Annotated in this window: 35 protein-coding genes and 2 pseudogenes; 23 read left to right on the top strand and 14 right to left on the bottom strand. The window is 61.6% G+C overall.

The annotated features are described in order from the left end of the window. Positions 1-305 precede the first annotated feature (305 nt). Positions 306-1,082, bottom strand: a complete 777-nt coding sequence (locus GIW04_RS06640) for a DeoR/GlpR family DNA-binding transcription regulator (protein WP_003191879.1) — start codon at positions 1,080-1,082, stop codon at positions 306-308. Between the two features lie 120 nt (positions 1,083-1,202). On the opposite strand from GIW04_RS06640, the gene GIW04_RS06635 reads away from it, so the two are divergent. Beyond that, positions 1,203-2,363 carry an alpha-hydroxy acid oxidase gene (locus GIW04_RS06635; RefSeq protein WP_003191878.1) on the top strand — a complete coding sequence of 387 codons (1,161 nt, stop codon included), beginning with the start codon at positions 1,203-1,205 and terminating at the stop codon, positions 2,361-2,363. 192 nt (positions 2,364-2,555) lie between these two features. Here the strand turns inward: GIW04_RS06635 and GIW04_RS06630 are convergent, their stop codons facing one another. Next, entirely contained in the window at positions 2,556-3,482 is a 927-nt protein-coding gene (locus tag GIW04_RS06630; protein WP_032903886.1) for an alpha/beta hydrolase, read from the bottom strand. A gap of 153 nt (positions 3,483-3,635) precedes the next feature. Between GIW04_RS06630 and GIW04_RS06625 the strand changes: the two genes are divergently transcribed. From GIW04_RS06625 to uvrA, 8 genes are all read left to right on the top strand, one after another. Next, positions 3,636-4,499, top strand: a complete 864-nt coding sequence (locus tag GIW04_RS06625; RefSeq protein ID WP_060767276.1) for an SDR family NAD(P)-dependent oxidoreductase — start codon at positions 3,636-3,638, stop codon at positions 4,497-4,499. Between the two features lie 28 nt (positions 4,500-4,527). Further along, positions 4,528-5,115, top strand: coding sequence for an NUDIX domain-containing protein (locus GIW04_RS06620; RefSeq protein WP_120248184.1), 588 nt, complete (start codon positions 4,528-4,530; stop codon positions 5,113-5,115). Positions 5,116-5,563: 448 nt separating this feature from the next. Beyond that, complete coding sequence (lexA, locus tag GIW04_RS06615) at positions 5,564-6,181, top strand: transcriptional repressor LexA (protein ID WP_120248183.1); 618 nt, start codon at positions 5,564-5,566, stop codon at positions 6,179-6,181. Further along, entirely contained in the window at positions 6,181-6,795 is a 615-nt protein-coding gene (gene imuA / locus GIW04_RS06610) for a translesion DNA synthesis-associated protein ImuA (protein WP_003191873.1), read from the top strand. Before lexA ends, imuA begins: the two co-directional genes overlap by 1 nt. Before the next feature lie 7 nt (positions 6,796-6,802). Further along, on the top strand, positions 6,803-8,218 hold the full coding sequence (locus GIW04_RS06605; RefSeq protein ID WP_120248182.1) for a Y-family DNA polymerase: 1,416 nt from the start codon (positions 6,803-6,805) through the stop codon (positions 8,216-8,218). 136 nt (positions 8,219-8,354) lie between these two features. Next, complete coding sequence (locus tag GIW04_RS06600) at positions 8,355-11,426, top strand: error-prone DNA polymerase (protein WP_120248181.1); 3,072 nt, start codon at positions 8,355-8,357, stop codon at positions 11,424-11,426. Between the two features lie 101 nt (positions 11,427-11,527). After that, positions 11,528-13,240: an ATP-binding protein gene (locus GIW04_RS06595; RefSeq protein ID WP_120248180.1), complete on the top strand. Its 1,713-nt coding sequence runs from the start codon at positions 11,528-11,530 to the stop codon at positions 13,238-13,240. Then, positions 13,237-15,756, top strand: a complete 2,520-nt coding sequence (gene uvrA, locus GIW04_RS06590; protein ID WP_003191865.1) for an excinuclease ABC subunit UvrA — start codon at positions 13,237-13,239, stop codon at positions 15,754-15,756. Before GIW04_RS06595 ends, uvrA begins: the two co-directional genes overlap by 4 nt. A 103-nt stretch (positions 15,757-15,859) precedes the next feature. Here the strand turns inward: uvrA and tkt are convergent, their stop codons facing one another. Then, complete coding sequence (gene tkt, locus GIW04_RS06585) at positions 15,860-17,902, bottom strand: transketolase (protein ID WP_120248179.1); 2,043 nt, start codon at positions 17,900-17,902, stop codon at positions 15,860-15,862. Positions 17,903-18,077: 175 nt separating this feature from the next. Between tkt and GIW04_RS06580 the strand changes: the two genes are divergently transcribed. Continuing rightward, positions 18,078-18,302, top strand: coding sequence for a DUF465 domain-containing protein (locus tag GIW04_RS06580; RefSeq protein ID WP_003191862.1), 225 nt, complete (start codon positions 18,078-18,080; stop codon positions 18,300-18,302). 741 nt (positions 18,303-19,043) lie between these two features. Here the strand turns inward: GIW04_RS06580 and hglS are convergent. Then, positions 19,044-20,420: a 2-oxoadipate dioxygenase/decarboxylase HglS gene (gene hglS / locus GIW04_RS06575; protein ID WP_120248177.1), complete on the bottom strand. Its 1,377-nt coding sequence runs from the start codon at positions 20,418-20,420 to the stop codon at positions 19,044-19,046. 197 nt (positions 20,421-20,617) lie between these two features. Between hglS and GIW04_RS06570 the strand changes: the two genes are divergently transcribed. Beyond that, positions 20,618-23,254, top strand: coding sequence for an MGH1-like glycoside hydrolase domain-containing protein (locus GIW04_RS06570; protein WP_120248176.1), 2,637 nt, complete (start codon positions 20,618-20,620; stop codon positions 23,252-23,254). Positions 23,255-23,447: 193 nt separating this feature from the next. Here the strand turns inward: GIW04_RS06570 and GIW04_RS06565 are convergent, their stop codons facing one another. Together GIW04_RS06565 and GIW04_RS06560 are read right to left on the bottom strand one after the other, a co-directional pair. Continuing rightward, positions 23,448-23,762: an SCP2 sterol-binding domain-containing protein gene (locus tag GIW04_RS06565; RefSeq protein ID WP_003191854.1), complete on the bottom strand. Its 315-nt coding sequence runs from the start codon at positions 23,760-23,762 to the stop codon at positions 23,448-23,450. Between the two features lie 56 nt (positions 23,763-23,818). Next, positions 23,819-24,529, bottom strand: coding sequence for a histidine phosphatase family protein (locus GIW04_RS06560; RefSeq protein WP_120248175.1), 711 nt, complete (start codon positions 24,527-24,529; stop codon positions 23,819-23,821). Here GIW04_RS06560 and GIW04_RS06555 point away from each other — a divergent pair. Continuing rightward, a complete protein-coding gene (locus GIW04_RS06555) occupies positions 24,503-24,715 on the top strand; it encodes a hypothetical protein (protein ID WP_138183563.1) in 213 nt (70 codons plus the stop codon). The two genes, GIW04_RS06560 and GIW04_RS06555, sit on opposite strands and share 27 nt — an antisense overlap. Positions 24,716-24,723: 8 nt before the next feature. Next, positions 24,724-25,749 (top strand): protease SohB, encoded by a 1,026-nt coding sequence (sohB, locus tag GIW04_RS06550; RefSeq protein ID WP_032896860.1) that lies wholly within the window; start codon positions 24,724-24,726, stop codon positions 25,747-25,749. 65 nt (positions 25,750-25,814) lie between these two features. Here the strand turns inward: sohB and dhaL are convergent, their stop codons facing one another. The 7 genes from dhaL to GIW04_RS06515 form a co-directional block, all read right to left on the bottom strand. After that, a complete protein-coding gene (gene dhaL / locus GIW04_RS06545) occupies positions 25,815-26,459 on the bottom strand; it encodes a dihydroxyacetone kinase subunit DhaL (RefSeq protein ID WP_057710418.1) in 645 nt (214 codons plus the stop codon). Positions 26,460-26,462: 3 nt separating this feature from the next. Next, on the bottom strand, positions 26,463-27,464 hold the full coding sequence (locus GIW04_RS06540; protein ID WP_236478948.1) for a dihydroxyacetone kinase subunit DhaK: 1,002 nt from the start codon (positions 27,462-27,464) through the stop codon (positions 26,463-26,465). A gap of 150 nt (positions 27,465-27,614) precedes the next feature. Next, positions 27,615-28,730 carry an MDR/zinc-dependent alcohol dehydrogenase-like family protein gene (locus GIW04_RS06535; protein ID WP_120248173.1) on the bottom strand — a complete coding sequence of 372 codons (1,116 nt, stop codon included), beginning with the start codon at positions 28,728-28,730 and terminating at the stop codon, positions 27,615-27,617. Between the two features lie 27 nt (positions 28,731-28,757). Then, positions 28,758-29,513, bottom strand: a complete 756-nt coding sequence (locus GIW04_RS06530) for an SDR family oxidoreductase (RefSeq protein ID WP_003191843.1) — start codon at positions 29,511-29,513, stop codon at positions 28,758-28,760. A gap of 130 nt (positions 29,514-29,643) precedes the next feature. Continuing rightward, complete coding sequence (locus GIW04_RS06525) at positions 29,644-30,651, bottom strand: substrate-binding domain-containing protein (protein ID WP_120248172.1); 1,008 nt, start codon at positions 30,649-30,651, stop codon at positions 29,644-29,646. A gap of 34 nt (positions 30,652-30,685) precedes the next feature. Further along, the gene (locus GIW04_RS06520; RefSeq protein ID WP_120248171.1) at positions 30,686-31,663 is read right to left on the bottom strand and encodes an ABC transporter permease; all 978 of its coding nucleotides are present in this window, start codon (positions 31,661-31,663) and stop codon (positions 30,686-30,688) included. Further along, on the bottom strand, positions 31,660-33,147 hold the full coding sequence (locus GIW04_RS06515; protein WP_120248170.1) for a sugar ABC transporter ATP-binding protein: 1,488 nt from the start codon (positions 33,145-33,147) through the stop codon (positions 31,660-31,662). The genes GIW04_RS06520 and GIW04_RS06515 overlap by 4 nt, the downstream gene beginning before the upstream one ends. 262 nt (positions 33,148-33,409) lie before the next feature. Between GIW04_RS06515 and rpiB the strand changes: the two genes are divergently transcribed. The 3 genes from rpiB (at position 33,410) to GIW04_RS06500 (ending at position 36,919) form a co-directional block, all read left to right on the top strand. Continuing rightward, complete coding sequence (gene rpiB / locus GIW04_RS06510; RefSeq protein WP_120248169.1) at positions 33,410-33,871, top strand: ribose 5-phosphate isomerase B; 462 nt, start codon at positions 33,410-33,412, stop codon at positions 33,869-33,871. Positions 33,872-33,934: 63 nt separating this feature from the next. After that, positions 33,935-34,915, top strand: coding sequence for a sugar-binding transcriptional regulator (locus GIW04_RS06505; RefSeq protein ID WP_003191835.1), 981 nt, complete (start codon positions 33,935-33,937; stop codon positions 34,913-34,915). Between the two features lie 435 nt (positions 34,916-35,350). Then, positions 35,351-36,919 carry a TerC family protein gene (locus GIW04_RS06500; protein ID WP_057710421.1) on the top strand — a complete coding sequence of 523 codons (1,569 nt, stop codon included), beginning with the start codon at positions 35,351-35,353 and terminating at the stop codon, positions 36,917-36,919. A 37-nt stretch (positions 36,920-36,956) separates the two neighbouring features. On the opposite strand, the pseudogene GIW04_RS06495 reads toward GIW04_RS06500, so the two are convergent. Next, positions 36,957-37,229, bottom strand: a pseudogene (locus GIW04_RS06495) (thioredoxin family protein); the annotation flags it as partial. Positions 37,230-37,555: 326 nt separating this feature from the next. On the opposite strand from GIW04_RS06495, the gene GIW04_RS06490 reads away from it, so the two are divergent. The 7 genes and pseudogenes from GIW04_RS06490 to GIW04_RS06460 all read left to right on the top strand — a co-directional run bounded on the left by GIW04_RS06490 (position 37,556) and on the right by GIW04_RS06460 (position 43,097). Continuing rightward, the gene (locus tag GIW04_RS06490) at positions 37,556-38,404 is read left to right on the top strand and encodes a transporter substrate-binding domain-containing protein (RefSeq protein WP_003191830.1); all 849 of its coding nucleotides are present in this window, start codon (positions 37,556-37,558) and stop codon (positions 38,402-38,404) included. A 52-nt stretch (positions 38,405-38,456) separates the two neighbouring features. After that, a pseudogene (locus tag GIW04_RS06485) lies at positions 38,457-39,121 on the top strand (amino acid ABC transporter permease). Positions 39,122-39,133: 12 nt separating this feature from the next. After that, positions 39,134-39,796 (top strand): amino acid ABC transporter permease, encoded by a 663-nt coding sequence (locus GIW04_RS06480; RefSeq protein ID WP_120248168.1) that lies wholly within the window; start codon positions 39,134-39,136, stop codon positions 39,794-39,796. Next, positions 39,793-40,575, top strand: coding sequence for an amino acid ABC transporter ATP-binding protein (locus tag GIW04_RS06475; protein WP_020301585.1), 783 nt, complete (start codon positions 39,793-39,795; stop codon positions 40,573-40,575). Before GIW04_RS06480 ends, GIW04_RS06475 begins: the two co-directional genes overlap by 4 nt. A 15-nt stretch (positions 40,576-40,590) precedes the next feature. Then, positions 40,591-40,980, top strand: coding sequence for a RidA family protein (locus tag GIW04_RS06470; RefSeq protein ID WP_003191822.1), 390 nt, complete (start codon positions 40,591-40,593; stop codon positions 40,978-40,980). A 134-nt stretch (positions 40,981-41,114) separates the two neighbouring features. Then, positions 41,115-41,879 carry an IclR family transcriptional regulator gene (locus GIW04_RS06465; RefSeq protein ID WP_003191821.1) on the top strand — a complete coding sequence of 255 codons (765 nt, stop codon included), beginning with the start codon at positions 41,115-41,117 and terminating at the stop codon, positions 41,877-41,879. A 9-nt stretch (positions 41,880-41,888) separates the two neighbouring features. Further along, positions 41,889-43,097, top strand: coding sequence for an amino acid deaminase (locus tag GIW04_RS06460; protein WP_034135842.1), 1,209 nt, complete (start codon positions 41,889-41,891; stop codon positions 43,095-43,097). The last annotated feature ends 59 nt before the right edge of the window (positions 43,098-43,156 follow it).

Below are 43,156 nucleotides of genomic sequence, written 5' to 3'. Positions count from 1 at the left end.
ACACAGTTGGATTGGGTACATATCCATTGCTGCGGTAACGGCTACTTAGGGTTCCGCCCTGACGGCGGCTCACTTTGCAAAAGCGGCAAAGTAAGCAAAACGCTCTTGCCCCACCACTCGGCACCTCGCTCAGGCTCGGTGTGCCCGTAATCCGCCAGTGATTTGGGGGGGCCCAAATCCCTGTCGAATTCCGGCCAGCGTGGTTTGACGGGGCGCCTAAGATCAAGAGCGGCTCGCTTCGCATCGTGGTTAGCGTCTCCAGATGGCCGGCTGGCCCTTTTTGTAGGGAGCGAGCAAGCTCGCTCCTACACCCTCTGCACCTGCAGCCCTAGCTGTTCATACGCCTGCACATCCGGCGCGTCCCACTCGGTAATCAGCGTATGAATACGGCTGCACGGCGCAACCACAAAGGGTTCCACTGCGCCGAGTTTGTCTGAGGTGGTCACGGCGATGACGTGGGACGCGCTGTCGAGCAAGGCTTGCTTGACGGCCACTTCACCAAAATGCAGCGAGGTGATGCCTACTTGTGGGTGTAATGCGCACACTCCGGTGAACAACAGGTCGGCCTTGACGCTCTGGATCAGGCGCACCGCTTCATGGCCGCCGGTGGAGAGGGTGGCTGGGTTGAGTTGGCCGCCGGCCAGGATGATCTTCACATGCGGATGGTCGGCCAGGGCGATGGCGATCATCGGGGATGGCGTGATCACGGTCAGGTGCAGTGCATGGGGCAAGCACTGAGCGATCTGCAAGGTGGTAGAGCCGGAATCGAACAGCACGATCTGGCCGTCTTCAGCCCGGCCTGCCGCTACGCGTGCGAGGTGGCGCTTGACCTCGTTGGTCTCGCCGACACGGGTAAAGAAATCCTTGCCGGTATCCTTGGGCCGGGGCAGGGCGCCGCCGTGTACGCGTTGCAGCAGGCCGGCGGCGGCGAGTTCGCCGAGGTCGCGGCGGATGGTGTCCTGAGACACGGCGAAATGCTCGACCAACTCGGAGGCGGTGACCTTGCCGTCGCGTTCCAGCAACAACAAAATCTTCTGCTTGCGCAGGGAAGGCAGGTCGATGGCTTGATGAGTGTTGTGCATGTTTGTGCGCTTTATTGCGGGTTTGTGCGAGATTAATCCCCGCTTCATCTAAACGCAACGGCTGGTTGCCCACGCTCCTGCCGGTTACTCTCTGTGTTCAGTTCAGGGAGAGGTGACCCGATGCCGTTGATCACAACCATCGAAGACTTACGCAAGCTGGCGCAAAAGCGTGTGCCCCGCATGTTCTACGACTACGCCGATTCCGGCTCCTGGACTGAGAGCACCTACCGCGCCAACGAAACGGATTTTGCACGTATCAAGTTCCGCCAACGGGTGGCGCGCAATATCGACGAGCGTTCGATCCGCGCCAGTATGATCGGCCAAAACATGGCCATGCCCGTGGCGCTGGCGCCGACTGGTCTGGCGGGCATGCAGCATGCCGATGGTGAAATCCTCACTGCCCGTGCCGCTGCCGCGTTCGGGCTGCGCTACACCTTGTCGACCATGAGTATCTGTTCGCTGGAAGACATCGCCGAGCATGTCGGCCAGCCGTTCTGGTTCCAGCTGTATGTGATGCGCGACCGCAGTTTTATCGAGCAGTTGATCGAGCGCGCCAAGGCTGCCGGGGTGGATGCATTGGTGCTGACCCTGGATTTGCAGATTCTGGGGCAGCGTCACAAGGACTTGATCAATGGTTTGTCCGCGCCGCCCAAGCTGACCCTGCCGAACATTCTCAACATGATGACCAAGCCGCGCTGGGTGATGGGCATGCTGGGTACCCAGCGGCGTGGTTTCGGCAATATCGTCGGGCATGTGAAGGGCGTGGCCGACATGAGTTCGCTGTCGTCGTGGACTGCCCAGCAATTTGACCCGCGCCTGAGTTGGGACGATGTGGCGTGGATCAAAAAGTGTTGGGGCGGCAAGCTGATCATCAAGGGCATTCTTGATGTGGAGGATGCACGCTTGGCGGCCGATTGCGGTGCCGATGCGTTGGTGGTGAGCAACCACGGTGGCCGCCAGCTTGATGGCGCGCCGTCGAGCATCAGCCAATTGCCGGCGATTGTCGAGGCCGTGGGCAACCGCATTGAAGTGTGGCTCGACGGGGGTATTCGTTCCGGCCAGGACGTGCTCAAGGCCATGGCGCTGGGCGCCAAGGGCACCATGATTGGCCGCCCGCACTTGTATGGGTTGGGGGCGATGGGCGAGGCGGGGGTGACCAAGGCGCTTGATATCATCGCCCGCGAACTGGATGTGTCGATGGCGCTCTGTGGCTATAAGGATATACGCGAAGTAAATCGCGAAATCCTGTTGCCCGGTACCTTTCCTGGAAGCACGGCTTGAGCAAAAAAAACGTAAAAATATAAAAAGAGTTGTCCACGAAAACCGTGGGTATCTCTGTGGATAACTTTGCGAAGGCCCGGCAGCGTTGGCGATTTCCGCGAAGATCATTATTTGATCAACTTGCATTTCGGGCCAACATGGCCAGGGTTTGCGCTTGACAGCCAAGCGCGAACCCAGTGCCGAAAAGCGTATTTATGAGGCGTTATCGCGGCCTGTGGAGTGTGTCACCACCTGGGCAGGCATCTTCGTGCGCATCAGGTTTTCCAGCGCCTGCCCATAGCTGCGTCCGGCGAGGTTCATGCTGTTGTTATGGCTGGCACCGGGCACCAGCAACAGGTGTTTGGGTTGCTGGGCGGCTTCGAATAACTGCTGGCTGAAGCGCGGTGGTACGTAGCGGTCGTCGAGGCCGTGGACCACCAGCAGCGGCATGTGGATGTCGGCAATCTTGTCGATGGAATCGAACTTCTGCGACAGCAACCAGCGCACCGGCAATGAGGTGTTGGCAACGGCCGTGGCGACATCCGCCAGGGAGGTGAACGTGGACTCGATCACCAGCCCGCGCACCGGCAATGGCACCTGCTTGCCCAACTCGGCAGCGAGGTCGATGGCGACCGCGCCACCCAGGGAGTGCCCGTAGATCAGGCGCTTGCCGGGGTCTGGTTGCAGGGTCTGGAAACGCTCCCAGGCAATGCGAGCGTCCTCGTACACCGTGGCTTCCGAGGGCAAGTCGCCCTGGCTTTGGCCAAAGCCGCGATAGTCGATGGCCAGGACCGAAAAGCCCAGGGCATGCAATTGCTCGATGCGAAACAATTGGCCCGTGAGGTTCCAGCGTACCCCGTGCAGGTAGAGGATGGCGGGCGCGTCTTTGTTGGCTGCCGGGTACCACCAGCCATGAATGTTCTGCCCTGCTTTGAAACTGGCGGGCTTGAGTTCGAATTCCTGCACCGCCTTGGGCAGGCCGGTGTACCAGCCGGCGGTTCCCGGCTCGATGCGAAACACAAGTTCGCGCTCCTTGTGTTGCAACACGGCGCAACCGACCGGCAGGCCGACAATCAACACGGCCATGCACAGCCAGACAAACCAGCGCAGGCCCCGGCGGGGCATAGAAGCAGAAGACATGAAGGTTCCAGAACAAAGATGAAGCACGGGTTTTACCAGATGGCCTGGGCGGGCAGGCATTAATGCGACGGCCGTGACCGATGAAAGTGTTACAGCATTGAACAATCCTCGTGCGGGTTGTTAGGGTGAGGGGCTGAACAGGAGGAAAAACACATGGATTTCACTGGTAAAACCGCAATCGTCACCGGAGGTGCGCGTGGCTTGGGACTCAGTTATGCACGAGCACTGGCGCAGGCTGGGGCCCGTGTTGTCATCAGTGATATTGGCGCCGACAACGTGGGCGCCGGCACCGATGCGTCGGTGGTGCAACAGGCCGCCGAGGCGTTGCGCGCCGAAGGGTTGATGGTAGCGGGCCATGGCGGTGACTTGTCCACGGACGAGGGGTGTCGGCAATTGATCAGCTATACCCTCGAAACCTTCGGCCAACTCGATATTTTGATTCACAACGCCGGCTGGGTGGGCTACCAGCCCATCGCAGAACTCGATGCTGCGTTCCTGCAGCGCGCCATGGACATCAACCTCTACGCACCGCTGTGGTTGTGCAAACATGCCTGGCCACATCTGCTGCGCTCTTGTGCGCCGCGCATCATCCTCACCACCTCCGACCGCGCCATGTATGCGCAATACGAACAGACTGGGCTGGTGGCCTACAGCGCTGGCAAGATGGCGCAAGTGGGGATCATGAATGCCTTGAGTCACGAAGGCGCTGAGGCCGGGGTGCTCGTCAATGCGATCTCGCCGGTGGCCAAGACGCGCATGTGGGGCGTGACCCAAGAGCCGGACGAACTCAAGCCGGATTGGGTGACGCCGGGCGTGTTGTTCCTGGCTTCCCGGCAGTGCACCGATACCGGCTATATCCTGCGCGCCAGCAATGGCCAATTCACCGCCACGCGTTTCAGTGAAAATCCTGGCGTGGATTACCCACGCAATCTTGCCCGGATCAAAGCAGGCAGTGCTGAAGAAGTGGCCGCCGCGTGGTCGCATATCAAACAGCCGCCCACCCAGGCCACCACCTGAATCTGTTTCCACCTACCAAGGCTCGACCATGAACGATAGCCCCGTGCGCATCACCGCCGAAGAAACCCTCTCGGACAACTGGTACCTGCTGAAGAAATACAGCTTCGACCTGCGCCGTCGCGATGGCAGTTGGCAAGCCCAGACCCGCGAGGTGTATGACCGGGGCAATGGTGCGACCATCCTGTTGTACAACCGTGAGCAACGCACAGTCTTGCTGATTCGCCAGTTCCGCATGCCCACGTTCGTCAACGATTACCCCGGCTACCTGATTGAAGCGGCAGCCGGTTTGCTCGACAACGCCAGCGCCGAAGAGCGCATCCGCCTGGAGGCCGAGGAAGAGACCGGCTATCGCGTGGGGCATGTGGAGAAAATCTACGCGGCGTTCATGAGCCCAGGATCGGTAACCGAGCGTATTCACTTTTTTATCGGCGAATATCAGCCAGGTGACCGAGTGGGGGCGGGTGGTGGCCTGGAAGAAGAGGGCGAGGATATCGAGGTGTTGGAGCTGGGCTTCGAGCAGGCGCTGGCGATGGTGCAGAGTGGGGAGATTGTGGATGGCAAGACGATTATGTTGTTGCAGCATCTGGAGGTGCGGATGTTGAAAGAGGGGTGGTGAGGCGCCTACACAACTTTGTGGGCTGTAGCAGCAGACGGTAACCACGATGCGAAGCGAGCCGCTCTTGATCTTGATCTGCTTGTGATCTTGATCTTAGGCGCCCCGTTAAACCACGCTGGCGGATTACGGGCACACCGAGCCTAAGCGAGGTGCCGAGTGGTGGGGCAAGAGCCCTTTTGGTTACTTTTGGGGCTCTTTTCCAAAAGTGACCCGCTGTCAGAGCGGAACCCTAAGTGGCCGTTACCGCAGGAATGGATATGTACACAATCCAGCTGTGTTGACTGTCAGTCCGCCATCGCAGGCAAGCCAGCTCCCACAGTTGGATCGTTGGGTGTCAGGTAGATAGGCGTCGGCTGTCAGGGCGTCATCGCAGGCAAGCCAGCTCCCACAGGTGTAACACCCAGCGCCGACTGACGGTTATTGTCAGAAATTTCCCACAGGAGTACAAATGTACTCCATGACAAACCTGACTCCCCGCCGCACCGCCATCCTGACCTTCATTCGCGAGCGCATCGCGCAACAAGGCCAGCCTCCCAGCCTCGCCGAGATCGCCGAGGCGTTCGGCTTCGCCTCGCGCAGCGTCGCCCGCAAGCATGTGGTGGCGCTGACCGAAGCTGGCTTTATCGAGGTCAACCCCAACCAGGCCCGTGGCATTCGCTTGCTAAATCAACCGGCGCGTCCCGAGAGGCTGGATGTGCCGGTGCTCGGCCGCGTGGCGGCCGGTCGGCCGATTGGCGCCGATGCCGAGGTGCACAGCCGCTTGCAACTGGACCCCGCCACCTTCGCCAAAACCCCCGACTACCTGCTGCGAGTGCAGGGCGATTCGATGATTGAAGATGGCATTCTCGATGGCGACCTGGTGGGCGTACGCCGCACTGCCGAAGCCTTGAACGGGCAGATTGTGGTGGCGCGCCTGGACGGCGACGTCACCATCAAGCGTTTCGAGCGCCACGGCGACAGGGTTCGCCTGTTGCCGCGCAACCCGGCGTATCAACCCATCGTGGTCGGGCCCGAGCAGGACCTGGCCATCGAAGGCGTGTTCTGCGGCCTGGTGAGGCAAGGCTGATGGGCGCCGTGGTTGCCCTGGACTCGCTGTTCAATGGCGGGCGAGTCTGGAAGGGCCGGCCCGCCGCGCCACCGGCCAGCGTACATCCCACGGGGCTGGCGGCGCTGGATGCGGTGCTGCCCAGTGGCGGCTGGCCGGAATCGGCCTTGAGTGAAATCCTGATGGCCCAGGACGGAGTGGGTGAGTTGCAACTGGTGCTGCCCACACTGGCGCGCCTGTCGGCCCTGGGCGAGCGCATTGTGCTGGTGGCGCCGCCCTATACCCCCTATCCCCATGCGTGGCAGAACGCCGGGGTGGATGTGCGCCAGTTGTCCATTATCCGGGCCGAGGAGCGCGACGCGCTGTGGGCGGTGGAGCAATGCCTGCGGTCGGGCAGTTGCGGGGCGGTGTTGTGCTGGCCGCGCAAGGCCGATGATCGCGCCTTGCGGCGTTTGCAGGTGGCGGCCGAAACCGGGCAGACCCTGGCGTTTGCCTGGCGCTCCCTGAGCGAGGCGATCAATGCCTCGCCCGCCGCCCTGCGCCTGGCGGTCGAGGCCAGGCCCGCGCAAGTGCGGGTGCTCAAGTGCCGTGGCGGGCTGGCCCATCCGGCGCCGATTGCCCTGGCGGGGCATTGAGGTTGCCATGCGTTGGGTGTGTATTGTCTTCCCGCAATTGGCGCTGGACGGGGCACAGCGTGTGCACGCCGAACCCGAGCAGCCGCTGGCGCTGCTGGCCGGCACGCCGCAGCGGCGCGTGTTGCAAGCCGTCAACGCCGCCGCCCGCGCCTTGGGCCTGCGCCCCGGGCAATCGTTGACGGCAGCCCATGCCCTGGCCAAGCAGTTTGCCTGTGTCGAATACGACCCGTTGGAGATCGAGCGCCTGCAGCAGTTTCTGGCCGCCTGGGCCTACCGGTTCAGCTCCCAGGTCAGCCTGTATTACCCTCGGGCCTTGTTGTTCGAGATCGAATCGAGCCTGGGCCTGTTCGGGCCCTGGCCGCAACTCGAGGCGCGTTTGCGCAAAGAACTGACCGAGCTTGGCTTTCGTCATCGCATCGTCGCTGCGCCCAACCCGGCGGCGGCGCGGGTATTGGCAAACGGCTACGACGGCCTGGCCGTGGCCGATGACAGCGCCTTGATGCAGGCCCTGGCATCTCTGCCTATCGACCGCGCGGGCCTTGAACCCCTGGCCGCCACCGCCTTGTCGCGCATGGGCCTGCGCAGCCTGGCCCAGGTGCAGGCCTTGCCCCGGCATACCCTGGCGCGACGCTTTGACGCCAGCTTGCTCAAGCACCTCGACGCCCTGAGCGGGCAGCGGCCATTGGCCTTGGATTTCTATCAACCGCCCGACCAGTTCGATGCACGCATCGAGTTGAATTTCGATGTGCAATCCCACCAGGCGCTGCTGTTCCCCTTGCGGCGCTTGACCGGCGACCTGTCGGCCTTTCTGTGCGGCCGCGACAGTGGCGTGCAGCGCTTTGACCTGCACCTGGAACATGCCCAGGCACACGACAGCGTGATCAAGGTGGGCCTGCTCAGCGCCGAGCGCGAGCCTTCGATGTTGTTCGAACTGGCCCGTGGGCGCCTGGAGCAGGTACAGGTCAGCGCGCCGGTGCGGGGGGTGCGCCTGGTGGCCGAGGACTTGCCGGTGTTCGTGCCGCAACGCCAGGACCTGTTCGACGACCGCCCGCAACAAACCCTGCCGTGGGAACAGTTGCGCGAACGCCTGCGTGCACGTCTGGGGGATGAGGCGGTGCAGGGCCTGCGTTTTCAGGCCGACCACCGCCCCGAATGCGCCTGGCAGGCCGCGACCGACCACCAGGCATGCCCGAGCTTGAACAAGGTCCGGCGCCCCGGTTGGTTATTACCGCAACCGACCTTGCTGGCCGAACACGGCGTACAGATCCTGATGGGCCCGGAGCGCATCGAATCCGGCTGGTGGGACGGCGCCGATGTGCGTCGCGACTATTACCTGATCCAGACCCGCGCCGGCCAGCAGGGCTGGGCTTATCGCACGGTAGGGCAAGGCGATGGGCTGTGGTTGCAAGGGTGGTTTGCATGAGCCCCCTTGAGCCGCCACCTACTGTAGGAGCGAGCTTGCTCGCGAAGGTCGTCAACGATAACGCGGGAAACCAGGATGAACGCGGTGCCCTCGGGTTTTTCGCGAGCAAGCTCGCTCCTACAGGGGAGGAGGGAGCATGAATTATGCCGAGCTGCACTGCCTGTCCAATTTCAGTTTCCAGCGTGGCGCCTCCAGTGCGCTGGAGCTTTTCGAGCGCGCCAAGCGCCAAGGCTACAGCGCCCTGGCGATTACCGATGAATGCACGCTGTCGGGCATCGTGCGCGCTTGGCAAGCCGCCAAAGCCGTAGACTTGCCGTTGATTATCGGCAGCGAAATGCACATCGAAAACGGCCCGAAACTGGTGCTGCTGGTAGAGAGCCTGAGCGGTTACCAGCACCTGTGCCGGCTGATCACCCTGGCCCGGCGGCGGGCTGAAAAGGGCCGCTATCGCCTGCTACAGGAAGATTTCGAGCAACCGTTGCCCGGTCTTTTGGCGTTGTGGGTAGCGCAAGACAGCGACACCCAGGCCAGCCTCGACTGGCTGCGCCGCACCTTCGACCAGCGCCTGTGGCTGGCGGTGCATCTGCATTGCGGCCAGGACGATGCGCGCCATCTGCAACAGCGCTTGCAACTGGCCCACAGTCTGCAAATCCCTGCCGTGGCCTGCGGCGATGTGCATATGCATGCGCGGGGCCGCCGGGCCCTGCAAGACACCATGACCGCCATCCGCCACCACGTGCCGGTGGCCGAAGCCGGCACGCGCCTGCACCCCAATGGCGAACGCCACCTGCGTAGCCTCGATGCGCTGGCGGCGCTGTATCCCCAGGCCTTACTGGATGAAACCCTCGCCATCGCGCGGCGCTGCACCTTCGACCTCGGCCAGTTGCGCTATCACTATCCACGCGAGCTGGTACCCGCGGGGCATGACGCCCAATCCTGGCTGCGCACCCTCACCGAAGAAGGCATCGCCCAGCGCTGGCCCGAAGGCATCGACGACAAGACCTTGCAGCAAATCCATCGTGAACTGCAGCTGATCAGCGAGCTGGGTTACGAAAGCTATTTTCTTACGGTGCATGACATCGTGCGTTTCGCCCGCAGCCGTTCGATTTTGTGCCAAGGCCGTGGTTCGGCGGCTAACTCGGCGGTGTGTTTTGCCTTGAGCATCACCGAAATCAACCCGAGCCTGACCAACCTGCTGTTCGAGCGCTTCCTGTCCAAGGAGCGCAACGAGCCGCCGGACATCGACGTGGATTTTGAGCACGAACGCCGCGAAGAGGTGCTGCAATACGTGTTCCAGCGCTATGGCCGCACCCGTGCAGCCTTGACGGCGGTGGTCAGCAGTTACCACGCCACGGGCGCGGTACGTGATGTGGCCAAGGCCCTCGGGCTGCCGCCGGACCAGATCAACGCCTTGGCCGATTGCTGCGGGCGCTGGAGCGATGAGGCGCCGCCGTTGGAGCGCCTGCGTGAAAGCGGCTTCGACCCGGACAGCCCACTGCTGCGGCGTGTCTTGACGTTGACCCAGCAACTGATCGGTTTTCCGCGGCACCTGTCCCAGCACCCTGGCGGCTTTGTGATCAGCGAATACCCGCTGGACACCCTGGTGCCGGTGGAAAATGCGGCCATGGCCGAGCGCACCATTATCCAGTGGGACAAGGACGACCTCGACGCCGTCGGCTTGCTCAAGGTGGACATCCTCGCCCTGGGCATGCTCAGCGCGATCCGCCGCTGTTTCGATTTGCTGCGCCGGCATCGCCACCGGGACTTGAGCCTGGCCACGATTCCCAAAGAAGACCCGGCCACCTACGCCATGATCAGCAAGGCCGACACCATCGGTGTATTCCAGATCGAGTCGCGGGCACAGATGTCGATGTTGCCCCGGCTCAAGCCGCAGACGTTTTATGACCTGGTGATCGAGGTCGCCATCGTACGGCCTGGGCCGATTCAGGGCGGCATGGTGCATCCGTACTTGCGTCGACGGAATAATGAAGAGCCCACGACCTATCCGTCGCCGCAATTGAAAGCCGTGCTGGAACGCACCCTGGGCATCCCGCTGTTCCAGGAACAGGTGATGCAAATCGCCATGGTCGCCGCCGACTACAGCCCCGGCGAGGCCGACCAGTTGCGCCGCTCCATGGCCGCCTGGAAACGCCACGGCGGCCTGGAGCCCCATCAGCAACGCCTGCGCACCGGCATGCTCAAAAACGGCTACACCGAAGCCTTTGCCGCGCAGATTTTCGAGCAGATCAAGGGCTTTGGCAGCTATGGTTTCCCTGAGTCCCACGCCGCCAGTTTCGCCTTGCTGACCTATGCCAGTTGCTGGCTCAAATGCCATGAGCCGGCGGCATTCGCCTGCGCCTTGATCAACAGCTGGCCCATGGGCTTCTACAGCCCGGACCAGATCCTGCAGGACGCGCGGCGCCATCGCTTGCAGATCCGCCCCGTGGATGTGCAGGCCAGTGACTGGGACTGCAGCCTGGAGCCCATTGACGGCCAGCAACCGGCGATTCGCCTGGGCCTGCGCATGATCTCGGGGTTTCGCGAGGAGGATGGGCGGCGTATCGAAGCGGTGCGTCAGCATCGACAGTTCAGCGACATCGCTGACCTGGACGCCCGCGCCGGCCTGGATGCACGTACCCAGGCGCTGCTCGCGGACGCCGGGGCCTTGCGCGCCCTGGCCGGCAACCGCCATCAGGCGCGCTGGGACGTGGCCGGTGTGCATCAGCAACTGGGCTTGTTTGCCGGCCTGCCGAGCCCCGATGAAACGCGGGTGGCATTGCCCGAGCCCACGGTAGGCGAAGATTTGCACGCCGATTACGCCACCCTCGGTACCACCCTGGGGCCCCATCCCCTGGCGTTGTTGCGCGCCGAGTTACGCCGGCGCCGCTGCCGCAGTTCCCAGGAGTTGCTGGCGGTGGAACATGGGCGCAATGTGAGCATCGCCGGGCTGGTCACTGGCCGCCAGCGCCCAGGCACGGCGAGCGGCGTGACCTTTGTCACCCTGGAAGATGAGTTCGGCAACCTCAATGTGGTGGTCTGGCGCGACCTGGCCGAGCGTCAGCGCCAGGCGCTGGTGGGCTCGCGTTTGCTCAAGGTGGACGGCCGTTGGGAGGCGGTGGGTGAGGTGCGGCATTTGATCGCGGGGCGCCTCACCGATTTGACGCCGCTGCTGGATGGAATGGTGGTGCGCAGCCGGGATTTTCATTGAGTTCCAGGGGTTTATGCATTCCTCTGTGTTCAGGATGAAACCATCCACCGCTGGCGCGCTCCAAAACTTGCGACTGTCTTGTCCCTGCACAGAGCCCAATCATGCAATTTTTATCCAACCCCCATGGCTGTGAAGGCTGGGCCGGCGAAATGGCCCAGCGGATTCGCACGTTTGACTGGTCAAGTACCGACCTTGGCCCCTTGGATCAGTGGTCCACGAGCCTGGCTTGCACCGTGCAAATGATGCTCGCCTCACCCGTGCCGATGGTGATGCTGTGGGGGCGGGCAGGGTACATGATCTACAACGACAGCTATTCGGCATTTGCCGGCGGGCGCCATCCCTACCTCTTGGGCACTCCGGTCGAACTGGGCTGGCCGGAGGTGGCCGAGTTCAATCGGCATGTGGTGGATACGTGCCTGGCGGGCGGCACCTTGTCGTTCAATAACAAGGAACTGGTGCTATCGCGTCACGGCCAACCGGAAAGCGTATGGCTGGACCTCTATTACAGCCCCGTGGCCGGGGACAACCAACAGCCGGCCGGGGTGCTGGCGATTGTGGTGGAAACCACCGAACTGGTGAAGTCCGAGCGGGTGCGCCAGGAGCTCACCCATAATCTGGAGCAACGCGTAGCCGCTGAAGTGCAGGCGCGGTCGGCCGCAGAAGACCAGTTGCGCCAGTCACAGAAGCTGGAAGCGATTGGCGGCCTGACCGGGGGCGTGGCCCATGACTTCAATAACTTGCTGCAAGTGATCGCCGGCAACCTGCATTTGCTCGCCAGGCATGAACCGGACAACCCCCAGGTGCAACGTCGCGTCACCGCGGCCATCGCCGCCGTGGAACGTGGGGCCAAGCTGTCGTCGCAACTGCTGGCCTTTGCGCGTCGCCAGCCCTTGTCTCCGGCGGTGTACAACCCGCAGCGCATCTACGCTGGCCTGGGCGAGTTGTTGCAACGGGCGTTGGGGGAAACCATTCATATCGACGTGCAACTGCCCCAGGACTCCTGGTGCATCAATGTCGACCGCAACCAGCTGGAAAACGCGCTGCTCAACCTGGCGATCAACGCCCGCGATGCCATGCAGGGCGAGGGTGTGATTCGTATCACCGGAGAAAACGTCATCCTCAACCCGGACGATTGCATCGGTAAAAGCATCAAGCCCGGCGAGTACGTGCGCCTGGCAGTGGCCGACACCGGCGTGGGCATGTCCGAGGCGACCCTCAAGCGCGCATTCGAACCCTTTTTTACCACCAAGCGCGAAGGCCACGGCACCGGCCTGGGCCTGAGCATGGTGTTCGGTTTTGTGCGCCAGAGCGGCGGGCATGTGGACATGTGGAGCGAGGAGGGCAAGGGCTCGGTGGTGCAGATGTATTTCCCCCACTGCCTGGAGCCTGAATGCTTCGACGACTACAGTGATGCGGACCTGCAAGGCGGAGGCCAGGAAACCATCCTGGTGGTCGAGGACAATGAAGGCGTACGCCTGACGGTGGTCGAGTTGCTGCAGCAGTCGGGCTATACCGTACTGACCGCTGAGGATGGCGACCGCGCGATGCAAGTGTTGCAGCGCGGCGTGTCGCCGGACCTGATCTTCACCGACGTGGTGATGCCCGGTCGGGTCAAGAGCACCGACCTGGCCACTTGGGCTCGTGCGCAGAACCCGCCAGTGCCGGTGCTGTTTACCTCCGGCCACACCCGCGACATTCTGTCTTCCAATCATCTGCTCAGCGCCGATATCCACCTGCTGAGCAAACCCTACAGCCCCGATGCCCTGACCCAACGCGTGCGCAGGGTGCTAAGCGCAAGACAAGGTTGCCCATGACATCACCGCGCAACATCCCACCGCTCACCGCCCCGCAAACGGGCTTTGTCAGGGTGCGTGGCGCCCGTGAACATAACTTGCGTAATGTCGATGTGGATATTCCCCGGGACGCCCTGGTGGTGTTTACCGGCGTGTCTGGCTCCGGCAAATCGTCCCTGGCGTTTTCCACAGTGTATGCCGAGGCCCAGCGCCGCTATTTCGAATCGGTGGCGCCCTATGCGCGGCGCCTGATCGATCAGGTTGGCGTGCCGGATGTAGACAGCATCGAAGGCTTGCCGCCTGCCGTGGCCCTGCAACAGCAACGCGGTACACCCAGTGCGCGCTCGTCGGTGGGCAGTGTCACCACCTTATCGAGCTTGATCCGCATGCTCTATTCCCGCGCCGGCCGTTATCCGAAAGGGCAGGCTATGTTGTACGCCGAGGACTTCTCGCCGAACCTGCCCCAGGGCGCGTGCCCGCAATGCCACGGCCTGGGCCGCGTGTATGAAGTGACCGAAGCGCTGATGGTGCCCGATCCGTCCTTGACCATCCGCCAGCGCGCAGTGGCGTCCTGGCCGTTGGCGTGGCAGGGCCAGAACCTGCGCGACATCCTCGTGACCCTGGGCTATGACGTGGACATCCCGTGGCGCGAACTGCCGAAAAAGCAGCGCGACTGGATTCTGTTCACCGAAGAAACCCCCACCGTACCGGTGTACGCCGGCTTCACCCCACAGCAAACCCGCGAGGCGTTGAAACGCAAGTTGGAGCCCAGTTACCAAGGCACCTTCAGCGGCGCCCGGCGCTATATCCTGCACACCTTCGCCCACACCCAAAGCGCACTGATGAAGAAGCGCGTGTCGCAGTTCATGCAAGGCAATGCCTGCCCGTTGTGCGAGGGCAAGCGCCTGAACCAGGCGGCGCTGTCAGTGAAGTTTGCGGGGGTGGATATCGGCGAGTTGTCGCAACTGTCTCTGGCGCAATTGGCCGACTTGCTGCGGCCGGTGGCGGCGGGGCAGGACAGGATGAAGCTGTCGGTGGAAAAACGCCTGGCGGCCCAACGCATCGCCCAGGACCTGCTCGAACGGGTCAACACCTTGATCGAACTGGGCCTGGGCTATCTGTCCCTGGAGCGCAGCACGCCGACCTTGTCGTCGGGGGAGTTGCAGCGTCTGCGCCTGGCCACCCAATTGGGCTCGCAGTTATTCGGGGTTATTTATGTGCTCGATGAGCCGTCGGCGGGTCTGCACCCGGCGGATGGCGAAGCGTTGTTCACTGCGCTTGATCGTTTGAAAGCCGCAGGCAATTCGCTGTTTGTGGTGGAGCATGACCTGGAAACCATGCGCCGCGCCGACTGGCTGATCGACGTGGGCCCGGCTGCCGGCGAGCATGGCGGGCAAGTGCTGTACAGCGGGCCGCCCGCAGGGTTGGCGGATATCGAAGCCTCGCAGACCCGCGAATACCTGTTTGCCCAACCTCGCCCGACCAATGCGCCAAGCCGCGAACCGGCCGGGTGGCTGAAGCTGGAGGGCGTGACGCGAAACAACCTGAACAATTTGAACGTGGATTTCCCGCTGGGCTGTTTCACCGCGGTGACGGGGGTTTCCGGCTCGGGCAAATCCAGCCTGGTCAGCCAGGCGCTGCTGGAGCTGGTGGGCACGGGTCTGGGGCGTGTGCTGGAAAGCGACGAGGAGCCGAGCCTGGAAGATGCCGCACCGCAAGCCAGTGGCGGGCGTATCAGCGCCGGGCTGGAACACATCCAGCGCCTGGTGCAGGTGGACCAGAAGCCCATCGGCCGCACGCCGCGCTCCAACCTGGCGACCTACACCGGGCTGTTCGACAACGTGCGCAAACTGTTCGCCGCCACGCCAGCGGCCAAAAAGCGCAATTACGATGCCGGGCAGTTCTCCTTCAATGTCGCCAAGGGCCGTTGCCCGAACTGTGAGGGTGAAGGTTTTGTCAGCGTCGAGTTGCTGTTCATGCCCAGCGTGTACGCGCCATGCCCGACCTGCCACGGCGCGCGCTATAACCCCGACACCCTGGCGATCAAATGGCAGGGCTTGAATATCGCCCAGGTGCTGGGACTGACGGTGGAGCAGGCGGTGCAGGTGTTCGCCGAGCAACCGGGCATCCTGCGCTCGTTAGTCGTGCTGCGCGATATCGGCCTGGGTTATCTGCGCCTGGGGCAGCCGGCTACCGAGCTGTCCGGCGGCGAAGCCCAACGCATCAAGCTTGCTACCGAGCTGCAACGTAACGCCCGGGGCGCCACCTTGTATGTCTTGGACGAGCCGACCACCGGCTTACACCCCAAGGACGTCGATCGTTTGCTCAGCCAGTTGAATCATTTGGTGGAGGCAGGCCATACGGTGGTTGTGGTGGAGCACGAAATGCGCGTGGTGGCCCAGAGTGATTGGGTGATTGATATCGGCCCGGGGGCAGGGGACTTGGGGGGGAAGGTGGTGGCGTGCGGTACGCCGCAAAAGGTTGCCAAGAGCAAACACAGCCGCACTGCACCTTATCTAGCCCAATCACTGATCTAATAACCAACTGTAGGAGCGAGCTTGCTCGCGAAAAACGTCAACGATAACGCGTTCGTCCTGAATAAACGCGGCGCCTGCGAGTTCTTCGCGAGCAAGCTCGCTCCTACAAGATCTGTTGCTTGGCCAGCTTCACCACATTCTCCAGGGTAAACCCGAACTTCTCCTGCAACTTGGCCAGCGGTGCCGAGGCGCCGAAGCTGTTCATCACCACTTTGGCGCCGGTCTGCCCGACGTAGCGGTCCCAACCTAAGGGCCCTGCCTGTTCCACCACTACGCGGGCTTTCACCGCCGGTGGCAGGACGCTGTCGCGGTAGGCTTGATCCTGGTCTTCAAACAACTCCCAACTGGGCATCGACACCACGCGAGCGCCAATGCCTTGGTCTTTGAGCTGCTCATACGCGGCCACCGCCAGGCTGACTTCGCTGCCGGTGGCGATCAGGATGACCTCAGGTTGATCCGCACCGGCCAACACATAGGCACCTTTGGCCGCACCGGAGGCGGGGGCATAGTGGTTGCGGTCGAGGGTCGGCAGTGCCTGGCGCGATAACACCATACAGCTGGGCCGATGGGTTTGTGCCAGCGCCACCTTCCACAGTTCCAGGGTTTCATTGGCATCGCCTGGGCGCAGGGTCAACAGCCCCGGGGTGGCGCGCAATTGGGTCAGGTGTTCGATAGGTTGGTGTGTCGGCCCATCTTCGCCGACGCCGATGGAGTCATGGGTAAACACGAAGATCACCGGCAACTCCATGATCGCCGCCAGGCGGATCGGCGGTTTCATGTAGTCGCTGAACACCAGGAAGGTCGAGGTGTACGGGCGCAGGTAGGACAGCGCCATGCCGTTGGCAATGGCGCCCATGGCGTGTTCGCGGATACCGAAGTGCAGGTTGCGCCCGCTGTAGTCATCCGCGCTGAAACGCCCGGCACCGTCGAAGGTGAGGTTGGTCTTGGTCGAGGGCGACAAATCCGCCGAACCGCCCAGCAACCATGGAATCTGTTGGGCGAAGGCATTCAATACCTCGCCGCCCGAAGCACGGCTGGCGACGCCTTTGGCATTGGCGGCAAAGTCTTGCAGGTGCGCTTGCCATTGTTCGGGCATTTCCCCGGCGCGCATGCGTTGCAGTTCATCGGCCCGTTGCGGGTCGAGGGCCGCCAGGGTCTGGTTCCACTCGGCGTACAGCGGCTCGGCGCGTTCGTAAAGGGCATCGCGCAACACTGTGCGAGCCTCTTCGGGCACGAGAAAACTTGAATCCTGTGGCCAGCCATAGGCGGCCTTGGTCAGGCGAATTTCGTCCTCGCCCAGTGGCTCGCCATGGGCCGCAGCGGTGTTGTGTTTGTGCGGTGAGCCGTAGCCGATCACGCTGTCCACCACGATCAAGGTGGGGGCGCCGGTGTTGGCCTTGAACGTTTCCAATGCCACGCTCAAAGCCTGCAAGTCATTGGCATCGGTGACATGCACGGTGTGCCAGCCATAGGCCCGGAAGCGTTGGATCACGTCTTCACTGAACGCCAGCTCAGTGTGGCCCTCGATGCTGATGGTGTTGTTGTCGTAGATCCAGCACAGGTTATCGAGCTTCAAATGCCCGGCCAGGGACGCGGCTTCGCTGCTGATGCCTTCCATCATGTCGCCGTCACCGCACAGGGTGTAGACGTCGTAGTCAAACAGTACCTGGCCGTCGCGGTTGAAACGCTGGCCCAGCCAACGCTCGGCCATGGCCATGCCCACGCTGTTGGCGCAGCCCTGGCCCAACGGGCCGGTGGTGGTTTCCACGCCGGTGGTCATGCGGTACTCGGGATGGCCTGGGGTCTTGGAGCCGATCTGCCGGAACTGCTTGATATCGTCCAGGCTGACGGCCGGCTGGCCTGAGCGCTGGCCATGGGCATCGATCTCCACCACACCGGCCAGGTGCAACAGCGAATACAGCAGCATCGAGGCATGCCCCACCGACAATACAAAACGGTCACGGTTGGGCCAGTCGGGATGCTCGGGGTGATAACGCAGGAAGCGACTCCACAACGTATAACCCACCGGGGCCAGGCCCATGGGCGTGCCCGGATGACCCGAATTGGCCTTCTGCACGGCATCCATGGCCAGGGTTCGTAGGGTGTTGATGCATTGGGTGTCGGCAGCGGTGGCAACGTGATTCATAAAACCGTTCTCCCTGGGGTGGCGATCTACAGTTGAGGGCAGGGTGGGGCAAAGGTTTGATCCCATCGCATGCGCCGCGACGAACGGGATGCGAATGATCTCAAACATGACAAGACCGGTTGGAATGGGCTAGCTTCAAGGGCGTAGACCATCGATCAATTTGTGGAGGTACGCCATGCCAGTGAAACACGACCTGTATCAGGACTTGGGGTTGAGCAAGGAAGTTGTTCACGAACGCAGGGCGCAGGACAAACGGTTGGATTCGTTGCTCACCCAATATGATGCTGCCGACGGGGAGGTGCTGGCGGCGGAAAAAGCCAGTGCCAGCGATGAGGAGGTGGAAAAGCTGAAGAAGAAACGGCTATTGGTCAAAGACGAAATTGTGGGGCGGCTGGGTTAAGCGATCCCTCGCCACATATTTGGAATGTGCATATTTGTTCAGAATTGTCTGGAGGACAAATGCCCTTTCACTCCTTATGATGCGCCCCGTCCACTCGGCTCTGGGGCTTGTTGCGGCGCAAGGATTGCGTTGTTGAGCCGGGTGGGCATCCTCAGAATTCATGCAACACGGGGCTGAATCGGTCGGCTGCAAATGCTGCCTGTGGGAGCTGGCTTGCCTGCGATGGCGGCCTTCCAGGCGACGCCTATCCACCTGACACCCCCGCAATCCAAATGTGGGAGCTGGCTTGCCTGCGATGACGGCCTGGCAGCCGACACTTATCTACCTGACGCGCCGCAGTCCAAATGTGGGGCTTGCTCGCGAAGGCGGCCTGGCAGGCGACACAGTTGGATTGTGTACATATCCATTGCTGCGGTAACGGCCGCTTAGGGTTCCGCCCTGACGGCGTCTTACTTTTGAAAAGCGCAAAAGTAAGCAAAACGCTCTTGCCCCACCACTCGGCACCTCGCCTGGGCTCGGTGTGCCCGAACACAGTCTTGAATCCGTGGGCCGCCGCCACGCGCCATCCATGGCGCGGGGCGGCTAACCCGGCGTCCTGCCGGGTTACCCACGAATTCAAGCCTGCGTTCGGCCAGCGTGGTTTAACGGGGCGCTTGAGATCAAGATCAAAAGCAGAGCAAGATCAAGAGCGACTCGCTTCGCATCGTGGTTACCATCAAGGCCGTGGCGCCTGGCGTTCAGTCATTTCAACAGCGTTTCAACGCATATATCCATAGAGCGCTGCTGCGTCTGCTCATACAACTGCAACTCATCAATCGTCCTGCGCCCCAGCGCTTGCTCAAAAGCCGCGCGGTTGGAGTTGCCCGCGTAGTGACTCTGCGCTCCATCCCCCAGGTTTGACTGGAAGATCCCCGCCGCACTGACCGGCAGAAAATCCTCGTACACCAGCGGTTCCACCTCCACATGGCCGGCGTTGACCAGCCCCTCCAATGTGCGGGGCTGGTCGGCCTGGCCGCGTGCTGCCAGGCCTTTATCGGTCGCGAAGTAGCGGAAATACGCCAAGCCTTGCTCGCGCATGTGCGGGTAGTTATCGGGGAAGGCTTGAAAGTGCTGCGCCATCAATTGCACATAGCGCTCGGCGTTGGCTTCATTGGGGAAGGTGCCGAGTTCATCGCGGGCGGCGTTCAGCAGTTGGTCGTACAGGGCGCGGCCTTTGGGCGTGAGCGCGACGCCGCGTTGTTCGATTTCGCCGAAGCGCGCGCTGTGGCTGCCGTGGGCATCGGTGAAGGCGATGGGTTCGTCCAAGGCCTTGAAGCTGGTCTGGCGTAGCAGGATCGGGCACTGGCGCCGAGGTGGGCCTTCGATCACGGCTTTGGGGGTGATGCCTTTGCCGGGCATCGCCGCCTGCACCTGGTCGATGTCCAGGGTGCGTGGGGTGAGGTGGTTGATGTGCGGGCCCTTGAAGGCGACGACGTCGGCGATCAGGCGGTGCTGGTCGCTGAGTTGCTGATACTGGGCACCCGTGACCGTGGCAGTGTGGTGCCAGCGGAACGTCTCCAGGGCCTGGCGGATAAAGGCCTCGGCGTCGCTGGCATTCAGGCCGCCTTGGGTTTGTGCTTGTTCGATCAAGGCCAAGGCTTCGGCGGTGAAGATCGAGCGCTTGGCCAGGGCGTTTTCGGCGAAGGCGCGCAGGTCGGGGTTTTCGATCAGTTCCAGGCGCAGCAATGAGGTGAACACGCGAAACGGGCTGGTTTGCAGCGCGTGTTCATGCACGGCGCGAAAGGCGGTGGAGTGCACGGGCACGCCGGCGGGGGTGAGGTCGTAGTAGCCCACCGGTTGCATGCCCATCACCGCGAATAAGCGGCTGATGGTTGCCAGTTCCGCAGCGGTGCCCAGGCGGATGGCGCCGTGGCGCTCCATGTACAGGCGCTGGATTTCGCCGGTACGTTGCAGTTGATGCGCCAGGCCTGGTTCGCTGTCGAGCACGCGGGCATTGGTCTGGGCCACCAGCTCCAGCAGCGCGCCATACAAGGGCACTTCATCTCGATACATGTCGGACATGGCCTTGGAAAAGCCCTTGCGGATCTCGTCGGGGCTGACATGGGCGGTGGCGTGCATAGAAAAATTCCTGATGACTGGAGCGATGATCGTGGCCTTTGCCCGATTTTGTTGAGCGGCCGGCCGGCTTGCAAACGAAGATTCCTCTGGACTTCATTCTGCAAATGAATGAGTTGGCCCTGCGTCCAAGTCTTCATGTGCACGCGGAGGTCTTGCGCTCTACACTGCGCCTCACTGTGTAGGTGAAGGAGGATCCGATGACGGCCAAACCCGCAACCAACCTGCTGGGCACCCTTGAAGGCCAGCGCCTGGCAACGCAACACGCCGAACGTTGGCGCGAGTGGGGGCCGTACCTGAGTGAACGCCAGTGGGGCACGGTGCGCGAAGACTACAGCGCCGACGGTGACGCCTGGGCCTACTTCCCTCATGAACACGCTCGCAGCCGCGCCTATCGCTGGGGCGAGGACGGGTTGGCCGGTTTCAGTGACAAGGCCCAACGCTGGTGCCTGGGCCTGGCGCTGTGGAACGAGCGCGATGCAATCCTCAAGGAGCGTCTGTTTGGCCTCAACAACGCCGAAGGCAACCACGGTGAAGACGTCAAGGAGCTGTACTTTTTCGTCGATGGCGTACCGAGCCATGCCTACATGCGCATGCTCTACAAATACCCCCATGCGGCCTTTCCGTACGCCGACCTGATCGCCGAAAACGCCCGTCGTGGGCTGGATGATGCCGAGTATGAAATCCTTGATACCGGTGTGTTTGCAGACAACCACTACTGCGACGTCAGTGTCGAATACGTCAAGCATCAGCCCGACGATATTTTCATGCGCGTCACCGTGCAGAACCGTTCGGACCAACCCACACGCCTGCAGGTGCTGCCCCAGCTCTGGGCGCGCAATGACTGGAGCTGGACCTTCGATGCACCCAAGCCCAGCTTGAGGCTGGACGTTGATCGGGTGCTGGCCCGTCATCATGAACTTGATGACCGCTGCCTCAGTGCCTGGGGCCAGGACGGCGTGCAGTGGCTGTTCTGTGAAAACGAAACCAACCAGCCCAAACTGGACGGGCAACCGGCGCCGGGGCCGTTCAAGGATGGCATTAACGATTATGTGGTGGGCGGGGTCGAGTCGGCGATTCGCCGGGACGCGGGCACTAAAGTGGCCGCGCATTTCACCCTTGAACTGGCGGGCCAGGAAAGCAAAACCCTCTACCTGCGCTTTGCGCCTCTGGACGCGCCAGACGTCAATGCACGCAAGCTATTCGAACAGCGCCGCCAGGAGGCCGATGACTTCTACGCGGTCTTGCAACAGGGCATCGCTGATGAAGATGCGCGCAATGTGCAGCGCCAGGCCCTGGCCGGCCTGCTGTGGTCCAAGCAGTTGTACTATTTTGACGTGAACCAGTGGCTCGACGGTGACCCGGCCCAGCCTGCGCCACCGCCCGAGCGCTTGCACATCCGCAATACCCATTGGCGGCATCTGTCCAACTTCGACATCCTGTCCATGCCCGACACCTGGGAATACCCCTGGTACGCCTCCTGGGACCAAGGCTTCCAGGCGGTGGCCATCGCGCTGATCGACCCTGGTTACGCCAAGCAACAGCTGTTGTTGCTGGTAAAGGATCGCTTCATGCACCCCAACGGCCAATTGCCGGCCTACGAATGGCGCTTTGACGACGCCAACCCGCCCGTGCATGCCTGGGCCAGCTGGCGCGTGTATCAGCAGGACAAGGCGCTGACCGGCGTGGGCGACATGGATTTCCTGGAGCGGATCTTTCACAAGCTGCTGTTGAATTTCTCTTGGTGGGTCAACCGCAAGGATGCCGAGGGCCGCAACCTGTTCCAGGGCGGTTTTCTGGGCCTGGACAATATCGCCTTGTTCGACCGCTCGGCCCCGTTGCCGCCGGGCTACCAGTTGGACCAGGCCGACGGCACCGCCTGGGTGGCGGCTTATGCCCTGGACCTGATGCGCATCGGCCTGGAGTTGGCCAAGCGTAATGTGGTGTACGTGGACATTGCCGTGAAGTTTTTCGAGCATTTCCTCTACATCGCCGGCGCCATCAACCGCGTCGATGACAGCGCCGAAGGTTTGTGGGATGAGCAGGACCAGTTTTTCTACGACGTGCTGCACCGCCCTGATGGCCAGAGCGAACCGGTGCGCCTGCGCTCCATCGTCGGGTTAATGCCGCTGTTCGCGGTGCTGGTGCTGGAACAGCGCGAGCACGAAGGCCTGGAAGGCTTGCGCGAGCGCCTGCTGGGTTTTATGCATCATCGGCCGGACCTGGCCAGGCTGGTTTCGCGCTGGACCGAACCGGGGCAGGGCAACCGCCTGTTGCTGGCGCTGCTGCGCGGTGAACGCACCAAGGATTTGCTGCGGCGCATGCTCGATGACCAGGAGTTCTTGTCGGCCTTTGGCGTGCGCGCCCTGTCCAAGGCGTTCGCCGAGCAGCCCCTGGCGCTGAAGATGAATGGCGACACCTTGTGCGCGCGCTACCAGCCGGGTGAATCCGACTCACGCTTGTACGGCGGCAACTCCAATTGGCGCGGGCCGCTGTGGATGCCGGTGAATTACATGCTGATTGAATCGTTGCGCGAGTTTCATCGCTATTACGCGGAGCATTTTTCCGTGGAGTACCCGACGGGCAGTGGGTATCTGGCGTCATTGGAGGAGGTGGCTGACAGCCTCAGCGGGCGGCTGACGCGGTTGTTTCTCAGGGATGAGAACGGTGTGCGGCCGTCGATGGCGGGGTATGCGCAATTGCAGGAGGACCCGGCCAGTCGTGACCTGGTGTTGTTCCATGAATATTTTCATGGGGAGACAGGGCGAGGGTTGGGGGCTTCACACCAGACAGGCTGGAGCGCGTTGGTGGCGTTACTGTTACAACCAAAACCCTGAGCACCCAAGCGGATTCGCTTTTCTGTGGAAGCTGGCTTGCCTGCGATACAGGCGCCGCGGTGTGTCCGGAAAAGGGAGTGGATGCCATCGCAGGCAAGCCAGCTCCCACAGGGGATCTTCATTCACTGCGAGAATGCAGGCAAAAAAAATCCCGCCTGGTGAGGCGGGATCAGCATTCAGGGTTGCCCTTGAATCAGGAAGGGAACAGCTCGCTCAGCTTCATCGCCAGCATCATGTCGCCTTCGGCGCGCAGCTTGCCGCCCATGAACGCCTGCATGCCGTCGGTGGAGCCGTCGACGATGCCTTCCAGGGTTTCGCTGTCCATCACCAGAGTGACCTGAGCGTCAGGGTTTTCGCCTTCTTTGAGTTCGCAGGTCTTGTCCTTGACCACCAGCGAGAAATTCTTGCTGTCGTCGATACGGAAACCGAACACCAGGTCCAAGCCTTCGGCAGCGCTTGGGTTGAATTTGGCTTTCATTGCTTCTACGGCTTTAGCTACGTCAGTCATGGTTTCGATCCTTAAGGGTAGAGTCCAGTGACCTTGGGGTCACGGTTGGCCGCAGTTCATCGGAAAGTGATGAGCTGCGGCGCCTTCAACAGTTGCAAGTGGGCGTGACTGTTGAAGGAAGCCAGTGCCACCTCGCGACCACGGAACTTCAGTTGGTTGAGCGAGGTGTTAACAATTTGCCAGTTCATTTCGAAGGCCTGGGCGGCAGGCATTCGGGTAATCAGGTGGAGCAGGGCGGTGATGGTGCCGCCGGAGGTGAATACGGCGATTTTGTCGGTGTGGTTCGCGGCTTCAAGGATGCGCTGCAAGCCACCCTGGACCCGCTCGACAAACCCCAGCCAGCTTTCCAGCCCCGGCGGATCATAGGTGCCGGCCAGCCAGCGTTCGATGATCAGGGCGAAAATGCGCTGGAACTCGCTGCGGTTCTGCGGGCCATTGCGCAGGATATGCACGGCATTCGGTTCACTGCTGAGCAGGTCGGGCAACAGGCCCCGAATAATCGCTTCGCCGTCGAACTCGTTGAACGCGCTGTCGGTTTCCAGCGCCGGCACCGGCAAACCCAGGGCGCTGTACTGATCGAACGTGGCGCTGGCGGTGTGCTGCTGGCGACGCAGGTCGCCGGCGATGCAGCGGTCAAACGCAATGCCCAGGTCTGCCAGGTGGCGACCGAGCACTTGCGCTTGTTCCACGCCAATGGGCGAGAGGACGTCGTAGTCGTCTTCGCCGAAGGAGGCCTGGCCATGTCGAATCAGATAAATGCTGCCCACGTCCGTTTTCCCGGTACGTTGAAAGTCTGGCGAGGTTATGAGGATGCCTGCGAGCTGTCAATGAAAAAACATACGCTTGTTTTAAAAGCGCGTTGGAGCCCGCCTGCTGGCGGTTTGATCACTGGCTCCTTCGCGGTGGCGTCGGTATGCTGGGGCCATCCGCGCCTGGCGCAGTGCTTTTTTTAAGGAGACATATGGATTTTTTGGCCGAATACGCGAGCTTTCTGGCGAAGACCGTCACCCTGGTGGTCGCTATTCTGGTGGTACTGATCAGCTTTGCAGCCTTGCGCAGTAAAGGTCGTCGTAAATCCGCCGGCCAATTGCAGGTCAGCAAGCTGAATGATTTTTACAAGGGATTGCGCGAGCGCCTGGAGTCGAGCCTGCTCGACAAAGACCAGCTCAAGGCCCTGCGCAAGTCCGAAAGCAAAGCCGAAAAGAAGAAAGACAAGAAGAAGCCCGAGGCCAAGCCACGGGTATTCGTGCTGGATTTCGACGGTGACATCAAGGCCTCGGCCACCGAAAGCCTGCGCCATGAAATCACCGCGCTGCTGAGCCTGGCCACGCCCAAGGATGAAGTGGTGCTGCGCCTGGAAAGCGGCGGCGGCATGGTGCACAGCTATGGCCTGGCCTCTTCGCAATTGGCGCGTATCCGCCAGGCCGGCGTGCCATTGACTGTGTGCATCGACAAAGTGGCGGCCAGCGGCGGCTACATGATGGCGTGCATCGGCGAGAAGATCATCAGCGCTCCCTTCGCCATTCTCGGTTCCATTGGCGTGGTGGCGCAGTTGCCCAACGTCAATCGCCTGCTGAAAAAACACGACATCGACTTTGAAGTGCTGACTGCCGGTGAATACAAGCGCACGCTCACAGTGTTCGGCGAAAACACCGAGAAGGGCCGGGAGAAGTTCCAGGAAGACCTGGACATCACCCACCAACTGTTCAAGAACTTCGTCTCGCGCTACCGCCCACAGTTGGCGATTGACGAGGTGGCTACCGGTGAAGTGTGGCTGGGCGTCGCCGCACTCGACAAGCAACTGGTCGATGAGCTGCAAACCAGCGACGAATACCTGGCCACCAAGGCCAAGACCGCCGAAGTGTTCCACCTGCACTATGCCGAGCGTAAGAGCCTGCAAGAGCGCGTGGGCCTGGCGGCCAGCGGTTCGGTAGACCGGGTGCTGTTGACCTGGTGGAGCCGCTTGACCCAGCAACGGTTCTGGTAACCCAGTACTGAAAACCAGGTAATCCCTTGTCGATCGTTCCCACGCGGAGCGTGGGAACGATCATGTCAGGTCAAACGGGGTTTAATCGAGTCCGCCAATTGCGTAAGGATCAGGCAGCACGACACCGCCCCGGCATCCAGAACGCCGAGGGAACGCTCGCCTAAGCGACTGGCCCGGCCAATCTTGGCCACCAGGTCTTTGGTCGAATCCCGCCCTTGAGAAGCAGCGCTTTTCATCGCATCGAGTGCATCGTTGAACGAAGCCCCCGACGCCTGCGCCCGTTCAAAGGCTTCTACCGCCGGAATCAATGTATCCATCAAGCACTTGTCGCCCACGCCCGCTTCGGTGATGTCCTGCAACGAGGTCAAGCCGCCGCGCAGCAGGTGGGCGAAGGTGGCGGCGTCGATGTCTTCACGGCCGCGCACTTCGTCGGCCATGCCGATAAACAGGCTGCCATACAACGGGCCCATGGAGCCGCCGATGCCTTCCATCAGGCTCAAGGTCAGTTCGTCCAGGGCTTCGGCCAGGGTCAGTTGGCGGCCTTCGATCGTGCGGCCGCAATGGGCAAAGCCCTTGGCCATGTTGATGCCATGGTCGCCATCGCCTATGGCGCCGTCGACTTCGCTGAGGTACTCACGGTTGGCCACGATGACGCGGACCAGGTCGGCGACGATGGCGCTGCCATCATGGGTGGAAAAATGCTGGCTCATGGTTCACTCCGCCTGGGTCATGCCGATGGAGCGGCAGGGTTGGTCGATCAGGGTTTTCAGCACGGCGTCGAGGCCGAGCAGGGTCAAGGTCACGCCCATCATTTCCAGGGAAGTGAAGTAGTTGCCCACGTAGCAACGGTGAATCTTCAAGCCTTTGGCCTGGAGCTGCTTTTCGACCTCGGCGTAGAAAATATACAACTCCATCACCGGCGTGGCGCCAAGGCCAGAGACCAACACCACCAGGCTGTCGTCCTGGCTGAAATCGCGGTCGGCGAGGATCGGCGCGAGCATGCGCTCGGCCATGGCCGCGGCCGGCTCGATCGGGACGACTTCAATGCCCGGTTCGCCATGATGGCCGATACCCAATTCCATCTGGCCGTCGGGAATCTGGAAATTGGGCTTGCCCACCGCGGCGATGGTGCAGGGCGTAAGGCCGATACCAATCGAGCGGCAGTGGTCGACGGTTTTCTGCGCCACCCGAATCACGCCGTCCAGGTCGTAATGCTGGGCAGCGGCGGCACCGCCGATCTTCCACATGAAGATTTCCCCGGCCACGCCGCGACGCTTGGCGATGTCGGCCTTGGGCGCGGACGCCACGTCGTCGTTGGCGACCACCGTGCGGATGCGCATGTCTTTGCTGGCGGCCATTTTCATCGCCAGCTTCACGTTCATGTTGTCGCCCGCGTAGTTGCCATACAGGCAGGCAACGCCTGCACCATGGTCGGCGGCGCGGAAGGCGTCGAAAAAGCTTTTGGCGGTGGGCGAGGAAAAAATCTCGCCGACGGCCACCGCATCCACCAGGCCTGGGCCAACATAGCCGAGGAACGCCGGCTCATGCCCGGAGCCGCCGCCGGTGACAATGCCGACGCGGCCTTGGGCGGATGGCCTGGCCTTGACGATGACCCGTGGGTTGCTCTCGTACTGGCGCAGTTCGGGGTGCGCGACCAGGATGCCGCGCAGCATGTCTTCGACCACTTGGTCGGGATCGTTGATGACTCGATTCATAACGCGGGTTCCTGTTGTTTTTATTAACTGTAGGAGCGAGCTTGCTCGCGAAAAACGCCAACGATGACGCGGGCTGTCTGATTCAGCGTGGCGGCCTTGAGTTCTTCGCGAGCAAGCTCGCTCCTACAGTAAAAGCGGTTGAGTAAACTTTCAGGGTTCGAGCACAACCTTCAGCGAGTTATCGCCGCGCTCCATCACTGCAAACGCTTGCTTGAAATCTGCCAGCGCAAACTTGTGGGTCACCACGTCGCGCATATCGATCTTGCGGTTGCCGATAAAGTCGATGGCCCTGGGGTACATATACGGCCCCAGGTGCGAGCCGAGGATATCCAGCTCCTTGCGGTCACCGATGATCGACCAATCCACCGTGGCCTCGTCATTGAATACGCTGAACTCCACAAAGCGTCCCAGCTTGCGCAGCATCGCCAGGCCCTGGTTCACCGCCTTGTGGTGCCCGGTGGCTTCGATATAAATGTCGCAGCCATAGCCATCGGTGATCTCGCGGATTTTCGCCAGCACATCGACTTCGGCCGGGTTCCACACTTCGTCGGCGCCCAGGCGCAGGGCGAGGGCGGCGCGTTCGGGTTTCATGTCCAGCACGATGAGCTTTTTCGGGTTGCGCAGCCGCACCGCGCCGATAATGCCCAGGCCCAGGGTGCCGGCGCCGGCGACTACCACGATGTCGTCATGGTCGACGTTGGCGCGTTCCGCCGCGTGCAGCGAGCAGGCCAAGGGTTCGATCAGGATCGCTTCATCGGGGGCGATGGATTCCGGCACTTTGTGGATGATGCCTTCCTTGGTGAAGATCATGTACTGGGCCATGGCGCCCTGCACATTGTTCTGAAAGCCATACAGGTCGTGCTTTTGGCACATCCAGTACTGGCCGTGGTTACAGAAGCGGCAGCCCCAGCACGGCACGATCTGCTCGGAGATCACCCGGTCACCCACGGCCACGCCACGCTTCTCGGCGCCTGGTCCAAGGGCGACCACGCGGCACACGAACTCATGGCCGGGGATCATCGGTGGTTTCACGTAGCGCGGTTGCTCGGCATCGCCCCAGAACGACGGCGCGCCGCGATAGGTCTTGATATCGCCCATGCAAATGCCGCACAGCTCGACTTTGGTCAGGATCTCGTCGGGGCCGGGGGTGGGCACGTCGACGGTTTCCAGGCGGTAGTCTTCCGGGCCGTGGCAGACCACAGCCTGCATGGTTTTCGGGATACTCGGGGCGAGTTGTTCAGGTGTGCGTTCGGTGACAGTGGACATGACAAAACCTCACGACATAACGATGAATTACTGAATGCTGTAGCCGCCGTCGATCACCATGTTGGCGCCGGTGATCATCTGCGCGGCATCGCTGAGCAGGTACAGCGCCAGCCCGGCGATTTCTTCCGGCTGGGCAAAGCGACCTGCCGGGATCTGCAATTTGGCCCGCTCACCCACCTCGCCGGCCCAGGCTTTTTTACCCAGGGCGGTTTCGACGATGGTGGGGGAGATAGCATTGACGTTCACCTGCGGCGCCCACTCCATGGCCAATACTTTGGTCATGCCGACGATGGCGGCTTTGCTGGCGCAGTAGGCGACGTGACGGTCCAGGCCAATCACGGCGGCCTGGGACGCCAGGTTGACGATGCGCCCGCTGCCCTGGGCGATCATGTGCCTGGCGCAGGCCTGAGCCATGAAAAAGCTGGCCTTGAGGTTGATGTCCAGGGTGGTGTCCCAGGCGCTTTCGCTGACCTCGATGGCCTTGTCCAGCAGCACCACGCCTGCGCTGTTGATCAGGTAATCCAGGCGTTGGAAGTGTGCGAACACCTTGTCGACGGTCGGTTGTATCTGGTCGATCTTTCCGAGGTCGACGGCAATGCCCAGGTGCCCGGCACCCAGGCTAGCGGCCACCTCGACCACGGCCGGGTCACGGTCCAGCAGCGCCACCCGGGCGCCGCGTTCCGCCAGCAAGGTGGCGCAGGCCAGGCCGATGCCGGCGGCGCCACCGGTGATCACCGCGCAACGGCCGCTGAGGTCGAAGGCTTGGTTCCAGAAACCAGACATGAATGACTCCTCGTTCCCACGCTCTGCGTGGGAATGCCGCGTGGAACGCTCTGCGTTCCGATGTTAAGTGACGCGGAGCGTCACGGGATGCGTTCCCACGCGGAGCGTGGGAACGATCAAAAGCCACTGACTACTTACCGCCGCTGACTTGCTTGTACAGCGCATCCGCATTGGCATTGGTCACCGGCACCCAGGGCAGGATGTAGTTCTTGGCCGTGCCGTCGGCCCATTTCAGGTCCTTGGCATAGCGCTCCCAAATCACCGATTGCGGCTTGTAGTCTTCGCCGGCCAGGGCCCGCAGTGCTACGTCCAGCGCGCCTTGGGACTGGGCCTGGGCGTCCTGCAGGAAGGTGGTGACTTCGTCCTTTTTCGCCGCCTGGATCGCATCCGGCATGCCATCGATGGAGGTGACGGGCACGTCCTTGGAGGTGAGGCCATGGGACTTCAGCGCCTGCACGGCGCCCAGGGCCATGTCGTCGTTCTGAGCGATCACACCGTTGATGCCTTTGGGGTGGGCGTTGAGCCAGTCTTCGGTGAGGGTCATGGCCTGGGCGCGGTCCCAGTTGGCGGTTTTCTTCTCAATGATCTTGATGTCCGGGTGTTTGCCCAGCACTTCCAGTTCGCCCTTTTCCCGGTCGATCTGCGCCGACTGGCCAATCGGGCCCTGGATGATCACCACGTTGCCCTTGCCATTGAGCCTGTCGACCATGGCCTGGGCCTGCAGACGGCCGCCTTCCACGTCGTCGTTACCCACATACGGCACGCTGGCATCGGCTACTTTCGTATTGGAGGCGATGACCACCACGTCGTTGCTCATGGCGGCCTTGACGGTGCCGACGCCGGCCTTGGTATCAATCGGCACGAACAGAATCGCGTCGTAGCGTTGGGTCACCATGTTTTCGATCTGGTTGTTCTGGGTCAGGGCGTCGTAGTTGCCGTCGAACACGGTCAACTGCACGGTGCCATCCTTGACAGCCGGGTGTTCTTTGAGCTCGCGGACCCAGTTCTGCATGAACTGGCCCTTGAGGCCATAGACGGCTGCGCCGATCTTGTAGGTCTTGCCATCGGCTGCCAGGGCAATGCTGCTGGCGAGCAGGGAGAGGGCCGCCGCGGCGGCCAGGGTGGTACCCAGTTTCATAAGTAGAACTCCGGTTATTGTTATGGGTCGTTCTTCAGCGTTTCTTCTTGCGCCATACGTCGATCAGGACTGCGAACACGATGATCAGGCCCTTGGCGACTTGCTGGTAATAGGAGGACACACCGAGCAGGTTGAGGCCGTTGTTGATCACGCCGATCAACAGTGCCCCGAACAAAGTGCCGACAATGCTGCCGGTGCCGCCAGACAAGCTGGTGCCGCCGATCACCACCGCGGCAATCGCGTCCAGCTCATAGGAAACCCCGGCCTGGGGCAGGGCAGAGGTGGTGCGTGCCGACAGCACCACGCCGGCCAACCCGGCGAGCAGGCCCGAGACCACGTACACCGAGAACATCACTTTGCGCACGCCAATGCCGGAGGTGCGCGCGCTTTTTTCATTGCCGCCCACCGCATACACATAACGGCCGTAGGTGGTGTAGCGCAGCACCATCCAGAAAATCAGCGCGACCACGGCGAAGATGATGATCGGCACGCCCACCGGGCCGACCTTGCCGATGCCCAGGGCCAGGTAGGCGTCGGGCAGGTCGGTGATTGGGCTGCCATCGTTGAGGATAAAGGTCATGCCCCGGGCGATGCTGAGCATGCCGAGCGTGGCCACGAACGGCGGGATCGACAGGTTGGCGATCATAAAGCCGTTGACCACCCCGAGCATCGCGCCGGCAAACATCCCCGCGCTGACCGCCGCCAACAGGCCATAACCCTGGGTGGCGACCATGGCGCTGCACAAGCCGGCGAACGCCAGGATCGACCCCACCGACAGGTCGATGCCCTTGGTCAGGATCACATAGGTCATGCCCACGGCGAGAATGCCGTTGATGGAGGTCTGGCGCAGGATGTCCATCCAGTTGCGCCAAGTCATAAAGTATTCGCTGGAAAACGCCATTACCACGCACAGCAGGATAAACACCAGCGGCAGGCCGAAGCGGTCGAGGGACAGGCGCAGGCGGTTACGCGGCGCGGCGGTAACGGGGGCGGCGATGGTTTTGGCATTCATGAGGCAAGACTCAACAAGGCTTCCTGGGAAAGGGCGGTGTCGGTGCTGACGGTGACCAGCCGGCCGCCTTTGAAGACGGCGATGCGATCACTCAAATGCAGCAGCTCCGGGGCTTCCGACGACACCACAATGGCTGCACCGCCGGCCCGCACGAACTGGTCGAGCAGGTGGTAGATCTCCTGTTTGGCGCCTTCGTCGATACCGCGGGTGGGTTCATCGCAGAGCAGGCACACCGGCTCGGTGGACAGGCATTTGGCGAGCACCACCTTTTGCTGGTTGCCGCCGCTCATGGACGCCACCGGCAGCTCCAGGGAGCTGGTCTTGATCTGCAGGCGCTTGACCATGTCTTCGGCCAGTTGCGCTTCCTTGCGTGCGTTGATCAGCGACCAACTCGACAAGCGCTTATAGGCCGACAGTGCAATGTTGGACAGGATGCTGCCGGTCAGTACCAGGCCGCTGTCCTTGCGGTCTTCGGTGACCAGCGACATGCCGGCGTCGATGGTCGCCTTCGGCTGGCCGATGGGCATGGGTTTGCCTTGCAAGGTAACGCTGCCGGAATCCGCCACGGTCAGGCCGTAGATGCAATTGAGGAATTCACTGCGCCCGGAACCCATCAGCCCATAAATGCCGAGGATCTCGCCACGGCGCAGTTGCAGGCTGATGTCGTGGAATTCACCGTTGCGGCTCAGGTTGTCGACTTGCAGGCAGGTGCTGGCCGCACATTCGCGGCCCACCTTGTGGTCGATGCGCGTCAGTTCCTGGCCGACAATGCCGCGCACCAGGTGGTCGCGGTCGATATCGGCCATGCGCCCGCTTTCCACAAAGGCGCCATCACGGAAGATGCTGTAGTCGTCGGCGATCTGCGCCAGTTCGCTCAGTCGATGGGACACGTACACGATGCCGGCACCGCGTGCGGTAAGGCGGCGAATGGCCTTGAACAGGGTTTCGGCCTCGCGCTCGCCGATGGCCGAGGTAGGCTCGTCCATGATCATCACCTGGCAGTCATGGCTGAACGCCTTGGCGATTTCCACCAGTTGCATCTGCGCCACGCTCAAGCGGTGCATGGGGCTGGTGGCGTCGACGTCGAACTCCAGGCTTTCGAGCAGTTCGCGGGTGCGGCGGTTGAGGGCCTTGCTGTCGACGATGCAACCGGCGCGGCGCGGTTCGCGGCCCAGCCAGATGTTTTCGGCGACGGTCATGTAGGGGATGGGTTCCAGCTCCTGGGTGATCATCGCGATTCCGGCGGCCAAGGCGTCACTCGGGCGATTGAACTGCACCGGTGCGCCGTTGAGCAGAATGCTGCCGGCGTCACGTTGGGTGATGCCCATCAGGATGCTCAGGAAGGTCGACTTGCCGGCGCCGTTGCCGCCGCACAGGGCGTGGACGCTGCCGGCGCGCAGAGCAAGGCGCCCGTCACGCAGGGCGGGCACCCCGGCATAAGCCTTGGCGACATGTTCAGCCTGGAGCAGTAATGGCGTGGCCATCGGCGTGTCCTCGTGCTGTGAATTCTTATTAGGTCGCACAGTCATGTTTCGCTGTGATCATATGTTTATCAAATGAAATTCTGATCAGTCAATCTCTTTCACTTAAAAGGTGTGATTCTCATCTGTGAGCCGTTGATTGCTTTTATATAGGGCTTTGACTGGCGGGTCAGCTAAATCTCGCTTGACAGGAAGGGGTGAATGCTTGCGAAATGTGTGAGAGATATTTCACTAAGTGATCATTTGATCAGTGGAGCCAGGCGCCATGAACACACCTTTCCCGGTGGCTATCGGTTGTGATGAAGCGGGTTTTGAGCTCAAAGAGCTGTTGAAGCGCCATATCGAGGGGTTGGGGTACCCGGTGACCGACTTCGGTACTCATTCCATGGCGCCGGTGCTGTACCCAGACATCGCCCTGGCCGTGGCCACGGCCATCAATGCCGGGCAACAGCGCCTAGGTGTGCTGGTGTGCGGCACCGGGATTGGCATGGCCATCTCCGCCAACAAGGTGCTGGGCATTCGTGCGGCCCAGGCCCATGACACCTATTCGGCGGAGCGGGCGCGCAAGAGCAACGATGCGCAAATCCTCTCCATCGGTGCGCGGGTCATCGGCGCGGAGTTGGCCAAAAGTATCGTCAGTGCGTTTTTGGCCTCGGAGTTCGAAGCGGTGCGGTCCGGGGCCAAGGTCGAGCGCATCAATGCGATCGAGCGTGATGGGCATCAGTAGTGGACGGCGCAGGGCAAGAGTCGGGAGAATGCGCCTTTGACGCCGAAACGGAAGCCCGTCCCCATGAGTGACAGTACCCAGCGCATGGCCAGTGATATCGATCAGATGACCGAAGTGGCGATGCTCTATTACCTTGAGAACGTCACTCAGGAGGCCATTGCCAAGCGCTTTGACCTGTCGCGGGCCAAAGTCAGCCGCCTGCTCAAGCGTGCGCGCGATGAAGGGATTGTCGAGGTGCGCGTGTTGCAGCACCCGGCGATGAACAACGAGCTGGAGCGGGCGTTGGTAGAGCGCTTCAAGCTTGACCGCGCCTTGATCGCCGTCGACCACAGCGACCCCGACACCCAGCGCTCGGCGGTCGCCAGCCTGGTGGCCAACTACCTCAACAAGACCCTGGGCGACGGCATGATCGTGGCCGTGGGCATGGGGCGTAACGTCGGCGCGGTGGCCGACAACGTGTTTCTGCCGGTAACCCGCAACTGCACCTTCGTGTGTGCCATCGGCGGTTCGCTCAAGGCCGGCGAATACATGAACCCTGACCACATCTGCCGACGCCTGGCCCTGCGCTTTGGTGGCGAGAGTGAAAGCCTCTACGCTCCGGCGCTGGTGGCCAACCCGGAGCTGCGTGGGGTGCTGATCAACAACGATACGGTGCGTTCGACCCTTGACCGCGCCCGCCGTGCCGATATTGCCCTGATCGGCATCGGCGACATGAGCGAGAACAGCAACATGGTGCGCATGGGCTGGTTCTCGCCCCAGGAAATCGCCCAGGCGCGCCTGTCTGGCACCGTGGGCGACATGATGGGCTATGACTTTATCGACATTCACGGCCAGCCGGCGGTCAACGCCATTCAAGGGCGAGTAATCGGGTTGACGGTGCAGGAGCTGTTTCGCATCCCGGATGTGGTGGCGATTGCCAGTGAAAACACCAAGGCGGCGGCGACTTTGGGGGCGTTGCGCTCGGGGGTGATCAATACGCTGGCCACCACTGTCACCAATGCCCACACCATCTTGGCGCTGGACGATGCCACTCGTAAAACCTGATACAGATCGTTCCCACGCTCCAGCGTGGGAACGCATCCTGTGACGCTCCGCGTCACCCTTGCGCGGGTGGGACGCGGAGCGTCAAAGGCGGCATTCCCACGCGGAGCGTGGGAACGATCAACACCGAGGTGCCTGCATCGCAGGCAAGCCAGCTCCCACAAGTATCGCTGTGCTTCTGATAGGGGCTTACAGGTTTTGTAATAGTTTTGCGCTGTGGGAATTTTGTATTTCAAATGTAGGATTCAAGTCCTTTTGTCATTTCAGGACTTGCATGAACACCCTCTCGGAGCCTCCCAGTCGTCTTTCCCCAAGACCACCGCTGTCGCTGTTTCCGCTCAAACACCCCGTATTCCGTCAACTAACCTTGTCCCGGTCGTACGACCGCACTTTGCCGTGCCTGGCGTTCTGAACACTTTAAAGACAGAGAATTTATAAATGGAATGGTTAGCGGATCCCACGGCCTGGCTCGGCCTTGCGACCTTGATTGTGCTGGAACTGGTGCTGGGTATCGACAACCTGGTGTTTATCGCGATCCTGGCGGACAAGTTGCCGCCGGAGCAGCGTGACCGTGCGCGGTTGATCGGCTTGTCCCTGGCGCTGTTGATGCGCCTGGGCCTGTTGGCGAGTATTTCCTGGTTGGTGACCCTGACCCAGCCGCTGTTCGAGGTGTTCGACAAGAGCTTCTCGGGCCGTGACCTGATCATGCTGTTCGGCGGTATATTCCTGTTGTTCAAGGCCACCATGGAATTGCATGAGCGCCTTGAAGGCCATGTGGCGCAGCACAAGGGCAACGTGGCTTACGCAATGTTCTGGCCGATCGTCGCGCAGATCGTGGTACTGGATGCGGTGTTCTCCCTCGACGCGGTGATTACCGCCGTGGGCATGGTCGACGAGCTGGCGGTGATGATGATCGCGGTGATCGTGTCCATCGGCCTGATGATCGTGGCGAGCAAGCCGCTGACCCGTTTCGTCAATGCGCACCCGACCGTGATCATGCTGTGCCTGGGCTTCTTGATGATGATCGGTTTCGCCCTGACCGCTGAAGGCTTGGGCTTCCATATTCCCAAGGGCTACCTGTACGCGGCCATTGGTTTCTCGATTCTGATCGAGGTGTTCAACCAGATCGCCCGCGCCCGTCGCAAGAAATCGGCACAGGGTGTGTTGCCTGTGCGTGAGCGCACTGCCCATGCGGTGATGCGCTTGTTGGGCGGTCGCAGCCTGGCGGTGGAAGAGGTGGGTGAAGAGGTCGCCGACCTGCTGGGTGAGCCGGATGCTGCGCAGGGCCCGCTGTTTGACCGACGTGAACGGGTGATGATCAGTGGTGTGCTGCAACTGGCCGAGCGGCCGATTCGCACCCTGATGACGCCAAGGGCCAAGGTTGACTGCATTGACCTGGCGGACGACGCCGAGACGATCCGTCTGAAACTGATGCACTCGTCCTACTCGCGCCTGCCGTTGATCCGTAACGGTGCGGTGGATGAGCCCCTGGGTTTTGTGCACAAGAAGGAGTTGCTCAAGGAGTACCTGGCCGGTAACGAGCCGAACCTGGAACACCTGGCGCGTCGGGCGATCAACCTGCTGGAGAGCTTTTCGATCCTCAATGCCCTGGAGCAGATGCGTCAGGAGTCCACCCACATCGCCTTCGTGATCAACGAATTCGGGGACTTCATGGGCGTGTTGAGCATGACGGACATTCTAGAGTCCATCGCCGGTGAATTGCCCGATGCCAGCGAAATCGAAGGGCCGGACATTGTCGAGGACGGCGATGGTTTCCGTGCCAATGGTGCCTTGAACCTTAACCTGGTGCGTCAGCGCACGGGCTTCAAGGCGGTGGCGACTGGGGATTATCAGACCTTGGCGGGTTTGGTGATGAGCCTGCTCGATCGCCTGCCGGTGGTGGGCGATAGCCTGGAGCATGAAGGCTGGCGTTTGACGGTGGCTGAAGTGGAGGAGCGTCGAGTGACACAGGTGCATTTGCGCCCTGGCGCGGGTCATAACGACTGAAGATGTCCTGCACAAACGGCGCTTGCTCTTCCAGAGGGCCGAAGCCTTTGAATTTTTCTACCAGGGCGCCATTCAGGTAGATCAGCAGCGTCGGGGTGCCTGTTACGTCAGGGTGCCTCGGCGTGTGCGCGCAATCGACTACCAGGCTCACGACTCTGGGATGCTTCCAGGCGTGCAGTTCGAACAAGGGCCCTGCCTGCACGCAGGCAGGGCAGTGTTCGGAAACAAACAGAATGAATACCGGGCGTGGTGTGTTCAGTAACCGTTCGAACGCCTTGGCGCTGGAAATTCTGCTCGTTGCAACGCCCATGATGATCCCCCCTTCAAGACGCAATCGTTTTTCCCAACGCTAAGCCCGCAGATGTGTAGCGTCTACTGTCAACCTTCACAGGTCTGCCGTACCGCTGCGACCCATGAGAGTGCGCAGTAACAGCGCTGTGGGGCCTTGAGTAGCAAGCCGTGGCAAAGATGCTGTCACGGCGTGGAATTATTCCAAGCGTTATCTTGCTGATCTCTAACGACTTTCACCCCGGCATATTTTTCCTTCAGGACCTGTGGCACACTTTCTGCTGTCTATTCCGTTGTTACATACCAAGTTCCGGTATAGCGGAATACACAATCCCTGGAGTGCTTGTCATGCATCACCGACCTTCCGTATTCAAAGCGTGTGTTTTTCTCGTCGTTGCATCGGCTTCCCTCGCCAGCGTGGTGCAGGCGGCGGACAGCAAGCTTGATGATGTGCTCAAGCGTGGGCACTTGATCGTAGGTACAGGTAGTACCAATGCGCCGTGGCACTTCCAGGGAGCGGATGGCAAGTTGCAGGGATTTGATATCGACATCGGCCGCATCGTGGCCAAAGGCTTGTTCAATGATCCGAGCAAGGTGGAGTTTGTGGTGCAGTCGTCTGACGCACGTATTCCCAACCTGCTCACCGACAAGGTCGACATGAGCTGCCAGTTCATTACTGTTACCGCCAGCCGTGCGCAGCAGGTGGCTTTTACCCTGCCGTACTACCGCGAAGGCGTCGGCCTGCTGCTGCCCAACAACAGCAAGTACAAGGAAATCGAAGACCTTCAAGCCGCAGGCGATGACGTTACTGTGGCCGTGCTGCAGAACGTGTATGCCGAAGAGCTGGTGCATCAGGCGCTGCCCAAGGCCAAGGTCGACCAGTACGACAGCGTTGACCTGATGTACCAGGCCGTGAACTCAGGCCGCGCCGATGCCGCCGCCACCGACCAGTCCTCGGTCAAATACCTGATGGTGCAGAACCCCGGTCGTTATCGCAGCCCGACTTATGCCTGGAGCCCGCAAACCTACGCCTGCGCGGTCAAGCGCGGCGACCAGGACTGGCTGAATTTCGTCAACACCGCGCTGCATGAAGCCATGACCGGTGTGGAATTTCCCACCTACAAAGCCTCGTTCAAGCAGTGGTTCGGCGTGGACCTGCCAGAGCCGGCGATTGGTTTTCCCGTGGAATTCAAGTGACCCGCAACAATAGGGGCGTGCCTGAACACGCCCCCTTCAGGTGCTGCTGACCATGAACTATCAGTTGAACTTTGCCGCCGTCTGGCGTGATTTCGACACCTTGCTGGCAGGGCTGGGCCTGGGCCTGCAGTTGGCGTTGCTGTCGATCGCCATCGGCTGCGTGATCGGCCTGTTGATGGCGTTTGCCATGCTCTCCAGGCACCGCGCGTTGCGTATTTTTGCCTCGGTGTATGTGACGGTGGTGCGCAATACCCCGATCCTGGTGTTGATCCTGTTGATCTACTTTGCCTTGCCCTCCCTGGGTATTCGCCTGGACAAGATCCCCTCGTTCATCATCACCCTGTCGCTGTATGCCGGTGCCTACCTCACCGAAGTGTTCCGCGCAGGCCTGGTGAATATTCCCAAGGGCTTGCGTGAAGCCGGCCTGGCCATCGGCCTGGGCGAAAATGGCGGATCCGCGCTTACATCACCGTGCCGGTGATGCTGCGCAACGTGCTGCCGGCGCTGTCGAACAACTTTATCTCGCTGTTCAAGGACACCTCCCTGGCCGCTGCGATCGCGGTGCCGGAGCTGACCTATTACGCCCGCAAGATCAACGTCGAAAGCTACCGGGTGATTGAAACCTGGCTGGTCACGACCGCGCTCTACGTGGCTGCCTGTTACCTGATTGCCATGCTGCTCCGTTACCTGGAACAGCGTTTGGCGATCCGTCGTTAAGGAAGGGTTTGCATGTACGAATCCCCCAGTTGGCTGCATGAATTGTGGATCGCCCGCGAAACGCTTTGGGCTGGCTTCCAGGCCAGTGTGGCGGTCTCGGCGCTGGCGATTATCTTTGGCACCCTGATCGGCATCGTCGCCGGGTTGATCCTCACCTACGGCAAATTCTGGATGCGCGCGCCGTTCCGTCTGTATGTCGATTTGATCCGCGGCACGCCGGTGTTTGTGCTGGTGTTGGCGTGTTTCTACATGCTACCGGCCCTGGGCTGGCAGATCAGTGCATTCCAGGCCGGTGCGGTCGGGCTCACCTTGTTCTGTGGCTCCCATGTGTCGGAAATCGTGCGCGGCGCGCTGCAAGCCATTCCCCGTGGGCAAATGGAAGCGGGTAAGGCGATTGGCCTGACGTTTTATCAGTCCCTGGGCTATGTGCTGTTGCCCCAGGCGCTGCGGCAGATTTTGCCGACCTGGGTCAATTCCTCCACGGAAATCGTCAAGGCTTCCACCTTGCTGTCGGTGATCGGCGTGGCGGAATTGCTGCTCAGTACCCAGCAGGTGATCGCGCGCACCTTCATGACCCTGGAGTTCTACCTGTTCGCCGGGTTTCTGTTCTTTGTCATCAACTACGCCATCGAATTATTCGGGCGCTACATTGAAAAGCGGGTGGCCTTGCCATGAATCAAGCTCAAACCAACCCAGCGCTGCTGGACATTCGTGGCCTGCGTAAACAATACGGCCAGGTGGAAGTGCTCAAGGGCGTCGACCTGTCCATGCAGCGCGGCAATGTGGTGACGTTGATCGGATCCAGCGGTTCGGGCAAGACCACTTTGCTGCGCTGCGTGAACCTGCTGGAGGAGTTCCAGGGCGGGCAGATCACCCTGGACGGCGAGTCCATCGGCTACAGCGATGTTGGCGGCAAGCGCGTACGCCACCCGGAGCGGGTGATCGCCCAGCACCGCGCAATGACCGGCATGGCGTTCCAGCAATTCAACCTGTTCCCGCACCTGACCGCGCTGCAGAACGTTACCCTCGGCTTGCTCAAGGTCAAGAAAATGGGCAAGGATGAAGCGGTAGCCCTGGCCGAAAAATGGCTGGACCGCGTCGGCCTGCTGGAGCGCCGCAATCACTTTCCCGGTCAATTGTCCGGCGGCCAGCAACAGCGCGTGGCCATTGCCCGCGCCATCGCCATGAACCCCAGCCTGATGTTGTTCGACGAAGTCACCTCAGCCCTCGACCCCGAGTTGGTGGGCGAAGTGCTCAGCGTGATCAAGGGGCTGGCGGAGGAGGGCATGACCATGTTGTTGGTCACCCACGAAATGCGCTTTGCTTATGAAGTCTCGGACCAGATCGTGTTCATGAACCAGGGCCGCATTGAAGAGCAGGGCAGCGCGAAGGACATCTTCGAACGGCCGCAGTCGCCGCGACTGGCGGAATTTCTCAAGAACATTCGTTTTTAACAAGGAGCAACTTTTATGAGCATTACTCGTTACGGCACCGGCAGCACCGCAGGTGGCGGCCAGCCACGCCCGTTCGCCCGCGCCGTGGAAGCCGATGGCTGGCTGTATGTGTCGGGCCAGGTGCCTGCGGTGGACGGTGAAATCATCAATGGTGGCATCATTGAGCAAACCCGCCAGACGATGCGCAACGTGGTGGCGATCCTCGAAGAAGCCGGCTACGAGCTCAAGGATGTGGTGCGGGTGGGCGTATGGCTGGAAGACCCACGGGACTTCTGGAGTTTCAACAAGGTGTTCGGTGAATACTTCACCCCGGAACACGCCCCGGCGCGCGCCTGCGTGCAGGCCAATATGATGGTCGATTGCAAGGTCGAGATCGATTGCGTGGCCTACAAGAAAAAGGCCTAACTGATCATTCCCACGCTCTGCGTGGGAATACCGCCTTGGACGCTCTGCGTCCGCGCTTGTGACGCAGAGCGTCACCGCATGCATTCCCACGCAGAGCGTGGGAACGATCATCTGGAACGGGACCGAGTACTGCCATGACCGAAGACACCATCAAACGCCGCGCCAAAGGCCTGGACCGTGCGTTCGATATCCTCGATTTTCTCAAGGAAATCGGCCAGCCCCTGCGCCCGAATGATATTGCCAGCGGCATTGGCAGCCCCAAATCCACGGTCTACGAACTGGTGGCGTCGTTGCTGGAGCGGCGCATCCTGGAGACCGTGGGCAAGGACGGCCACGTGTACCTGGGCCGGCAGCTGTATTTCCTCGGCCAGGCACACTTGCGTCACTTCGACCTGACCCGCGAGGCCGACCACGCCTTGCAGGAGATCGTCAGCCAGACCCACGAAACCGCGCAGATGTGCCTGCTCAACGGGCGCAAATACACGGTGGCGCTGATGCGCGAGGGCCAGCGGCATTTCCGTATTTCTTCGGATATTGGCGAAAACGCGCCCATTCCGTGGACCGCCTCGGGGCGCTTGTTGCTAGGGCATTTGAGCGACCAGCAGATCGTCGACCTGATCGACCCCGACGATTTCATCCTGCCGGACGGCCTGCGCCTGCCGCTGGACACGTTCCTGGCGCAGATCCGCCAGGCCAGCCTGGATGGGTTCTTCTCCTTCGACAGCGTGGCTGACACCTTCACCCATTGTTTTGCCGCCCCGGTGCGCGATGCCCAGGGCATCAGCATCGCGACCCTGTGCATCGTCGCCCCCCGGGCCGATGCCAGCAAAAACTACCACGACTATCGCCGGGTACTGATCGACAGTGCCAACAGCCTGGCCCGGCGCATCAACGAATAGGAGTTTTCCATGTCTGCCCTCAACGCCGTTGAAAAAGGTGCCGCCGCCGTCGGTGCTCATTTGGTTCGCGATGTCAGCCTGCCGGCCCTGGTGCTGCACCGTGACGCCCTGGAACATAACATCCGCTGGATGCAGGACTTTGTCCGCAGCAGCGGCGCCGAGCTGGCGCCCCACGGCAAGACCAGCATGATGCCCGCGCTGTTCCAGCGCCAGATCGCCGCCGGTGCCTGGGGCATCACCCTGGCTACCGCCGTGCAGACCCGTGCCGCCTACGCCAGCGGCGTGCGTCGTGTGCTGATGGCCAACCAGTTGGTGGGCGCGCCGAACATGGCCTTGATCGCCGACCTGCTGGCCGATAAGGATTTTGACTTCCATTGCATGGTCGATCACCCGGACAACGTTGCCGACCTGGGCCTGTTCTTCGCCGCCCGTGGCCAGCGCCTCAATGTGATGATCGAGTACGGCGTGGTCGGTGGCCGCTGCGGTTGCCGCAGCGAGCAAGAGGTGCGTGAGCTGGCCAAGGCGATCAAAGCCCAACCGGCATTGGCCCTCACCGGTATCGAGGGTTACGAAGGGGTGATTCACGGCGAGCACGCCATCAGTGGCATTCGCGCCTTCGCCGCCAGCCTGGTGAGCCTGGCGGTCGAGCTGCAAGACAGCGGCCTGTTCGACCTGCCCAAGCCGATCATCACCGCATCGGGCTCGGCCTGGTACGATCTGATCGCCGAGTCGTTCGAGACGCAGAACGCCGCCGGCCGCTTCCTCAGCGTGTTACGCCCTGGCAGTTACGTGGCCCACGACCATGGCATCTACAAAGAAGCGCAGTGCTGCGTACTCGAACGCCGCAGCGACCTCAACGAGGGCCTGCGCCCGGCAATGGAAGTCTGGGCGCACGTGCAGTCGCTGCCGGAGCCTGGTTTTGCGGTGGTTGCCCTGGGCAAGCGCGACGTGGCCTACGACGCCGGTTTGCCGGTGCCACTCAAGCGCTACAAGGCCGGGATCGTGCCTGCGCAAGGGGATGATGTGAGCGGGTGCAAGGTCACGGCGGTGATGGACCAGCATGCGTTCATGACCGTGGCGCCGGGGGTGGAATTGCGCATTGGTGACATTATTTCGTTTGGTACGTCCCACCCTTGCCTGACCTTTGACAAGTGGCAGGTGGGCTGCCTGGTGGATGAGCAGTTGCAGGTGGTTGAGTCTCTGCGTACCTGCTTCTAGACCGCGTCGCGGCTATCACAGGCAAGCCAGCTCCCACATTCGACTGCATTCCTCCAGTT

This window comes from Pseudomonas sp. PA-4-8C, assembly GCF_021606625.1.
In the GTDB taxonomy this organism is placed as follows: Bacteria; Pseudomonadota; Gammaproteobacteria; order Pseudomonadales; family Pseudomonadaceae; genus Aquipseudomonas; species Aquipseudomonas lactis.
Note: the sequence above shows the minus strand (reverse complement) of the source record. Positions and strands in the feature narration are given on the sequence as shown.

Excerpts from the sequence above, each read along its gene's own strand:
- uvrA (WP_003191865.1), top strand. The coding sequence starts at position 13,237 with ATGACATCACCGCGCAACATCCCACCGCTCACCGCCCCGCAAACGGGC.
- GIW04_RS06580 (WP_003191862.1), top strand. The coding sequence starts at position 18,078 with ATGCCAGTGAAACACGACCTGTATCAGGACTTGGGGTTGAGCAAGGAA.
- GIW04_RS06475 (WP_020301585.1), top strand. The coding sequence starts at position 39,793 with ATGAATCAAGCTCAAACCAACCCAGCGCTGCTGGACATTCGTGGCCTG.
- GIW04_RS06625 (WP_060767276.1), top strand. The coding sequence starts at position 3,636 with ATGGATTTCACTGGTAAAACCGCAATCGTCACCGGAGGTGCGCGTGGC.
- imuA (WP_003191873.1), top strand. The coding sequence starts at position 6,181 with ATGGGCGCCGTGGTTGCCCTGGACTCGCTGTTCAATGGCGGGCGAGTC.
- GIW04_RS06565 (WP_003191854.1), bottom strand. The coding sequence starts at position 23,762 with ATGACTGACGTAGCTAAAGCCGTAGAAGCAATGAAAGCCAAATTCAAC.
- GIW04_RS06605 (WP_120248182.1), top strand. The coding sequence starts at position 6,803 with ATGCGTTGGGTGTGTATTGTCTTCCCGCAATTGGCGCTGGACGGGGCA.
- GIW04_RS06515 (WP_120248170.1), bottom strand. The coding sequence starts at position 33,147 with ATGGCCACGCCATTACTGCTCCAGGCTGAACATGTCGCCAAGGCTTAT.
- GIW04_RS06600 (WP_120248181.1), top strand. The coding sequence starts at position 8,355 with ATGAATTATGCCGAGCTGCACTGCCTGTCCAATTTCAGTTTCCAGCGT.
- GIW04_RS06520 (WP_120248171.1), bottom strand. The coding sequence starts at position 31,663 with ATGAATGCCAAAACCATCGCCGCCCCCGTTACCGCCGCGCCGCGTAAC.
- GIW04_RS06540 (WP_236478948.1), bottom strand. The coding sequence starts at position 27,464 with ATGAATCGAGTCATCAACGATCCCGACCAAGTGGTCGAAGACATGCTG.
- sohB (WP_032896860.1), top strand. The coding sequence starts at position 24,724 with ATGGATTTTTTGGCCGAATACGCGAGCTTTCTGGCGAAGACCGTCACC.
- GIW04_RS06535 (WP_120248173.1), bottom strand. The coding sequence starts at position 28,730 with ATGTCCACTGTCACCGAACGCACACCTGAACAACTCGCCCCGAGTATC.
- GIW04_RS06470 (WP_003191822.1), top strand. The coding sequence starts at position 40,591 with ATGAGCATTACTCGTTACGGCACCGGCAGCACCGCAGGTGGCGGCCAG.
- tkt (WP_120248179.1), bottom strand. The coding sequence starts at position 17,902 with ATGAATCACGTTGCCACCGCTGCCGACACCCAATGCATCAACACCCTA.
- GIW04_RS06490 (WP_003191830.1), top strand. The coding sequence starts at position 37,556 with ATGCATCACCGACCTTCCGTATTCAAAGCGTGTGTTTTTCTCGTCGTT.
- GIW04_RS06630 (WP_032903886.1), bottom strand. The coding sequence starts at position 3,482 with ATGTCTTCTGCTTCTATGCCCCGCCGGGGCCTGCGCTGGTTTGTCTGG.
- dhaL (WP_057710418.1), bottom strand. The coding sequence starts at position 26,459 with ATGAGCCAGCATTTTTCCACCCATGATGGCAGCGCCATCGTCGCCGAC.
- GIW04_RS06635 (WP_003191878.1), top strand. The coding sequence starts at position 1,203 with ATGCCGTTGATCACAACCATCGAAGACTTACGCAAGCTGGCGCAAAAG.
- lexA (WP_120248183.1), top strand. The coding sequence starts at position 5,564 with ATGTACTCCATGACAAACCTGACTCCCCGCCGCACCGCCATCCTGACC.
- GIW04_RS06505 (WP_003191835.1), top strand. The coding sequence starts at position 33,935 with ATGAGTGACAGTACCCAGCGCATGGCCAGTGATATCGATCAGATGACC.
- GIW04_RS06555 (WP_138183563.1), top strand. The coding sequence starts at position 24,503 with ATGTCGAATCAGATAAATGCTGCCCACGTCCGTTTTCCCGGTACGTTG.
- GIW04_RS06500 (WP_057710421.1), top strand. The coding sequence starts at position 35,351 with ATGGAATGGTTAGCGGATCCCACGGCCTGGCTCGGCCTTGCGACCTTG.
- GIW04_RS06620 (WP_120248184.1), top strand. The coding sequence starts at position 4,528 with ATGAACGATAGCCCCGTGCGCATCACCGCCGAAGAAACCCTCTCGGAC.
- GIW04_RS06570 (WP_120248176.1), top strand. The coding sequence starts at position 20,618 with ATGACGGCCAAACCCGCAACCAACCTGCTGGGCACCCTTGAAGGCCAG.
- GIW04_RS06525 (WP_120248172.1), bottom strand. The coding sequence starts at position 30,651 with ATGAAACTGGGTACCACCCTGGCCGCCGCGGCGGCCCTCTCCCTGCTC.
- rpiB (WP_120248169.1), top strand. The coding sequence starts at position 33,410 with ATGAACACACCTTTCCCGGTGGCTATCGGTTGTGATGAAGCGGGTTTT.
- GIW04_RS06465 (WP_003191821.1), top strand. The coding sequence starts at position 41,115 with ATGACCGAAGACACCATCAAACGCCGCGCCAAAGGCCTGGACCGTGCG.
- GIW04_RS06640 (WP_003191879.1), bottom strand. The coding sequence starts at position 1,082 with ATGCACAACACTCATCAAGCCATCGACCTGCCTTCCCTGCGCAAGCAG.
- GIW04_RS06460 (WP_034135842.1), top strand. The coding sequence starts at position 41,889 with ATGTCTGCCCTCAACGCCGTTGAAAAAGGTGCCGCCGCCGTCGGTGCT.
- GIW04_RS06595 (WP_120248180.1), top strand. The coding sequence starts at position 11,528 with ATGCAATTTTTATCCAACCCCCATGGCTGTGAAGGCTGGGCCGGCGAA.
- GIW04_RS06530 (WP_003191843.1), bottom strand. The coding sequence starts at position 29,513 with ATGTCTGGTTTCTGGAACCAAGCCTTCGACCTCAGCGGCCGTTGCGCG.
- GIW04_RS06480 (WP_120248168.1), top strand. The coding sequence starts at position 39,134 with ATGTACGAATCCCCCAGTTGGCTGCATGAATTGTGGATCGCCCGCGAA.
- hglS (WP_120248177.1), bottom strand. The coding sequence starts at position 20,420 with ATGCACGCCACCGCCCATGTCAGCCCCGACGAGATCCGCAAGGGCTTT.